This is a genomic window from Enterococcus sp. HMSC072F02 (assembly GCF_001837725.1).
Classification (GTDB): domain Bacteria; phylum Bacillota; class Bacilli; order Lactobacillales; family Enterococcaceae; genus Enterococcus_B; species Enterococcus_B lactis.
In genome coordinates, this window is record NZ_KV833978.1 from 22,723 (window position 1) to 65,382 (window position 42,660).

A 42,660-nucleotide genomic window follows, 5' to 3' on the forward strand; every position below is an offset into this window, starting at 1 on the left:
CAGGTCAAAACGCTGATTTCACAACCTCTTTTCTAACTTCTCAATCCTCTTCCTTTATTGATCAAATACCAAGTAACGGCGTACAAAACAACGATGAATAACACAAGTACGATCATCGATGTTGCTACTGGCACATCGATCGTTCCAAGGAATCCGTAACGGAAACCGGAGATCATATAAACGATCGGATTGACTTTCGAAACAGCTTGCCAAAAGGGCGGTAACATCGAGATGGCATAGAAAACGCCACCTAGATAAGTTAACGGCTGCAAGACAAATGTAGGCACGATCGATACATCATCATAAGACTGAGCAAAAATCCCGTTGAGCAGTCCTGCTAACGAAAACAAAATCGCTGTCATCAATAATGTAATGATGACCATGAACCATGAATACACATGAAGTGGTACAAAAAACAAGGAAATGATCGTTACGAGAGAGCCGACGAGAATACTACGACCCACTCCGCCAATCACAAAGCCCCAAATGATCACATGGGTAGGAACAGGTGCTACCAAGATTTCTTCGATGTTTTTCTGAAATTTTTGAGAGAAGAAGGACGAAGAAACGTTGGCATACGAACTAGTGATAGCAGACATCATAATCAAACCAGGCACGATGAATTCCATATATGAAAAACCACCCATGTCACCGATCCGACCACCGATCATTTTTCCGAAAATAACAAAATACAAGGATGTCGTGATCACTGGTGGAACCAGTGTTTGGACCCATATACGCAAATAGCGGTTCGTTTCCTTGATAGCTAAACTTTTTAATGCAGTAAAATAAAGATTAAACATTTTTCTCCTCCGTATGATCATTTTCTTCTGTGATTTTCAAGAACAGTTCTTCTAAACGATTCGACTTATTCCTCATAGAAAGAACTTTGATTCCTTGTCTTGTCAGCTGATCGAAGATTCCGTTCACCCCTTGATTTCGTTCAACTTCGACAGCGATTGTCTGTTCATCTTCAAATGTACAAGCGTATCCTTCAATCACAGGTTTGGTCTCATATGGCGCTAAATCAAAGATAAATGTTTCAAATTGCAGTTTGGATAGAAGCTCTTTCATACTAGTATTCTCAATCAGTTCACCTGATTGGATGATCCCGATGTTGCGACAAAGCATTTCAGCTTCTTCTAGATAATGCGTTGTCAAAATGATCGTTGTACCATGTTCGTTCAATTCTCGGAGAAACTCCCACATCTCGCGTCTCAATTCAATATCGACTCCTGCTGTTGGTTCATCCAAGATCAGCAAACGTGGTTCATGCATCAATGACCTAGCAATCATCAGTCTTCGCTTCATCCCCCCGGAAAGCATACGTGCACGGACATTTCTCTTTTCCCAAAGTTTGGACTGCTTCAAATATTTTTCGCTGCGTTTCATCGCTTCTTTGCGAGACACACCGTAGTAACCTGCTTGATTCACGACGATTTGCTGGACCGTTTCAAAGGGATTGAAATTGAACTCTTGCGGGACTAATCCAATCTGTTGCTTTGCTCGGACTAGATCCGTATCCAGATCATAACCGAAGACTTTCACTTTTCCAGATGTTTTATTGACTAAAGAAGTAATGATTCCGATCGTTGTAGACTTCCCAGCTCCATTTGGTCCTAATAGCGCATAGAAATCTCCTTCTTTCACGGAAAGATCGATTCCTCGCAATGCTTCGACCCCACTTCCATAAACCTTTTTCAAATTATTTATTTCAAGCGCATTTGCCATTTATTTCCTATCTCCTTATAGACATGATTCTTTATTGTATCATGGAATACAGCAGATGAAAAAACAACTTGGTTCCAGCGAAAAATCAGGTTGCTGGGCTCAGGAAAATCTTCTAATAAAAGACATCAATCGGATGAAGTCAGACAACCTTTTCAGAAAAAACAAATCGAAGATAAAGGATTACTATTCATATGTGCAACAAAAGGAGCGTGAGACAAAAGTAAAGAACACTTTTGTCTCACGCTCTAAACACGTATAAACGGCGGAAGCAAAAGCCAAGATTTTTGATCCAATGAATACTTTCGATCACTTCGCCTATCCCAATACATGCCACTGCCGCTTTTCATCAAATGACGCGGCTTCCGTTTTTGCGGTTTCTACTAAAGTCTCTGGGTAATCCAAAACTTTCAGCAAGGCAATCGCATTTCGGGTCCTTGAAGGTCCTTCTTTTAATTTGAAATCAAAACTGATTCCTTTTCCTTCTGTTACTTGTTCTTCAAAGTGGACATTCTCACAATAATTCTTTAAAATCTCTGTCAATTCGATATCATGTGTGGCGACAAATGCTAAAGATGGATACTCCGCAAGCCACCGAACGACTGAAGCGGAAGAAGCAATCCGTTCGATCGTGTTTGTCCCTTTTAAAATCTCATCTACGAAGCAGTAACAGCGTTCTTTGGAAGCCACTTGGTCCAGCAAACGTTTGATCGATTTGATTTCTGAAACAAAATAACTATCGCCTTCAAATAAATCATCTTCGATTGCCATGGAAGTCAACACATGTCCAGGTTGCAGGATAAACTGTTCTGCAATCGCTGTTTGGATCGTCTGTGCTAGAATACAGCTGATAGCTATACTTTTGACATACGTAGATTTTCCTGATGAATTGGAACCCGTGACTAATGTATTCTTCTGCCAGTTGACTGGATTCACTACCGCTTCTTTTAACAATGGATGATAGATATCTTTCGCTGTCACACCGCCCTCAGTAAATTCCGGACGGCAAGTGATGGGCATATAAGTACGGTAATTCAATATTGCAGCAGCTACTTCTAATTCTCCCAGCAATTCCCACAGCTTGATGGCTTCAGTTGAATGTTTTTCTAATTTAGTGAGAACGAAATGATAGGAGATAAATGGCAGCATGAACATGATGTTGACATATTCAAAAATCAACTCTGCTTCACTCCCGCTCTTCATACGAAATGAAAAACCTAATTTAGGGATGTCTCTTAATGGTTTAGTTTGCTGTTTCAGCTCTTCTTGAAGTGGTGTCGGCAGTTTTGCTAACTGATTGGCGGCTGAAATCGTTGAAACCAAATAACTCATGCTATTCAGCTCTGTTTCTAGTGTTTGTTTCTTCACTAGATAATAGACCGTATTGAATACTAACCCACCGATTGCCAAATAGATTCCTAGTACTTGACCTAAAAGAAGCAAACCTACACCCACCAGCGGAAGCAAGCCAAGAAAAATAAATAAACCTACGCGTCCAATCTTTTTACTTTTTCCATCCGCTAGATATTGTTTTGCAAAATTATGATCTTTTTTTCCTAAACGAGCGAATTGATATTGGATTTTTTCTCTCAGTTGAGGATTTTCCTGATAAAAAGCAATCAGTTTTTCTAACTGCTGATCTTCGCCAAAATCAAAGCTGCGTAAACGTTGATACAACGCTTCTGAACCTACACTAGAATAGGTACTGTTGATCCCTTCGAATACTTCGAACATATCCAGGTCATACCAAGTAAGATCGTCGATTTCGCTATCCCATGAACGGAACTTCTTCTCCGTGAGCCATGCTTCCTTCAAGCTTTCTTCTTTATCAAATCTCGGTTGATAAGGAATTTTTCCCCATTTGCTACGAACTGTTTCCTTTAATTTCAAACGTGAAAAAATGTCTAAAATGACCAATAAAATAACAACTGCAATAATAATTGAAACGATAAATTCTCTTTGACCCATATCCCTCTCCGTTCCTTTATTTGTTAGCTTTAGTATAGCACTGTTGCGCTATTTGAAAAGGGGGTAAAAAAACACCTTTCAAAATAAAAGGTGTTTTTTCTTGTATATTACATATTTATCTCTCATTTATCAAAATTGACAAATAATCATAGGGAGGAATTGTTGTTAATTCTTGTTTATTCTCCAGTGCATTGACAACTGTCCCAAGGGAAAGGATAGCCTCAGGTACTATTTTTTCTTGTTCTGTTGGATTAGCTAAGCGAAGAACAAATCCTTGTTCATGAAAATAAGAAGGATAAATCGATGATACAATTAAGTCTTCAGGTAATTCAATCAATGAAAATTTACGAGGAACATCAAGTTCGTTTTGTAATGGCCAAATCTTGTTATCTAACCTGTGAATAAATACATTCAGTTTCTGCTTTTGATAAGAAATAGATTGTTCTAACCGTTTTTCTGCCTGTTTTGCCACTTTGAACTCATTAAATCTTCCTTCTTCTACATTAAATCCAAAAGTGACTTTATACTCACCTATTTCTTGAGCTAGCGGTGTTTCCATCATGACATGCCCTTCATTTGTCGTATCTCCTGAAGCTCGCCCAGGTCGCCAAGCAAGATTAGGTTTTCCAAGTTCCCCTGTTGTTGAAAATAAGGTTATGATCAATTGATTTTCTATACGTTCATACTCTTTTAAACCATCTGCATAAAAAGTAAAATAATGATCATTTTCTGCCACAGAGACACTCTTATCGAATATTTCTAAATTAACAGGTTTCTCTACCATAGTTTCTGACCAATCCGGAGGAATGACATCAGGGGTATTTTCAATAAATCCGTTTTGAATTTGTGCAATTGATTTTTCAGATTTATCTAAAACATTAATTGCTAAGCGCATACGATGCGAGTAAACAGTATTATGAATTTTGAGTGTGCCTTCAACGATTTGACTTTCTCCCAGACTGAACGATATTTCATAAGATATTTCTTCCATTTCGGGTTTTTCAGATAAACGATCTTTTAAATTTTTAGGAAGTTGAGCTTTTCCGTAAACCACTAATGTTTCTTGTAAAGAATCTTTATATACTTTAGCTGTTTCAAATTTTAGAGATAGTTCTGTATCTCCTTCTAATGGTGAATAATCATACGTATCGCCATCATTTGCTGAATCGATCAAATGAACGAAATCAAGATATTGTCTATCTCCAACTATCAAATTCAAGTGCCCATCCTTAAAAGAAAGTTTATATTTATTGTTACTTATCTCAGTTTTGTCTATCTCGATTGCTGTTTCTAATTTTTCATTATTTTTCTCAAATTCAACAACAGTGTATCCTAGCGCTGGCACATTTACATTTATTTTTATGTCAAGTTCATAATAAGCTGGTTCATCAAAATATTCGAAACCTGTAGCAATCATCCGATAAGCATTTTTCCGTTCTGGAAAATAAACTTCTTTTTCAATGATATTATAGGGACTGCCTTTGAAATGTATTTTCTTTGAATCAGCTACTACATGCACGATTTTCGATCCACTATAATTCTCAGTCGTTGTGTTGAAAACAAGGACTTCATTCGATTTTAGCTTTAATGCATCAGCCATCCGTTTTACAATAAGGTTTTCGATTCCGTCGGCTATCTCATTAGCTTCTTTGATCCGATGGAAAATATCTTCCGCAACATTATCTGAAACACAGCCACCAATACTATCATGAGCCTGGTTTTGCAAAATCTTTTTCCATAACCGACGAAGTAGGCCTTTACTGATATGGATACCATTTCTTTCTGCAATCAGCATGAGCGGCTCAACTCGTTTTAAAATTTTTTGTTCCAATTTAAAATTTTCTATTTTCATTTTTGTTCTTACTGAGCCAATCGAACGATGAACACGAGAGTAAACCGGCTGACGAAGTTCACCTTTATATTCAGGTAATTCTTTTTTATTTTTGATAACTTCTACATAAGAAGGATAATCTGAAATAATATTGTGGAATTTACTGTATTTATTCAACTTCTCTACGACTTGATCAAAATTTAAAATCATTGACTTTTGATCTACACCCGAAGGTACTAAAATATCTTTGTTTTTTCCTTGCATATGAAGCATTTCAACTGCTTCATCCAACTTTTCTTTTGCAAATTCAGGAATATCTTTAATTGCGTCTAAGGTCATCATTCCAGTCATATAACCAAATGGAAAATTCATGGCATAAACAAATTTATCTCCTAATCCTTTCCAGATAAAGTAAGGAGATGGAACCATCGTTTCAAAGTTTAATCCTCGCCAACACATGAAATTATCGATTTCTACTTGATGCAAAAGTGTAGGCAAATTCGCATTGAACCCAAACGTGTCAGGCAAATACCCTACCATCATTGGATCTCCATATTTAAGGATCGTATCACTGATCCCAATCATTAAGTTTCTTAAAATTGATTCAGCATCCACTAATAAGGCATCTGTTTGTGCATACCACGGTCCCACAAATAGTTGTCCTGTTTTCATCAGTCGTTGGATAACCTTAAGCTTTTGCGGATTGATCTCCAAATACTCATCGACGATTGAAGTTTGTCCATCTAAACAAAAGTTTACTTTAGGGTTCCTTTCCAATTCATCTAGAACTTCAGTAAAGACCTGATCAGACAATACGATGGCATCTTCATTTGTAAAATACCATTCTCTGTCCCAGTGCGTGTGTTGAATTATATGTGCATTGACCATGTCAGATTCCCCTACTTTCCTTCTTCTACTGAATTTACTTGTTGTTCTTTTTTATACTTGATGGATTTTAGTGCATTGACCATTAACGCTGTAACCACTCCCCCAATAACAATTGATACTAAATATAGAGGTATATTCGTAACAAAAGGAATTGCCATAAAGGTTGAAAGCATTGTTTCTTGAGTAACACCAAAAAATCCATTTAGACCACATGCTACTGCAGTGCCCACCACGATGCTTGGTATTACTCGTAAAGGATCTTTCACGGCAAACGGGATCGTCCCTTCAGTAATCCCAACAAGGCCCATAATCATAGCTGTCTTTGCATTATCTCGTTCTGATTCATCATAAAGTTTTTTGTTTAAAATTGTTGCTAAAAACATTCCAAATGGCGGAATAGCAATACCTAATAACATGGCTGTACTAGGTCCAAAGCTTCCGCTTGAAAAAGAAGCAACCCCAAAAGCATATGCAATTTTATTGATAGGTCCTCCCATATCAAACGCCATCATTCCTCCTAAAATAGCCGACATCAAAGCAGCATTTGCTCCTGACATGCCTTCTAGCCAATTAGTCAGTCCTGTTGTCATTGCTTGAATAGGCGTAGCTAGTACATACCATAATATGATTCCAACAACTAATGTAGTAACAAAAGGAATCAGCATAATTGATTTTAGACTAATAACTTGCATCGGTACTTTTACTTTTTTCAATGCATTAGCTAAATAGCCACAAGCTAATCCAGCAACCATTCCTCCAATAAATCCCATACCAAGATTTTGACACATCATCCCAGTGATAAAAGCTGGTGCTAGACCGGGACGGTCAGCAATTGAATATGCGATATAGGCTGAAATCATCGGTACAATAAACTGTAATCCCGTCTGACCAATCATTCGCAGGACTCCCCAGAATGTATCCGTCTGGTCCCAAACACCTGTGCCACCAAAAATGACTGCAATAGAAGTTAGTAACCCTGCTGCTACGACAAGCGGGATCATATAGGAAACCCCACTTTGGAAATGATTTAAAATTTCTCTTCCTTGTTTCTTGAATTCCATTAGTAACTCCCCCACGATACATTTTTTATTTGTTAATTAATGCAATTGCTTCATCAATCGTCTCTTCACCATCTTTTACTACCTCTGAGGTTCCTACTGTTAAAATCGGTTTACCATCAAAGCGACCTCGTTCTGAAACATTTGTATCTACTGCAAATATGACAACATCTGCCTCGGAAACATCCGAAATTGAAAGTTTGTTTTCTATCCCCATAGCCCCCTGTGTTTCTACTTTAATATCTAACCCTTTCTTCTTCGCAAACTTTTCTAAATTAGCTTTTGCCATATAAGTATGGGCAATCCCTGCGATACATGCTGTTACTGCTACTATTTTTGTCATATGAAATTCCTCCTTTTAAAATGATAGAGCTTTTACCAATTCTTTTTTATTTCTCGAATCTTTTATTCTTTTAACAAACTCGTCATCCATCAATCTTCCAGATAATTCTGCTAAAATACGTAAATGATTAGTACCTTTATCAGTGTCTTTTATTGCTAACAAAAAGACGAGATCAACTGGTTGATCATCTAATGCGCCCCATTCAACAGACCGCTTTAACTTGGCTACAGCCACTGTTGATTCAATTACTGCTAGGCTTTTGCCATGAGGAATGGCGATATTTTTCCCAATTCCTGTGGTCATATGGTTTTCTCTGTCAAATACGTCTTTTTGAAATTGTTTGTGGTCAGACACAAACCCATTAGTCTCTAACAATTTCGATAATTTTTCGACTACACTTTTTTTATCAGATGCATTTAAATCTATCACTATATTATTTATATTGATTTTTTCACTGATCATTTATAAGCCTTCTTTCAATATATAAACTAATTTTTCAAACGACGAACTCGTTTTTAAATTTGCTAATAACTCATGATTCGAAGCGATTTCATTGAATGTTTCATAAATTTTATTCAATTCAGGTTTTACTTTTTCATTAAGTGCAAAAAAGAAAACAGAATGAACAAGTGTCCCATCCCAATCAATTCCTTCTGGATTAACGTAGACACAGATTACTGGTTTTTTTATAAAATCTACTTCGATATGCGGCATAGCAAAATCATTCATCGCTGTTGAAGATAGTTTTTCTCTTTTGATTGCTCCCTCTAGTATCCCTTCTTTCGCGTAATTTTCTTTTACCAATTTTTTGGTAATTATATTTAAAACGTTCACTTGATTATCCTTTATTTGGTGGGTAAAAAAGCAAAATCGTTTATCTAATAAATTTAGAAAAGCATCTTCTGTTTGTTCATTTAACTGTAGATACTGTTTTACTTTTCTGACATCTGCCCCTAACATCAAAGGACTAACAACAATAACAGGAAAATTTGTATTTTCAATCGGAATCGTGCTTATAACAAGTTCATCAGTGACTTTTCGATCTTGTAGTTCATTGATGCTTAGTACATCTTTTATCTCAACCATATCTGCAAAACCGTTATTTATTCTTTGCTCTAATAATTTTGATGTTCCATATCCGCTACTACAAACTAATATCACTTTCGTTTTGTCAGGTTTGTAACGATCCAAAAGTGATTGAACATGGAGTGTTACGTAAGCGATTTCATCTTCATTGAAATGTATACAGAATCTCTCTTCGATTTCCTCTAATAAATCCACACTTATCATAAATGACCTTTTAAAAGAATATTTGATTTTGTCCGTATAAGGATTATAGATATTTACTCCCAATTTGAGTCTTTTAACTGCTGCATTGAGATGTAATACTAGATTATTGATCAATTCTTCATCAGGATAAAATTCATTTAATTTAGTTCTTACTAGCTCTTGTAGCTCAACACCCATATCTAAATAGGAAAGCTTCGTTTGATCTAAGTCGTGATTCATAGCATTTTTTTCAATCGAAGTAATGTGGATGTCAACATAAGCTTGTTCATCTATTGGCACAATAATTGAAAATGCTTTTTCAATCATTTTGATTAAAATAAGTGTGTTCTCTGAGATTTCTTCTTCAGAATTATTACTACGTGATAAGAAATTGCTTGTTTCAATCCTTTCTATCGCAATAGCAAGGTGGATAGCTAAAGTTTGAAATTCATAATCTGTAAATTTCAATTGTGTCTTATTCATGTATCGATTAAGCAATTCGGCTACTTTTTTCAATATGTCCTTATTTAAGAAATTATTTGCTTCACCAATGAAATTAATATTCAAGTCTAAGAGATCTGTTTTACTGTTAGATGCTGTAAAGCCACCCCAATAATAGTTCACAACTTCTGACATCAACCTTCTTTTACTTTTTTCATCAGCTTTGATGCGCACGCCATTTCGATCTGAAACTAAGGACATCCCATGCTTGTTTAGTCTTTTTCTAACATCTTTCATTGTGCTTTCTACCGTCGACCTGCTCACGTATAATTCGTCAGCAAGATTTTGAATCTTTAGAGAATCATTAGTATTCAATAATTTAGCAAACACATAAGTTAGACGGTCCTCCGGAGAGTCTGCGATATTGATTTTATAACTGGATAATAAATTTCGAAGTGTTTCTTTTTTTCCAATAAGCGAAACGCCTTTTTTAGGTTGGACCAACATTTGTACATCTGGCATTTTTTGGATTATTTCTTTCAAAATTAAAATATCTTTGCTAATTGTTTTCGTAGATACATATAATTGTTCTGATAATTCTTTGTAAGTTGTGTGCTCATTTTCAATCAAAAAGTATAGTATTTTCATTTGCCGTTCGCTAAATTCGATGCCCATTATCTTCACCTCCTGAATACAGCTTAAGTGTACAATTATTATCTCTATTTTCATACAGAAGAAAGTTCTTGATTAATGTAGAAGTTTCTAATATTCTTGATTATTTCAAATCAATAAAAAAGCCTGCAATATTTATATCACAGGCTTTTTTCTCTATTAAATATATATAAGATAATACATTTTTCTACTAGTTCTCACTAATCTTGTATAATTAAACCCTCCGCAACTTGACGGAGATGGAGAAGATGCCCCCGTCTAATTTAGCGGTCATCTCTCCTCTCATTCCTTCCACCAATTTTTTTGACAGGTAAAGCCCGATTCCGCTAGATTCCGTATTTGTGCGGCTGGTATTTTCTGTATAAAAACGCTGGAAAACTTTTTTACTCTCTTCAATCTTGATAATCATAATCAATTGAATTATAGCTTCTCTTGCTAACTTTAACAACTCAATAGTTAGCTCTTCAAAATCATTAAAGCTAATATTATAGGCAAATTCATCTAATCTGCTACTTTCTTTATTTAAATTTAACTCGTAATAGTCTAAAATTTTTAGATACCTATGCTCCATAGCATTCCTTACACCAGATATTTTTTTTAATACTGGATCAATATGTTTATCACCATACACTGTTTTGTTTCTTAAATCTTTGTATATCCACCACAACCCATTCAAAGCATAATTTTCTCTTTGAATTTTTTGGATTTCCTTCCTCCTTTTTTGATTTCTCACATCTTTGTACCATAGATTTACAAAACTAATAACATCATCGGATATGCCCAATTTTAAGTACTTATTTAGAAAATAAGCAAGTTTATCAAATATTGAATATATGCTTCGATACGCAGCTTTTACTTTTTCAATTCCTATTCCATATACTGGGTAGTCAAGAGTATCCACTAAATATACATCCTTATCAGAATAATGTAGCGTTCTATCAGTCAATCCTTCATAAATCCAAAATCTTGCAGATACATATTCTTGTTTAATTTGATTAAAAATACCATGATACCTCGGAAACCACGTATTATCTATATCTTCTACTATTCCAGGTAAGTGTAATGGATCATAGCCAACTTCCATTTCCAAAAAAAGATCATTCAATTGATTGAGTGCTACTCCATTAGCCCCAACCCATGATCTATAGTTCTCTTCTTCCTCAGACATATTCTCTATAGGTTCTAAAAAGTCCGTTAAAGAAAAATCAATCTTTAAATAATCTAAACTGACACTACTTTTAATCCCATTTAAATATTTATAGAAAAGTACCTGTGCCATTTCCTTTTCAGGAAACGTTACTTTCTCATCTAAAACACTTTCCAGTAAATGAAATGCATAACAAAACATAATATGCCTATGGCTCTCATCAAAATAAGAATAGTCTACTATTTTTAAAGCTAAATTTCCAACTGCCATAGGAAAGTTCATTTCTAAAACTTCATTCAAATTATTAATTGATTTTACATATCTACCACACTGAGAAAGTATGTTTCCATAATTAACAGTTAGTTGTAGAAAGAGTCCGTCTATATAAGTTTTTGAAATTATAGAAGATTCATCGTCCATTATCAATTCATCATAGCCTAACAAACATAAATCTTTTGCTGTTCTATATAAATAAAGACACCGTTCATAAGTTTGCTCTTTAGTGTCTATATTTTCATTTTTGGGCAAAATATCCATTAAACTAGTAGCTGAACAATATAAATAACTGGCTTTTATCATCGTGTCTAGTTCTTCTTCATGACCTAAATTAAAACAAATTTCACTCAATTTTAGAGATTTATCAATATCTCCAGAATCAAGAGCTTGATCGCATTCTAATTGCATAATTCGTAATTTCTGATTTTCCCACCAATTTCCGATTTAAACCTCCTCCTTAAGATAAGATGCTATTTCTCTACTATCCTAATAATCTCTGATATATCATCAATCTCTAACGCATCCGCGATTCTTTCAATGTGTTCTAAATAAATTTTCTGTCTTTTTCCATTTGCCAAATTGCTTAAATTTGATGGCTCAATTCCCGATAATCTTGCGAGCTCTCTTAAAGACATTTGTCGTTCTGCTAATAAATCGTTGATTAGCACTTCCACTTTTCTACCACCTTCATTTTCGTTCATTTATATTTCCTCCCCCGTGTTGTCTATATAAACATGGTATAGTATAATAATTTTAGATTGTTGTTCAAATAGACATGGGTTTTATAAAATAGCAGGAGGTACCCTTATGACATCGAAAAATGAAAATAAAGAATTACTGACAAAGAAGAATCAACCGATTAAAACCATTACTCAACAAGATATCAATGCGCTAGAAATAACGCTTGAGCAACTTCAATCATGGTCATCAATACTAGAGGTATTAAACAAATTTTTCGATTGTGAAAAAGAACCAATTAATAAGAAAAATATTATTCAGAAATACCATGCAAATGCCCAAATATTCAAAATCTTTCTCAATGACTTTCTACAACGTACTGAGAGTTTAGAAAAACAGCTTGAAAAGTTAAAAACTAGAGAAAAGGTTAAAATTTATGAAAAATGAGGTAGCTAAAAAGTATTTTTTTTTGACTATTTCGTTTCAATATTCATCTCATTTATTTGCACCTAAAAACACACAAAAAAAAGACACTTTCCAAAACTTGGAAAGTGCCAGAAAAGTTAGGATCAAGGTAACTGCGCTCAGCATTGCTTCGCCCAGTACGATTCTCGTAACTCGTGAACTCGAACGATAATCGCAATTAACGTTTTGAGAATTGTGATGCTTTACGAGCTTTTTTAAGACCTGGTTTTTTACGTTCGACCATACGTGCGTCACGTGTAAGCAAGCCAGCACGTTTAAGCGCTAAACGGAAGTCAGGATCAACTTCTAGCAATGCACGAGCGATACCATGACGGATAGCTCCTGATTGTCCAGCGTATCCTCCGCCGTTTACGTTAACAAATACGTCATATGCGCCTTTTGTTTCAGTAACAGCGAAAGGTTGATTGATTACTTCACGCAAGTCAGCATGTGGAATGTATTCTTCAACATCTTTTTTATTTACAGTAATTTTACCAGTTCCTGGTACTAGACGTACGCGAGCAACTGCGTTTTTACGACGGCCTGTGCCGATATATTGAACTTGTGCCAATGAAATTCCCTCCTATTAGATTAAGTTTGTGATGTCTAAAACTTCTGGTTGTTGTGCTGCATGTGGATGTTCTGCTCCACCGTATACGTTCAATTTTGTAAATTGTTTGCGGCCTAAAGTGTTTTTAGGAAGCATACCTTTTACAGAAGTTTCGATCAAACGACGAGAATTTTTAGCACGCAATTCGCCAGCAGTGATTGATTTCAATCCTCCTGGGTAGTTGCTGTGACGGTAATAAATTTTGTCAGTCGCTTTTTTACCTGTTAATTTCACTTTGTCTGCATTGATGACGATGACGAAATCGCCAGTATCCAAATGAGGTGTGAAAGTTGGTTTATTTTTACCACGTAGTACAGATGCAACAACTGTTGAAAGACGTCCCAATGGAACATCAGTTGCGTCTACTACATACCATTTACGTTCTACTTCGCCTGGTTTGGCCATATATGTTGTACGCACGTTATTTTCCTCCAATTTAAGTTCTGATGTTTGACATACACTTCGAGTTTCCGGGGCTCTTTGTGGGGCAAACAATACCATTTAACATATTACCCGCTAATCTAGTCAATGTCAACGTTTTTCTGCTTGATTGAAAAATTTATATGAAACTTTACTTCTTTTTCTTTCTTTTATATAAAAGGGTCGTTTCCTGCCAAAATGAAAAACAAAAAGGACGCTGAACTATCAAGTTCTGCGTCCTTTTTTCGGTCAAGTTCAACAAAGTTTTTACGCGTCGATCTCTGGCGCTTTGCCTAGATGAGCTTGGATCATCCAGATACGTTTTTCTGTGGCTGTTTTGAATTCGATAAAGATATCTTGTGTTGGATCGTCGCCTTCTTCTCCAGAAACTTCGATTCCTTTTTGGTAAAGATCTGCTAGATAACGGTAGCCTGCAACAAGTGTTTCCAAACGTTCAGGAATCGTGCGGTCCCAACGTCCTACTTCATCAGGGATTTTCGTGTTATCTGCAAATTCACGTAATGTAGAATAAGGTGAACCGTCTAATGTGATCAAGCGTTCGGATACTTCATCTAACTGAGCGTTCAAATCGTCCATAAACTCATCCATCATTGGGTGCAATGTAAGGAAACCTGGTCCTCTCATGTACCAATGTGTTTGGTGAACAACAACAGACATTTGGCTTAGATCTGCAACTAATTGATTTAATACTTCTTTGGTTTGTTGGAATTTCATCTTTCTTGCCTCCTAACATTTTCTTACACTTAAAATAATAGTAGACTTTCAATGAAAAGTACAACAAAATCCTTTACCTGAGAACGATTTTCATTTCGCTTTTTTATCCGTAAAGCCAATCATTTTTCAGAATCAGCTAATTCTTCTCGCAGTTCAGCAAATTGCTGATAAGTCTGTGCTAAATGCTTTTGTGTCGAAACAAATAATGGATAGATTTTCTGATATTTTTTATGATCGTTTTCTTGTACTCCGACTTGCGCTTTCAATTCTATCAATTCCTGTGCTTCACTGATACTTTGAATCTTTCCGATGCTTCGCCAGCCTAAAATCACAGCTCCTAATGCGGATGCTTCTGTGACAGTAGGGAAAACAAGCGGGTAACCCAGTACATCAGCCATCATCTGACGAAAAATCGGAGATTGAGCAAAACCGCCTGTAGCACGGATCTCTGTGAGCTGATTTTCTTGGCAAACTCCTTTTAAAATTCGATAAAGGTTGAGACAGATCCCTTCTAGAATCGCCTTCATCATTTCTTTTTCTGTATGTTGCCGCTGCAAGCCGATAAAACTGCCAAACGCATCTGCGTCCCAAAGCGGTGCTCGCTCGCCAAGCAAATAGGGATGAAAAATCAGACCATTGGCACCTGCTGGCACAAAAGCAATAGCCGAAAGCAGTGCATCATATGGATTTTCGCCTTTTTCTTTAGCAGATTGAACGACTTCCTGTAAAAATGTGTGCCCTGCCCAATCAAAGATGCCAGCACCATTGCTAGTCGCTCCTCCCACTACCCAATGTTTCTGATCCAGAACATAACAAAACGTCTCCATTTCTGGATGGAACTGAGGCTGAGTAGTAATAAAACGAAGTGCTCCGCTCGTTCCTACAGTCAAAGCGGCAATCGTATCACCAAAAGCGCCTAACCCTAGATTAGAAAGCGGCCCGTCTGCCCCTCCCAAAACAAATGATATATCATTTGGCAAACCTAGTTCTGCTGCTGTTTCTGACGGTAGACCTGTTACTTGATAGGTGGAAGGAAACACTTGCGGCAATTGTTCTGTTCGAATGCCCAAGTAGTCAAGCACTTCTTCTGCCCATTGGAATTCATGGATGTCAAAGTATCCAGTTCCTGAAGCTGTTCCGTAATCGCTGATGAGTTCGCCAAACAATCTATAAAAGATATAGTCTTTGATACCGGCAAAATAAGCAGTTTTTTTGAATAATTCAGGTTGGCTGTTTTGCAGCCACTTGATTTTGTTCAATGGTGTCATTGGATGGATCGGTGTCCCAGTCTGCCGATAAAATTCTTTGCCAAGCACGGTATATTTCAGTTTTTCTGCTTCGTCCGCTGCTCGGTTATCTGCCCAAGTGATCATTCGAGATAACGGTGTTTTCTCTTCATCCAACAATATCAGGCTATGCATCGCAGAGGAGAAGGAGACAAATTGAATGGTCGTGTCTGAAGGCAACTGTTTAATTACTTCTTTTATAACGGTGCAGACGCCTTGAAAGATCAATTCCTGATCTTGTTCTGCCATCCCTTGTGTTTCTTGGATCAAAGGGTAGCGAAAATAAGCGGATGCTGCTTCTTGGGCTTCATCTGTGAAAGCAACTGCTTTGGTTTGTGTGGTTCCGATATCTAATCCGATTGAAACGTTCATTTTTTCACCTCAAATTTTATGTATGTACAAAAATTTAGTTTAAGCTTGCGTATCTTGGTTTTGAAAAGGGGGAGATGGCGTGTTACTTTATTTTATCATTGGTTGCTGTATTGGGTCATTTTTATGTTTAACCGCCCAGCGGATTCCGTTAGGTCACTCTATTATTTATCCTAGATCCCATTGTGTCAAATGCTGTCGTTCGCTTTCTTGGTATGAATTGATTCCGATTCTCTCGATCATCGTCCAACGTTTTCGCTGCCGCTATTGCCGGTGTCGGTTGCCCTTCTACTATTTGCTGGCAGAAGTCTTATGTGGTGGTCTTTTTGTCTGGTTCTTTACTTTTTCTTCCGCAAGAAATTTTTCGACGTTCATTTGGGTGCTTTCGGCTTTGCTATTTTCGTTGATAGACTTGTTTTACTTCATGGTCCATTCTCACACGCTATTCTGCTCCTGGGCTGTCTTATGGATTTTTTGGTTGCAGGCCGGCGTTTTCCAATGGCACAGTATGTTGTTAACGTTCATCGTAGGCGCTGTATGCCTTCGCTATGGTCAATCCTATCTCGGAGCTGGCGATACTCTGTTGGTGCTTTCTTGGAGTGGGGGCTTGCCTCTGGAAGAGTTGCTTCGGGTCTTGTTTCTGGCTAGCCTGTTTGGAATATCCTTTTTTTCTGTTTACTTTATCTGTCATAAAAAAAAGTTGGAAAAGCTGCCTTTCATTCCTTTTTTGAGTAGTGCCTTGCTGATCGTCCTTCATTTTAGGTATTGAAAAAAGGTTGTGACAAACGACTTGTCACAACCTCTGATATACGGTGTTCCAGAAGTAGCTTTTTCGGCTTCTTATTTTTTGCCGCCCCAATGTCGACGAATGAAACCGGCACGTCCAGAACCTTCTCGATAAAGATTGTAATGGAGCTTGTTTTTCTTGTAATAATCCTGATGGTAATCTTCTGCAGGATAAAATTCGCTTCTTGGTTCGATTTTTGTCACGATCGGCTTATCGAATCGCCCGCTGTCTTGCAATGCTTGTTTTGAACGCTCTGCAATGTTTCGTTCTTCTTCATCACTATAGTAGATCACTGGTCGATAAGAATCACCACGATCAGCGAACTGTCCTAACGCGTCAGTCGGATCGGTTTGCTGCCAATAGATTTCCACCAACTGATCATAAGAAATAACTTCTGGGTCATATCCGATCTCTACGGCTTCTGTATGCCCTGTTGTGCCTGTTGTTACTTGTTCGTAAGTTGGATTTGGTACATGCCCGCCTGTATAACCGGATGTCACAGAAATGATCCCTGGCTGCTCTTCAAATGGTTTGACCATACACCAAAAGCATCCGCCTGCGAAAACTGCTTTTTTTGTCATATAAAATCCCCCTTTTTTCTCATCATACCTGTTTTATAGATAATTAAAATTATTTTGCTTGTTTTTACCCCCTCCCGGTATTTTAGCAGATTTTTCTTCATTTTCCTTCTCTTTTAATTGGTTGTGGATAACTATAAGGTTTGTATTAAACTATTTTTTCCACAGGCAAGAAAAAGTTGTCTTTTCAGCCACGTTGTGTATAAGTTTTATATGGTATGCTTATTCCAAAATTACGTACCTTTATTTTTTCATGCGAATAAACAAATCCATGTTATCGGAGGGATAACTATGCCTAAAGCAAAAAGAAAACATTCAGATACATCCACTGACTTTATTGCATTTGATGAACTATTAACTAAAGCGAACAAAAAAATAAAAACGCCCCCTGTAACTTCCCACGAATTTGATTCTCATTCAAAGGATGATGCTCTAACTCTCCTAGAAGATGAGAAGCAACTCGTTAATGAACTAGCTTCAGTTATTCCAAATTCACCTGAACATTCGCCATTTGAGGAGTCATTTTCATCTCCACCTATTGACATCTTTGGGGAAGGTTATCGTTTCCATAACTTAATGGAGCACGAGTCTCTCACAAGAGAGGAGCGACAATTTATTGATGAACCATTGCCCGATCCAATCTTCCATCAACAAACGAACGAAGAACCCATCTCGCCTACTGAGCCAGGACCTTCCTTTGTTGTGGATGGACAAAAAACGAGCAATCTAGTAGAAGGAAATGATGGAAATAACGCTTATCAGCTTTTGTATGAGACATTTGGTCCTATTCCTTCTAGAGAAGGAAAGAATAAAAGACTATCACAAGAATTGCGTAATCAAATCGAACACGCATTAACAATGCCTGATATTAAACAAAGTCAAATTGCCACATTTTTTGGCGTATCCTCATGTTTAGTAAGCAATATATACCTCAAACAACTTGCAGAAGGTGATGCTCAAAATCATACATATCAAGTCTTATACAAGGAATTCGGCGAAATTTCCAGAAAAAGAGAAAAAAGGGGTTTATCACAGAAATTACGCGAACAGATCACACATGCATTAACATTGCCTAATCTTAGTCAAAGGCAGATTGCCGCATTTTTTGGCGTGTCTAACTTTACAGTAAATAATATATACCAAAAACATTTTGAAGAAGACTATGATGAAAAAATGACCCATCAGCTTTTTCATGGGAAATTCGGAAAAATTTCCAGAGAAAAAAATCAAAGGATACCACAAAAATTACGTAATCAAATCGAAGAAGCATTAACAATACCCTATACTAAACAAAAACATGTGGCAACATTTTTTGGCGTATCCCTAACTACAGTAAAAGAAATAAAACAAAAAGTGAAACGCAGTAAACAGTTAGCTGACATAGCAAAACCTGTAGCTTCAAGATCATCTCCTACTCTTTCTTCTAACCAAACAGATGAGAGGTAAACTACTTCATATAAGCAAAAAAAGGGAGTGTGACAAAAAACTTGTCACACTCCCTTTTTCCGAATAAACGGTGTTCAATCAGCTGACCGTCGGTATTAGCTCAACAAACGGCAAAATATGAGGAACTATTTTTCCGTTTGTTTCTCTAATACTCAGGTCAGGACGCTGATTTCACAACCTCTTATACACGATGTTCCAGAAGTAACTTCTGTCACAACCTCTATTTTGTTTGATTGTTCATTGCGTCTTCTGCAGCCATTTGCGCTTCAATATCTGAAATACTGTAGACATTTTCACTTGCTACACCGACTTCTTTTGGTTCCATGTCACGGTAACGTTGCATACCAGTACCAGCTGGGATGATCTTACCGATAATAACATTTTCTTTCAAACCAAGAAGAGGATCTTTCTTACCGCGGATCGCAGCATCCGTCAAGACACGAGTTGTTTCTTGGAATGATGCAGCAGATAAGAAACTATTTGTTTCTAATGATGCTTTTGTGATACCTAGCAAGACTGGTCGAGAAGTTGCAGGAACGCCTCCTGAGACTAGCGTATTGTAGTTTTGATCTTTAAAGTCTGCGATGTCTAATAATGTACCTGGCAAGATATCTGTATCTCCTGGATCCATTACACGAACTTTACGCAGCATTTGACGAACCATTACTTCGATATGCTTGTCGCCGATTTCTACCCCTTGCATACGGTAAACACGTTGTACTTCACGAAGCAAGTAGTTTTCAACAGATAATACATCGCGGACTTGCAACAATTGTTTTGGATCGATTGATCCTTCTGTCAATGGTGCACCACGGTGGATCATATCGCCTTCTGCTACTTTCATACGTGCTGTATAAGGAACAGTATACGTACGTGTATCTGTTTTTCCTTTGATTGTTACTTCTTTGGTACGTGTTGCAGGATCTTCTGAGATATCGATGACATCCCCTGTTACTTCTGTGATCACTGCTTGCCCTTTCGGATTACGTGCTTCAAAGATTTCTTGGACACGAGGAAGACCTTGAGTGATATCGTCTCCGGCAACCCCACCCGTATGGAATGTACGCATCGTCAACTGAGTACCAGGTTCACCGATTGATTGAGCGGCGATCGTACCAACTGCTTCGCCGACTTCAACGTCAGAGCCAGTTGCAAGGTTGCGTCCGTAACAATGTTTGCAGACACCATGTTTTGTATTACATGTGAAGACAGAACGGATCGTCACTGTTTCGACACCTGCATCAACGATTTGTTTTGAGATGTCTTCGGAAATCAATTGGTTTCCTGCGATGATCAATTCATTTGTTTCAGGATGACGTACTTCTTTACGAGTGTAACGTCCCACTAAACGATCTTCTAATGATTCGATGATTTCATTTCCTTCACGGATTGCTTGGATCTCAAGACCTCGGTCAGTACCGCAATCTTCTTCACGAATGATTACATCTTGAGCCACATCAACCAGACGACGAGTCAAGTAACCTGAATCGGCAGTCTTCAAGGCTGTATCGGTCATCCCTTTACGAGCCCCGTGAGTTGAGATAAACATTTCCAAGACAGATAGTCCTTCACGGAAGTTTGAAATGATTGGCAATTCCATGATTCGACCATTAGGAGCGGCCATCAAACCACGCATTCCGGCAAGCTGTGTAAAGTTGGAAATGTTCCCACGAGCTCCAGAATCAGACATCATGAAGATTGGGTTTTTCGCTTCCAAACCTTCCATCAGTTTTTGTTGGATGCTGTCTTTTGCAGCGTTCCAAACAGCAATGACACGTTCATAACGCTCGTCATCTGTAATCAGACCACGACGGAATTGTTTTGTAATAGTTTCAACTTGTTTATGGGCATTTTCAATAATTTCTTGTTTTTCATTCAGTACACTGATGTCAGCGATCCCTACTGTGATACCGGCATGTGTTGAATGTTTGTACCCTAAGTCTTTCATACGGTCAAGCATCTTAGAAGTTTCTGTTACTTTGAATCGTTTGAAGACTTCTGCGATGATGTTCCCTAAGTTTTTCTTCTTGAACGGTAATACTAATTCTTGCTCTTTGATATGTGCAGGAATATCCGTACCAGCTTCAACAAAGTATTTGTCCGGTGTTTGGACGGTCAAGTTGAAGTCTGTTGGTTCATTCAGATAAGGGAATTCAGGAGGCATGATCTCGTTGAAAATGATCTTACCAACTGTTGTGATCATCGTACGTTCTTTTTGCCATTCAGTAAATGGTTTTTCACCTAATGAGTTAGGGTTCACACCGATACGTGAATGTAAATGAACGTATCCGTTGCGCCATGCGATAACAGCTTCGTTTTGATCTCTGAAGACCATTCCTTCGCCTTCGCGTCCTTCTTCTTCCATTGTCAAGTAGTAGTTACCTAGAACCATATCTTGAGAAGGAGTAACAACTGGTTTACCATCTTTAGGATTCAAGATGTTTTGAGCAGCTAACATCAACATACGTGCTTCTGCTTGTGCTTCTTCATTCAATGGCACGTGGACAGCCATTTGGTCTCCATCGAAATCGGCATTATAAGCTTCACATACAAGTGGATGCAAACGGATTGCGCGTCCTTGTACTAAAACTGGTTCGAATGCTTGGATACCAAGTCGGTGAAGCGTAGGTGCCCGGTTCAACAATACTGGGTGTTCCTTGATTACGTCTTCTAAGACATCCCATACTTCGTCTTCTTGACGTTCGATTTTACGTTTCGCATTTTTGATGTTTGAAGCTAGTTCACGTTGAACAAGCTCACGCATCACGAATGGTTTGAATAATTCGATGGCCATTTCTTTTGGAAGTCCACATTGGTACATCTTCAAGAAAGGTCCAACAACGATAACGGAACGACCGGAGTAGTCCACACGTTTACCTAGCAAGTTTTGACGGAAACGACCTTGTTTCCCTTTCAACATATGAGAAAGAGATTTCAATGGGCGGTTACCTGGTCCAGTTACTGGACGTCCGCGACGACCGTTATCGATCAATGCATCTACTGCTTCTTGCAACATGCGTTTTTCGTTTTGAACGATGATTCCAGGTGCGTTCAAGTCTAATAAACGTTTCAAACGGTTATTACGGTTGATGACACGACGGTAAAGATCATTCAAGTCACTTGTTGCAAAACGTCCACCTTCTAATTGAACCATTGGGCGCAAATCTGGTGGAATAACAGGGATAACATCCATAACCATCCAGCTTGGTTGATTTCCTGAAGCGCGGAATGCTTCTAAAATATCCAAACGGCGGATCGCACGTGTACGTTTTTGTCCTTGTGCAGATTTCAATTCTTCTTTCAATTCGGCTGCTTCTGCATCTAGATCAACATTATCAAGTAATTGTTTGATCGCTTCTGCACCCATAGCAGCTTGGAACTCTTGTCCATATTGTTCACGTTTTTCGCGATATTCGCGTTCTGTCAACAATTGTTTTTTCTCTAAATTCGTGTTTCCTGGTTCGATAACCACATATGAAGCAAAATAAATGATTTCTTCCAAAGCGCGTGGGCTCATGTCTAATACAAGTCCCATACGTGAAGGAATCCCTTTAAAGTACCAGATATGTGAAACAGGAGCTGCTAATTCAATATGTCCCATGCGTTCACGGCGAACTTTCGAACGAGTCACTTCCACTCCGCATCGATCACAAACGATTCCTTTATAACGGATACGTTTGTATTTTCCGCAGGCACATTCCCAGTCTTTTGTAGGACCAAAAATCCGCTCACAGAACAACCCTTCGCGTTCAGGTTTTAAGGTACGATAGTTAATCGTCTCAGGTTTTTTTACTTCACCGTAAGACCAGCTTCTGATTTTTTCGGGAGAAGCCAAACCTATTTGCATACTTTCGAATTTATTTACATCGATCAAAAGGGGTTCCCTCCATTTCATTTAATGGCAAACCGCAAGACGGCTGATCTTCGACCGCCTTGCAGCTCATAGACCGGATTAGTCTAAATTATCTTCTGCGGTTTCAAAGTTTTGGATGACATCGTCTCTTTCATCTTCCACTTGTTCAGCAGCTTTCTTTTCTAATTCTTTGGCAGTTTGCTGTTCGGCAAATTTTGTCAAAGCATCAACAGTGATCAAATCGTCGTCTTCATCGTCCATGTCGCGAAGTTCGATCTCTGTCTCTTCGATATCCAAGACACGCATGTCCAGACCTAGTGATTGCAATTCTTTCACCAATACGCGGAAGGATTCCGGTACACCTGGTTTTGGAATTGGTTCACCTTTGACGATTGCTTCGTATGTTTTCACACGTCCGACTACGTCATCTGATTTGTATGTCAAGATTTCTTGTAAAGTATAAGCCGCACCGTAAGCTTCCAGTGCCCATACTTCCATTTCACCAAAACGTTGTCCACCAAATTGAGCTTTACCTCCCAATGGTTGTTGTGTAACCAATGAGTAAGGTCCTATTGAACGTGCATGCAATTTGTCATCGACCATGTGAGCAAGTTTGATCATGTACATCACACCGACAGACACACGTCCGTCAAATGGTTCACCTGTACGTCCGTCGTACAGAACAGTTTTCGCATCGCTGGCCATACCGGCTTCACGAACTGTTTCCCATACGTCTTCATCACTTGCACCATCGAATACTGGCGTTGCTACGTGGATACCTAACTGACGTGCAGCCATACCCAAGTGTAATTCCAATACTTGTCCGATGTTCATACGTGAAGGCACCCCTAAAGGATTCAGCATGATATCGATTGGTGTTCCGTCAGGTAGGAATGGCATATCTTCTTCCGGCATAATACGGGATACAACCCCTTTATTTCCGTGACGACCGGCCATTTTATCCCCTTCATGGATTTTACGTTTTTGAACGATATAAACACGAACTAACATGTTTACGCCTGGTGACAATTCATCTCCAGCTTCACGAGTAAAGATTTTCACATCGTGAACGATCCCGCCGCCGCCATGCGGTACACGTAATGATGTATCGCGGACTTCACGAGCTTTTTCGCCAAAGATCGCATGCAATAGACGTTCTTCTGCAGATAATTCTGTTACCCCTTTTGGCGTGACTTTCCCTACAAGCAAATCGCCATCTTGGACTTCTGCACCGATACGGATAATACCCATTTCGTCTAAATCTTTCAATGCGTCTTCCCCGACATTAGGGATTTCGCGTGTGATTTCTTCAGGTCCTAATTTTGTATCGCGGGCTTCTGATTCATATTCTTCAATATGAATAGAAGTGTATACGTCATCTTTTACCAAACGACGGCTCATGATGATCGCATCTTCATAGTTGTACCCTTCCCAAGTCATGAAACCAACTAAAACGTTTTGACCTAGAGCCATTTCGCCTTGTTCCATAGATGGTCCGTCTGCCAGAGTATCTCCTTTTTCGACTTTCTCACCCAAATGAACGATTGGACGTTGGTTGTAGCTTGTTCCGGAGTTTGAACGACGGAATTTTGTCACATCGTATTTATCTAATGCACCGTTGTCGCGGCGTACACGGATTTCAGAAGCATCAACGTATTCAACGACACCGTCATGTTTACATAACAAAGCAGCTCCTGAGTCATGCGCTGATTTGTATTCCATACCAGTACCAACCCATGGTGCTTGAGGATTGATCAACGGCACTGCTTGACGCTGCATGTTGGCACCCATCAAGGCACGGTTGGAGTCATCGTTTTCCAAGAAAGGAATACATGCTGTCGCAACGGCAACTACTTGTTTAGGTGATACGTCCATGTAGTCTACTTTATCAATAGATACTTCTAAGTTTTCACTTTGAGCACGCGCCATAACAACGTCTTGAGCAAATGTTCCATCTTCATTCAATGGGCTGTTTGCTTGGGCTACGATGTAATGGTCTTCGATATCTGCTGTCAAGTAGTCGATTTGGTCAGTAACCCGACCTGTTTCGCGGTCTACACGACGATAAGGTGTTTCGATAAATCCGAATTTATTTACTTTCGCATAACTGGACAAACTATTGATCAACCCGATGTTTGGGCCTTCAGGAGTTTCGATCGGACACATACGGCCATAGTGGGAGTAGTGAACGTCACGAACTTCATAACCGGCACGGTCACGAGTCAATCCGCCAGGTCCTAAGGCTGAAAGACGACGTTTGTGTGTCAATTCGCCAAGAGGATTTGTTTGATCCATGAACTGTGACAACTGAGAAGAACCAAAGAATTCTTTGATACTTGCCACAACTGGACGGATATTGATCAATTGTTGAGGTGTCAATGTTTCAGTATCTTGGATCGACATTCTTTCACGAACCACACGTTCCATACGTGCTAGCCCGATACGGAATTGGTTTTGTAAAAGTTCACCGACTGAACGGATACGACGATTTCCTAAGTGGTCGATATCATCGACATTGCCGATACCTTCCATCAAGTTCAAGAAATAGCTCATTGAAGCAATGATGTCGGCTGGACGAACTGTTTTTACAGCTGCTTCTGGATAGCCGTTTCCGATCACGTTCACTTCACGTTCAGGATCTCTTGGTGAAAATACTTTGATGACTTGGACAGTCATTGGATCTGTGACCACACCATCTTCTGATGGATAGTAAGTCACTGAATTTAGACCGTTATCAATAAAAGGAGCTAATGTTTCCATGACTTGGTGAGTCAGAACTGTTCCTTTTTCAACGATGATCTCGCCTGTTTCTGGATCAACTAATGTTTCAGCTAATGTCAGATTCAATAGACGTGTTTTCAAATCTAATTTTTTGTTTACTTTGTAACGACCAACGTTTGCTAAGTCGTAACGTTTTGGATCGAAGAAACGAGCATTCAGCAAGTTACGTGAGCTGTCTGCTGTTTTTGGTTCGCCTGGACGCAAACGTTCGTAAACGTCTTTCAAACCTTCTTCTGTTCTTGAGTCGCTTGCGTTTTTATGCAAGTCTTTTTCGACTGTATTGCGTAATGTTTCGCTGTCGCCGAAGATTTCAAAGATCGTATCATCGGAACCAAATCCTAACGCACGAACTAATACGGTTAAAGGAATCTTACGTGTACGGTCGATACGTACATAAGAGATGTCTTTTGCATCAGTTTCCATCTCTAGCCAAGCGCCACGGTTAGGGATAACAGTAGAACCGAATCCTTCTTTTCCGTTTTTATCGACTTTTCCATGGAAATAGACACCTGGTGAACGGACTAACTGAGAAACGATTACTCGCTCTGCCCCGTTGATGATGAATGTTCCTTGTTCTGTCATTAATGGGAAATCACCGAAGAATACTTCTTGTGCTTTGATTTCGCCAGTCTCGCGGTTTGTCAAACGCAATGTTACATGTAATGGTGCAGAGTAGTTTGCATCATGCGCACGAGCTTCTGCTACTGTATACTTTGGTTCTTTCAATTCATAATCTACAAATTCCAAAGATAGATTGCCATTGAAGTCATCGATTGGCAAAATGTCTTCAAACATTTCTCTAAGTCCCTCATCTAAGAACCATTGGTAAGAGTCTGTTTGAATTTCGATCAAATTTGGTAATTCCAACACTTCACTGATTCTTGCGAAACTTCTACGTTCGCGATGTTTTCCGTATTTTACTACGTGTCCAGCCAAGCTCTTCACCCCTCTAAAATGTCATTCAAAAAGACTACCCGATCAATTGTTACAATAATATTTCAAATATTATTTTTAGGCAACAACAGACATTTTTTGCGGCTTTTAGGCAAAAAAAAACCAAAAATAGAACATTCTCTTGAAACCTTACTTCGTGAGCTTCTACTTTTGTTTCCTTATATTAAAGCCGAAACGGACAATATTTCGTTTCTGCCTTTTCTTCATCAGATAGTTTTTGCAACTTCATATACTACACTTATTTTCTATAAAAGTCAACACTTCCTGGCGTTTCTTCTGCTTTTTCGCAATATTTTCTTAATGTTTTCAATTTTATGTTTTCAATTATCTGACAATTCTTAATTGACAGACCATTTTTTCTCGGTTATACTTTAGAAAATTCATTTTGTGGAGGAACTTCTATGCGAACCAATATCAAGCAAATCGTACCAACACAACTGAATAACTTTTACTTTAGCTACTTTAGATAGGTTTGTATTCATCATGATGGATACAAACGTTAAACGACAGTTTGTATCTATGATGGCTAAAGAACTTTGTATTGCAGCAAAAAGCCACGTAGACAAAATGCTAAGTGGCTGAGCAGTGAAAATACAAAGTAAAAGTATCAAGCATTCTACTTTTCAATTTATTTTCCGACTTTTCAATCCATTTGGACATTTTGTCTGAATGGATTTTTTGTTTCCCAAAATTAAGGAGGAAAAAGAAATGAAAAAAAACATATTAATTGGATTAGGCGCTGCTCTGCTACTAGCTTGAGGAGGTTGCGCACAAAAAGACAATTCCGCAGAGGCATCAGATGGACAAAAAACAATTGGCGTATTGCAACTTGTACAACATAACTCGTTAGACGCTGCCTATAAAGGATTCAAAGAAGGATTAGCAGAAGAAGGGTATAAAGAAGGCGATAATCTAACAATCGATTATCAAAATGCCCAAAACAATCAAGACAACCTGAAAAGCATGAGTGAGAAGCTCGTCAAAGAAGATCCTGATTTGCTACTTGGGATCGCCACCCCAGCAGCACAATCTTTATTAAATGAAACAACCACTATCCCGATGACTGTCACAGCGGTCACAGACTTGGAACAAGCTCATTTAGTCACATCCAATGAAAAACCTGGCGGCAATGTGACTGGCACGACAGATATGGTGCCAATCGAAAAACAAATCGGCTTACTGTTAACTATCGTGCCAGACGCCAAAACAATCGGCATCATGTATAACAACGATGAAGCAAACTCTAAGATCCAAGCTGATTTGGCAGAAAAAGAATTGAAAAAAGCGGGCGTCAAAGTCAAAGTACTGACAGCAAATTCCACAAATGATGTCCAACAAGTGACGAAAAGTCTAGCTAAAGATGTAGACGGAATCTATATTCCTACTGATAACACGTTCGCAAGTGCGGCAAGTGTTGTCGGTGAAGTCGCAAAAGAAACAAAAACACCTGTCGTTGCTGGCGCAGTTGATCAAGTCAAAGACGGCGGTCTAGCAACAGTAGGGATCGACTACGAAAGCTTGGGCAAACAAACGGGGATCATGGCAGCAAAAATCTTAGACGGCAAGAAGCCAAGTGAACTTCCTGTCGAAACAGCAAATGATTTGGAACTGTATGTCAATAAAGACATGGCCAAAGCATTAGGTATCAATCCAGACAGCATCAAAGAAGCTGAATAAAACACAGGAGGATTCTCATGACAAATCTGCTCTCTCTTTTCTTATCATCTGCATCGCAAGGGGTCTTATGGGCCCTGCTTGCGATTGGTGTGTATATCACTTTCCGTATCTTGGACATTGCCGACTTGACTGCTGAAGGAAGCTTTCCTTTAGGCGCAGGGATCGCGGCAGTAAGTATTACAAATGGCTATCACCCATTGACAGCTTGTCTTCTAGGCTTTTTAGGGGGTGCGGCAGCAGGGCTTGTTTCCGGACTGCTTCACACAAAATTAAAAATCCCCGCCCTTCTTGCAGGGATCATCACCATGACTGGTTTATACTCTGTCACATCCCGTGTGATGGGTGCGCCGAACATCTCTTTATTGGGTCAGCCAACGATCTTTCATTGGGTCGAGTCATTCGGCATAACAAAAGACAACGCTGTACTGATCGTCGGTCTGCTTTTTGCTTTGATCGTTGTATGTTTACTTGTTTTGTTCTTACGTACAGAAACAGGTCTTGCCATTCGTGCAACTGGCGATAATCTGGCAATGAGCGAAGCAAACGGGATCAACACCGATAATATGAAGATCATCGGTTATATGATCTCTAATGGATGCATTGCTCTTTCTGGCTCCTTGCTTGCGCAAAACAACGGCTTTGCTGATTTGAATTCTGGTATTGGAACGATCGTGATTGGACTAGCTTCTATTATCATCGCAGAAGTTTTGTTACGTAACCAGCCACTATTGCTCCGTCTCTTGACTGTCGTTTTAGGTGCGGTCATTTACCGCTTTATTTTAGCGTTAGTCTTCGAACTGAATGTTGAACCAAGTGATTCGAAACTTGCTTCTGCTTTCGTGCTAGTGATCTGTCTTTCTTTCCCGCAGATTCAGCAAAAATTCCATTTATCTCAAAAGAAGAAAGGCGGTAGTGTCAAATGAATGACGTCTTAACATTGGAAAATCTCCATCATACCTTTGAAAAAGGAACGATCAACGAAAACTATGTCCTGAAAGGGATTAATCTTTCCTTAGAACCCGGCGACTTCGTGACGATCATCGGCGGAAATGGGGCTGGTAAATCTACTTTGCTGAACAGCATCGCCGGTACATTTTCTGTCGATCAGGGACAGATTTTATTGAATGGAAAAAATATCACGAAAAAATCCGTTGTCGAACGTTCGAAATCCATCAGTCGCGTATTCCAAGATCCTAAACTAGGGACAGCCGTTCGTTTAACGGTAGAAGAAAATCTTGCTCTTGCTATGAAACGAGGAAAAAAGCGCGGCTTCTTCCGTGGTGTCAAACCGCAAGACCGAAAATTTTTCAAAGAACAGCTGGCTCGGCTGAATTTGGGTTTGGAAAATCGTTTATCCTCAGAAATCGGTTTGCTGTCTGGGGGACAACGTCAAGCCATCACGCTGTTAATGGCCACATTACAGCGTCCAGAACTGATCTTATTAGATGAACACACCGCAGCGCTTGACCCGGCTACTTCCAAAACTGTCATGGACTTGACAGAAAAGCTGATCACCGAGCAGAATCTCACTGCTTTCATGGTCACACATGACGTGGAAGACGCGATCCGCTATGGAAATCGACTGATCATGCTTCATCAAGGAAGGATCGTCGTCGATATCCAGCAAGAGGAAAAACAGCAGCTCACAGTACCTCAACTATTGGCGTTGTTCAAACAAAACAGCGGCACGACATTGAAAGACGATCAAGTACTTTTATCTTCATAATCAGAACGAGGCTGGGACAAAAAATGAACGCCCACCCTCTTCTTTTTTCTCTTTTCTTCTTTCGTTTTTGCTTTATGTATCAACCGTTGTTTCTTCGAAAACTATTTTGTTCTCTCCTTCTTCCTGATAGAATGGATGAGAAAGGAGCTTGGTGCCATGACAACAAAAGACAAAGTACTTCATTTATTGAAAGAGACACCAGATTTTCTTTCCGGAGAAAAGTTAGCACAGCAACTGGAAGTTTCCCGGACAAGTATTTGGAAAGCCATCAAAGAATTGGAAAAGGCAGGCTATCGTTTTGAGCACGGGCCTACAGGGTATCGTTACCTGCCCTCTGACGTACTAGATGCAAAAGAAATCCAGCAAGAGCTACGGTCTTTTATTCCCGATTTGAAGGTACAAACGATGTTGACTTCTGAATCTACGATGAAAGATGCCAAATTGGCAGCAGCTCACGGAGATTCTGTTTCGAAGTTATTTGTTGCTGATACACAAGAACAAGCTCGTGGACGTTTTGGACGACCTTTTTTTGCCGAACCTGGACGAGGAATCTACATGAGTCTCTTACTCCATCCAGACAAACGGTTTGATGAACTGCCTCAATATACGATCATCGCAGCCAGTGCCTGTGTGAAAGCCATTGAATCTGTTACCGGTCGTTCTGCTTCGATCAAATGGGTCAATGACATCTACATGGATGGAAAAAAAGTCTGTGGGATTTTATCTGAAGCAGTCAGTGATATGGAAAGCGGCAGGATCAGTCATATCATCATCGGGATCGGGCTGAATTTTTCTGTTCCTCAAAATCATTTTCCAGCTGATCTCCAAGAAAAAGCCACCTCTGTCTTTCCTGATGGACAAGCGAGTATCACAAGGAATCAGCTAATCAGCAAAATCTGGCAGAAATTGTTCACCTATCTTTCTCAACCGAAAAAAGCATTGGACTTCTATAAAGAAAAATCATTCGTATTGGGAAAAACCGTGTCGTTCAATCAGAAAGGAACGACTTATGTCGGTCTTGCAAAAGAAATCGGTGATCATGGCGAACTGATCGTCCAAACAAATGAACAGGAAATGAGTTTGTCTTCTGGCGAAATCAGTCTCACATCTATCCGTACGCAATAATAGCAGATTTCACAAAAGGACACCTGATCTCATACAGTGTCCTTTTTTCTGAGTTCTCTTCAAACGACTCTCCTTATTCTCTTGACTTACCTTTTTCTATCCTCTAGAAAAAGGTGTTCTAAACGTATCAAGAAAGCATGGTACACTTTCTTTAAAGGAATCCATGCAAAAAACAGGAGAAACATGCGTTTGTACAGCAAAAAGAGATAGAGGACCGATTCCTTTTCTCGGTTTTCTATCTCTTTTCTATCAATGGTGGTAAAGCTGATTATTGTTTCTATTCAGTTTTTTTATGATACCCACACAGGACTATTTGCTAGTCCTGTGTGAAAATACTTATGCGATCATAAGTTATGTGCTTGTTTCCTAAAAAATATCTATCTTCTCATCGTTCTTTTTTATTGAGGAACGATGTCGATAGAGCCGATATAACCTGCGCGATAGTTTTCGATGACTATCAGTGGCAGGCATTGCCGATACCATCTTCTCCCCCAGGATTGAGATCGTTCACCTTTTCTTCTTGAAGCGTGCGACTGATATTGAGCACGTGATTTTCCGCTTGCAAATCTTCATTGATGAACATATTTATCATACTCGTCAACACTAGCGTTGATAGTAATAGACTACCAATGATTTTCTTTTTCAATCCAATTACTCCCCCTTTATTATCTATGTAGCAACCAACTTACAACTAAAAAATCAACGCATCCCATCCCCCCTGTCTGACATTCTCGTGTTTCCATCTCCTATAATAAAGGACTATTTTGTTTTTTACTCTTTTTGTATGCGATTGCAACACTTTTAATAACATATTTGTTATTTTTTCCTGTTTGCTACATAGATAGAACAATAAATAGAGTGATCAAGAAAGTTCTTTTGCTTTTGGAAAGAACTTCAGCTGGTTCTCCGGTGCTTCGCACACCACTTGCATTTTGAATTTTTTCTCTGCGACAGAACGGATCAAAAATTTGTCTGCGCTCGTCAATTTTATCCCGCTTTCTTTTTCGATGTCTTCAAACGTAAATGCATGTTTCTCTCCTTTTAACCGAAGAATCAGGGGCGAAACATCTGTACGTGTTAAATTAGTGATGAGTTTTTTCAAATGCATCCTCCTCGATTTGATTTTTGTGGACAGCTGTTTTTCGCTTAGATAGACAGTAAAAATCGGCTGATTCCTCTGCCAACTTCACTTATGTTTTTACTATAACATGTTTTTTTTCATGCCTTGGGACCATAATTTCTAAAAATAAAAAAGAATGATACGAAGAAAAAAAGCCTTTGACAACAAGGATAAATGAGGATTGAAAAAAATCGGTACGAATCTTTTTTCATAAAGGAGCCCCTTGTTTTATTTTTTATGGAAAATATCAGAAAACCGTACCAGATATTTTCCACCTTAGAAAAAGACGGAACAAAAACAAAAAGAAAGCATGATAAAGTGAATACAAAGATACAAATAAAAAAAGAAAAGAGGAATTGACATGCCAAAAGAAGATATTGCAAATTCACCAGATTATAGGCAAGAAACACTATTAGATAAAATGATCAATGAGATTAAAGATCCTACAACAAAAGATCTTGTAGCACAACTCCGAGATAATATAAATGTTATGGAAAGTACACCCAAACATGGAAAACATACACCTGAATACAAAATAGTTGAAGATAACAAGGTATATGCGAAGGCAGAATTAAAAGCATCAAAATTACGAGAAGAACTGAAAACACGAGCACCAGAAATATTAAAGACCTTTGATAATACTAGAAAAACAATGGCGAAACAAAAGACACAACAGAAGCAAAAAGAACAATCATTTAAAAAACAAGAGGCAAAACAAGAGACCAGTTTAAATGATTTTAAGTCGCTGCTAGCTAAACAAACAAATAATTTAAAACAATGTAAAAAGGTAGATACATTCATGAATAGACTTTTTAACAAAAATAAGATCACAAATGCAATACAAAATTACGTAACTACTCAAGTAAAAATTGATAATGCACTCAGAGCTGATCAATCTTTAGGTTGGAATGCTAGGAAAGAGATGGCGAAACTAGAAAATCCACCTCAAAAATTACAAAAAGCAGTTGAGGACTACAAACAGAGCCTTTCTAAAAGCCTAACCTCTCATCAGGTAAAAACCAGACGAAAATCCACCCACGCAGCATTAGATAACTTAACTCAAAACGCTAGTAACAGAGCTAAGAATTCAAATCTATCAAGTCCATCGCAGTCAAAGCCTAACCCTACACGATAATACTCAAAAAGCCCATCAACTATTTGCGTCAGTCGTTCCAAAAAGCAATTTTTTAGGAATCTTGACATCGATCCATTCCGTCGAGTTCTCCACGATAAATGGTACCGTATAGTTATACGTAGCTGTGCCACCTGTCGCTAATGTTTCTTCTACTTCGATGATCCCGTTACTTGTTCCAGCTTTACTTGTGTCAGGATATTGGATGAACTTTGTCACATGGATCGTATCGAATCCGTCAGTTGACAGATAAGATTCGATATTTTGACTTAATTCCTCTTCTGTCAATCCACTTTCAATGGTTTGCGTTTCTACTTTTAATTGGTTGATACGTAGAAGATTGAACCCATTAGCTGTCAGTTCGTAAAAAGCTTGTGGATGACCGATTACTTCTTTTACTAACTGTTCATTTCTTGAGACAGCTGTTTTATTTCCAAGTAGGTTATTCCCCGCAGAATCGAAAACTTCAAAAGAAAGCACATCACCATAGGCTAATTCATTTTGTCTAAGAACATTGTTCCAATTGCTTCTCAGTGTTTGTGCGTCCACAGCCAAGTTATTGGTCAAAAGGGAGAATCTTGGTGAAGTAAGATCACCTCGATAAAATACTGCTTGTGGTGCAGAGGCTACTGGACTGAAAGAATCAAGTCCGTCTCCTTGCGTAGCTGTCAGTTTTGGCAAATTATTCTCTTCGGTCAATGACAGAACAGCTACTGTCTTATCAGAGTTTGCTGCCTGATCTTGGGCGATGATCGAGTTCCCCCACTTCACTTCATAAGGAACTGTCAGTTGTACGATACCTAGTCCATCAGTTGTACGGACTTCAATATCGATTTCACGCGTACCAATCAATGACGTATCAAGTTCTGAACGTAAGGTGACTTCATACTCGCTTGCGTCTACGACTGTGCCATTTACTCGTACATTTCTAACCAATTCCTTTAGATTGCGTTCATCGGCGCTTTCACCTAAGTTAAATGTCTGAGGAACTGCTTCGGCTTCCAACTGTTTGATTGGAACTAAGCCATTGTCAGTCACTCGATAATAAGAGAAAAGGGTGCCGAATGTATAGTTTTCCGCAACTTCATTTACCATCAGTCTGCTTCGGGTGTTGGATTCCGCATGGTAAACTTTAATGATATTCCCAGCGGAAACCTCTAACGGATCGCCTTGATTGAATCCATTGATTGCATTCCTGATAACCGCATTACCCGTGACTTCATATTGATAGGTGCTTGTTTCTCCGTCTAGTACTTCGATCGAATAATAGACACTACTTCCATAATAAGGATGAACTTGTGTATCTAAGTTCGCTCGGTTATCCCCAAAAGTTGAATACAGACGTAGTGTACCATCAACGCTTCTCGTCAAACTGTATGCTCCTGCTGTACGATCACCAAGTCCTCTCAAGGAAATCGTACTTCCCCATTTCACGTCATAAGGTACAGTGATCTGCGTCATACCTAATTACAACGACTACAAGCGATAGCTCAGATACTACTCGAACAATAAGTGACAGTACCGATACGGCAGATACAACATTTATCACAAGTGATAGTCGTCATGCAAGTGTCTCTTTCCCAAGAACAAGTTCGGATAACAAGACGAACGTCAACTTAACTAATAAAACAAGCGATGATCATTTAAACAAATCAAAAAAAGTACTTCCTAAAACTGGAAGTCAATCAAATAATTGGATAACAGTCGCAGGCGTTATATTACTTGTAATCGGTTTAAGAATCACTTTCATGAGTCATAAGAAGTCGAAAAGATAAAAAAATGATCCGAGATAAAAAATAAAGGGCAACGTCAGTTAGCGACGTTGCTCTTTATTTTTGCTTGTTAACATCAAAAAATCCATTTCAAGTGATCCAAAACACGCAGATTTCATCCTTAGGAATTTATCCACGTGTTGCACCAAATTCTATTCAGTCTTTGCGGTCTAGAATCAATTGAGTAAGGGAAAAAAGGTTTTCTCTCGTTCGAAGAGAGGTATCAGGTAATTTCTTGATTTCTTTCAACGCCTTTTCGGTGTAGGCTGCTGCTAATTTCTTAGCTTCTCCCACACCTCCTGTACGTTCAACGATTTTGCGTACGGCTTCAACATCTTCTTCTGTCATTTCCGTTTTCTTCTCTAAATAAGGCAGTAAACTCTGTTTGTTTTTTTGCAAAGAATAGATCAATGGCAAAGAATAGACTCCTTGACGCATGTCTTCTAGTACAGGTTTCCCGATTTCCTGACTCTCTTTTGTATAATCCAAAATATCATCGATAATCTGGAAGGCCATCCCGATAGAAAGTCCGATATCTCCTGCTTTTTTTGCGAAACGCTCGCTTGTTCCACTTTCAAAAGCGCCAACAGAACAACTTAGTTGGAACAATTCAGCTGTCTTACCTGAGATATTCTCCAAATATTCTTTTACAGAAAGTTCATAATTATAGCGATCATCCATCTGCCCTAATTCGCCGTTCAATACTTTTTCCATACTGCGAGAATTCAATTGAAGACTTTTCAGGGAAGTCGAGTAATCAGACAATAGTTTAAAACAGCAGACGAATAAATAATCTCCTGCATAGACAGAAACGACATTCCCAAACTGACTACGGATATTAGGCTGACCACGTCGCAGATCTGCTTCATCAACGATATCATCATGAATCAGTGTGGCCGTATGGAGCATTTCGATGGAAGCTGCCAAAGCGATGGCTTTGTCCCGGTCTTGCTCTGGTCCAAATTGTGAGAACAGTAACTGATAGGCAGGTCGCAACAGTTTTCCGCCGGCATGGATCGTTTCTTTGATTGCTTGTTCGACAGGTTTGTTTTTCAGACGGACAGTTTCTTCCATCCGTTTTAGTGTTTCTGTCAATTCTTTACTTAAAGCAGGATAGTTTTCCCACATTGGATGTAGCTTCATAAAAAAACTCCTTGTGTGACGATTATTTTTTAGTAAACATCGGGCTCCATTGTTGTTTGGTTCCCTGCTCATAATCTTTTTGGAATCGTTGCAGTGTCTGCACATGTCGTAAAAGATAATTCGCCGCGATCCCGATAGCGATTCCTGACAAGATTCCCAGAACGGAAAGGACTGGCAAGTACAGCATGACTGTACATGATTGCGCAATGAAAGAGGCCATCAAAAGCTGACCGACATTATGCATGAACCCGCCGGCCGCACTGATTCCGATGATACTGACACGTTTGGGACCTAATTGCTTGACCAATAACATCCCAAAATAACTAAGCAGCGCACCGCTCATACTATAAAGGAACGTAGAAATCGTTCCACCTAGCAAGGTAGTCAGAAATAGTCGCAGCCACAATAACAAGAAGCTGTCCCGTTTTTTCATGGTAAAAATCGCAACGATCGTGATCAGGTTGGCTAATCCCAGTTTTGCCCCAGGCGCAAAAGCAAAAGGATAAGGGATCATATTTTCCAGTAAGCCAATGATCACTCCTTGTGCAACAAGTAGCGAAATATAAATCATTTTTTGTAATTTGCTCATGGTGTGTGAAGGTCTAATAAATCAGACTGTCTTCGTCACCCCCATCTGTTGATCGGACCTCGATCACTAATTTATGTGGTAAACAAACAATGGTTTCGCCATTTTTCGTTGCCCAGCCTCGACGTACGCAGATCTGGTCATCGCAATCTGCTTCTTTTATCCGTACTCGATCGCCATCTATCTCAATCAAGTTATAATCTCCGTGTTTATCTTTGTAAGTATATGTGTAGCTCTTTTCTCCAGCCATCAAAGGGAATGTTTTGATTTCTGTGCCATCCACACGCAATACCGCTTCTTTTTCTGCTGTTGCGGTGTTTTGCTGAAGACCAAAAATCATGACTGGTAAAAAAGAAAGAACAGTCAAAAGAAAAATTATAAAAACATCCCAAGGTTTGAGCAGACTTTTTTCAGCAAATTCTTTAAGGCTCATTTTTGTTCTCCTTTTTCCAGATTAACTCACCCAATTTTAGCATAAAAACAAGAGGTTGTGACACCTGCGCCTTGCTTTGAGTAATAAGAACGAAGAATAGAAAACAGCTTTCCATGTTTTCTGATTCTTAGGGCTTATTACCGAGAAGCAGCAGGTGGAACACCATTTATATCAAGAGGTTGTGACACCTGCGTCTTGCTTTAAGCGTGGAGGCTTATCTCGGGCATCTTATTCCTTTATTTTACATAAAAAGGAGGCTGCGACGGTTTGCCTCAGCCCCTTTCTATTGAAATCTTGCATTCAAGTAACGTTGTTCATCTATTTTGGTCTATTTATTTCTTGCCGTATTGGGCACTTGGTCTACCGTACCACCAATTGCCTAGTGTACGTTGTAGCCATGGAATCACCCAGCGATCCAAACCAATCGCACGACCGGAACCGTTCATCAATGCGAAAGCAACAAAAATGAACCAAATGTTTACCCAGTAAAACATACCTGATAAACAGAACATGATCACTAATACGATCGTTGTCGCACTGCATAGCCATGTGAATAACCCAGCAATCAATGCTAATGCCAAGGCGATTTCAAAGAATACCATGAATTTCTGGAAGAACATTGCTACATCATTATTTGGCATGATCACTTGCATGATCTTTGTGAACCAGTCTGGTGACTTCTCAATCACAGCCGTTGGTTCTTCTCCGTATGCATAACTCAAACCGAAATGTGCAGCATGAGTCGCTGCTTCTCCGGCACTTGCCCCTGCTCCACTAGCAGCTGTCGTTGCATCTCCAGCAGCAGAAGCACCACTGGCAACATCTGTTACGTTATATTCCCATGTCCAAGGGAATACACTGTTTCCAGTGAACCATGATCCTTCACCAAACCAAGTACTTGGTTTGAACACTTCACCATTCCCGATGATTTTTTTGGAAGCTTCAACGAACCAAACTAAACCATAGAAAATACGAAGTGGCACACTCCATAAAACGTTGCCGTAACGAGAAGAATGTCCTCGAGTCACGTTGCGATCGTCTTTGATATGGAAAAACTCATGCATTAAATATTGGAACATATAATAACCAGAACGAATATCAAAGAAGTATTTCAAATTCACGATATGTTTCATTACGATAGCTAAAAATCCGCTTAGATGAATCTTATCAAATAGGTTAGCTACCCCCCATTTAGCACCAATAGAAACCATAAATCCTTGATAGTTTCCTTTAAATTTATGCTTTTCTCCGCCTTTGATCGAAGCCACGATATTCGCTGCGGCTGTGTGTCCTGTTTGTTCAGCAGCTTGGACGATTTGCGGTGTCGGTGTTCCTGGAAACTCTTCATAAAAGACTAAATCACCGATGATATAGATGTTTTTATCTTCGTAGCCTTTTGCCTGCATGTATTCATTGGCGATCAACCGCTGTCCGCGTGCTGCTTCTAATCCAAAATCAGCAGCATCAGAAGTTCCTTTAACACCAGCTGTCCAAATCAGTGTGTGGGTCGGAATGTTGCGTCCGTCCTTCAGCTTGATATGATCCGCAGCCACTTCTACGATTGGTGCGTTCAATAATAATTCTACATTGTGCTTACGCAAATAGCGTTCAGCTTTTGCAGCATCATTTCGGTCTAACATATTTAAGATCGTCGGCATTGCCTCTACGACCATCAGTGTGATCTCGTTTGGATCCAACTTATAATCTTTGGCTAAGCGATTTTTCCAGTCGATCAGTTCCCCAATCATTTCAATACCGGTAAACCCAGAACCACAGACAACGAAAGTCAGCATGGCTTTACGCAACTCATCATTTGGTTCCAATGCAGCTTTTGCTACTGTTTTCTCAATATGTTCACGAATCCTTACAGAGTCTTCAAATGACCAAAGAGTGAATCCGTGTGCTTTGACACCAGGTGTACCAAAGTCATTCGGCTCTCCGCCCATTCCAAGGATCAGCTGATCAAAAGGATAGGAACCTAATTTGGTCTTGACGATTTTCTGTTCTTTATCGATACCGACAACTGTGTCTGTGACAAGCTGTACATTCTTTTGACGAGCAAACAAATGCTGCAGATCGTATTGGATTGCTTCTGGTTCTACACGTCCGCCAGCTACTTCATGCAACTCGGTCATCATAGTATGGTACGAATGTATAATGAATCACAAAGAAAAATTGTGGACTAAAAATGGAATGGTGGGGTATTAAAATGAAGAAAAAACGTTTTGTAACTGGATTTGCCGTGTTAGCATTTTCAGCTCTAGTGTTAGGCGCTTGCGGCGCAGATGACAACGGAAGTTCAAATTCTTCTTCTGAATCATCTACAGCACAATCTTCGACTGCAAAAAGCACAACAGAATCATCTGCAAAAGTTGTTGCTGGCGGAGACTTGCAAGACGGCACATATAAATTAGAAGAAAAAAATTATTCAAATGGTTACCGCGCAGTCTTTGAAATGGTTGTAAAAGACGGCAAAATCACTGAATCAAAATATGATAACGTCAATGAAAACGGCGAATCAAAAACAAAAGATGCAGAATACAACAAAAACATGGAAGCTAAATCTGGCACAAATCCAGAAAAATACATTCCTGAGTTGAATGACCAATTCTTAAAAGCACAAAGCGCAAGCGGTGTGGAAGTCGTAACTGGAGCTACTCACTCATCTGAAAGCTTCCAAAACTACGCACAACAATTGATCCAAGCTGCTCAAGCTGGTAACACAGATACAATCGAAATCGACAATGGTGCTGATTTGAAAGACGGCACTTACAAGCTAGAAGAAAAGAACTACTCTAACGGCTACCGTGTGCAATTCGAAATGACAGTTGCTGGCGGCAAAGTAACTGAATCAAACTTTGATTATATCGACAAAGACGGCAAATCAAAACAAGATGATACAGAATACAATGAAAACATGAAAGCCAAAAGCGGGACAGAACCAAAAACTTACATCCCTACTCTTAACGATGAATTCGTCAAAGCAATGGGTGAAGAAGACGGCTCACCAGCTGATGTAGAAGTTGTTACAGGTGCTACACACAGCTCACATTCATTCATCATGTATGCACAACAATTAGTGAATGCAGCTGAAAAAGGCGACACTCAAACAATCGAAGTAGATAATATCGTAACAGAAAAATAATCACATAATCATACGAATAAAAGTTGGAGGGTGGGACGATAGCCAGGTTAGGCAGTCGTCTCACCTTTCAAAATGAAGAGAGGAAAACAATGCGGAAAAAACTACTATTTTCCTTAATCACACTGAGCATCTCTTTTATGGTGCTAACTGGCTGCACTAACTCAACAAAAAATACAACCACTGAAAGTTCAGCATCTACCAAGATCTTAAAAGATCCGTACTCTGATGAACAGTTCTTGTTAGGGACTTACGTTCGTATCCGTGTGTATGATGAAGGCAAAGAATCAGCATTGAAACCTGCCTTTGATCGAGTAAAAGAACTTGGTGATAAAATCACGATCAATCAAAAAGGTTCCGAGATCGATGAAGTGAATGAACAAGATGGTATCAAACCAGTAAAAGTTTCTGACGACGTCTACACGTTAGTCAAACGAGCCTATGAATACAGCCAAGATTCTCAAGGCGGATTCGATATGGCAATTGGTGCGATCACTCAATTATGGCGAATCGGTTTTGATGACGCCAGAAAACCTTCACAAGAAGAAATCGATCAGGCATTGAAATTAGTGGATTATCATAAGATCGAACTAAATGACAAAGAAAAAACGGTCTATCTAAAAGAAAAAGGGATGATCATCGACTTAGGTGCAATCGCCAAAGGCTACATTACGGACGAAGTAGTAAAAGTCTTGAAAAAACAAGGTGTGACTACTGCTATCGTTGACTTAGGTGGGAATGTCTATGTCTTAGGATACAGCCCAAGAGGCGAAAATCAAGACTGGACAGTTGGCATCCAAGATCCGAATATGGCTCGTGGCTCTGTTCTAGGTTCTATCAAAGAACGGAACAAAACGTTAGTTACTTCTGGAATTTACGAGCGCTATTTAGAAGTAGATGGCAAAAAATACCATCATTTGTTCGATCCAAAAACGGGTTACCCGTTCGACAACGATATCGCAAGTGTCACGATCATAACAGATAAATCGATCGATGGTGACGGTCTGTCTACAGCAGTCTTTTCAATGGGTGTGAAAAAAGGTCTGGAATATGTCGAAAGCGAATTGAACAATGGGACGGAAGCAATCTTCGTAACGAAAGATGATAAAGTATATGTGACCGATCCAATTAAAGACACTTTCAAATTATCTGAGGATTCCCATTACGCGATGGGTGACCGTTCTGAATTAAAATAAGGAGCACGAACCATGACACTAAAAATCTTTTTAGAAGTAGTTGAAATACGAACAAAGGTGGCTAGTGTATTTCCTTTTGCGGTAGGGGTATTATTCTCTATCGCTTTTTTTCACGAGATACATTGGCTAAACACTTTTTTATTTTTTATTGGGATGCTAGTTTTTGATTTAGCGACTACCGCGATCAATAATTACATGGATTATGAAAAAGCTCATTCTGAAGTATATAAGTATGAAGAAAACGTCATTGGTCGCAGAAATCTATCCCCTGTATTGATCCGAAACATGATTTTAGCGATGATCGCATTTGTTTTTGTTATTGGCGTTATTTTAACGATCAATACGGGTTGGCTTTTGCTTTTGATGGGATTTATCTGTTGTTTTATCGGAGTATTCTATACATTCGGTCCAATTCCCTTGTCTCGAATGCCTTTAGGGGAAATCTTCAGCGGGGTGACTATGGGACTTGGGATTTTTGCCATGGTCGTTTATGTCAATACATTCGGTTCGGATGTCTATGATCTGACGATCAACTTTTCATCCGGGCAATTTGCTTTGGTAGGAAACCTTTGGGCTATAGCAGCAATTGTCTTAGCCTCTTTACCCCTGGTGTTTACGATTGCCAATATCATGTTAGCTAATAATTTGCGAGATCTTGACCGCGATATTGAAAATCATCGCTATACACTGGTTTTTTATATCGGACGCCCAGCAGGAACAGTCTTATTCCAGCTATTGATGTATGCTTGCTATTTTGTGATTTTGATGGGATTGTTGAGTGGTATCTATGAATGGCCGATCTTAGTCACCTTCTTGACTTTTCCAATTGTGAAGAAGCATTTAGATCAATTCAAGCAAACATTACCCCAACCTATCAGTTTCAGCTATTCCATCAAAAATATGGTCTTATTCAATGCTAGCTATGTATTGGGTTTATTACTAACGATCGTTGTACAAGCCATTTAACGACTTGAAGAGGTTGTGACAGAAGTAGTCAGCTTCAAGAAATAAGAAGGAGTTTACGA

Annotated in this window: 33 protein-coding genes and 4 pseudogenes; 12 read left to right on the plus strand and 25 right to left on the minus strand. The window is 39.1% G+C overall.

Annotated elements, in window-relative coordinates; all coding sequences use genetic code 11:
* Positions 1-32 precede the first annotated feature (32 nt).
* The 11 genes and pseudogenes from HMPREF2731_RS13620 to HMPREF2731_RS13670 all read right to left on the minus strand — a co-directional run bounded on the left by HMPREF2731_RS13620 (position 33) and on the right by HMPREF2731_RS13670 (position 12,322).
* A complete protein-coding gene (locus HMPREF2731_RS13620; RefSeq protein WP_002287492.1) occupies positions 33-803 on the minus strand; it encodes an ABC transporter permease in 771 nt (256 codons plus the stop codon).
* On the minus strand, positions 796-1,731 hold the full coding sequence (locus tag HMPREF2731_RS13625) for an ABC transporter ATP-binding protein (protein WP_070873171.1): 936 nt from the start codon (positions 1,729-1,731) through the stop codon (positions 796-798). The genes HMPREF2731_RS13620 and HMPREF2731_RS13625 overlap by 8 nt, the downstream gene beginning before the upstream one ends.
* A gap of 315 nt (positions 1,732-2,046) precedes the next feature.
* A complete protein-coding gene (locus HMPREF2731_RS13635) occupies positions 2,047-3,696 on the minus strand; it encodes a MutS-related protein (protein WP_002329807.1) in 1,650 nt (549 codons plus the stop codon).
* A gap of 115 nt (positions 3,697-3,811) precedes the next feature.
* Positions 3,812-6,415, minus strand: a complete 2,604-nt coding sequence (locus HMPREF2731_RS13640; RefSeq protein ID WP_002329806.1) for a glycoside hydrolase family 38 N-terminal domain-containing protein — start codon at positions 6,413-6,415, stop codon at positions 3,812-3,814.
* A gap of 11 nt (positions 6,416-6,426) precedes the next feature.
* Positions 6,427-7,476 carry a PTS fructose transporter subunit IIC gene (locus HMPREF2731_RS13645; protein ID WP_002305530.1) on the minus strand — a complete coding sequence of 350 codons (1,050 nt, stop codon included), beginning with the start codon at positions 7,474-7,476 and terminating at the stop codon, positions 6,427-6,429.
* Positions 7,477-7,501: 25 nt separating this feature from the next.
* Positions 7,502-7,816 (minus strand): PTS fructose transporter subunit IIB, encoded by a 315-nt coding sequence (locus HMPREF2731_RS13650; RefSeq protein WP_002302516.1) that lies wholly within the window; start codon positions 7,814-7,816, stop codon positions 7,502-7,504.
* Positions 7,817-7,831: 15 nt separating this feature from the next.
* Positions 7,832-8,278: a PTS sugar transporter subunit IIA gene (locus HMPREF2731_RS13655; RefSeq protein WP_002302514.1), complete on the minus strand. Its 447-nt coding sequence runs from the start codon at positions 8,276-8,278 to the stop codon at positions 7,832-7,834.
* Entirely contained in the window at positions 8,279-10,201 is a 1,923-nt protein-coding gene (locus HMPREF2731_RS13660; protein ID WP_002329805.1) for a BglG family transcription antiterminator, read from the minus strand.
* A gap of 211 nt (positions 10,202-10,412) precedes the next feature.
* Positions 10,413-10,583, minus strand: a pseudogene (locus HMPREF2731_RS15425) (ATP-binding protein); the annotation flags it as partial.
* Positions 10,584-10,601: 18 nt separating this feature from the next.
* Positions 10,602-12,029, minus strand: a pseudogene (locus HMPREF2731_RS15590) (LA2681 family HEPN domain-containing protein); the annotation flags it as partial.
* Positions 12,030-12,091: 62 nt separating this feature from the next.
* Positions 12,092-12,322 (minus strand): helix-turn-helix domain-containing protein, encoded by a 231-nt coding sequence (locus HMPREF2731_RS13670; protein WP_002329803.1) that lies wholly within the window; start codon positions 12,320-12,322, stop codon positions 12,092-12,094.
* A gap of 106 nt (positions 12,323-12,428) precedes the next feature.
* Between HMPREF2731_RS13670 and HMPREF2731_RS13675 the strand changes: the two genes are divergently transcribed.
* On the plus strand, positions 12,429-12,746 hold the full coding sequence (locus HMPREF2731_RS13675) for a hypothetical protein (RefSeq protein WP_002329802.1): 318 nt from the start codon (positions 12,429-12,431) through the stop codon (positions 12,744-12,746).
* 196 nt (positions 12,747-12,942) lie between these two features.
* On the opposite strand, the gene rpsI is transcribed toward HMPREF2731_RS13675, so the two are convergent.
* The 4 genes from rpsI to HMPREF2731_RS13700 form a co-directional block, all read right to left on the minus strand.
* A complete protein-coding gene (rpsI, locus tag HMPREF2731_RS13685; RefSeq protein ID WP_002287505.1) occupies positions 12,943-13,335 on the minus strand; it encodes a 30S ribosomal protein S9 in 393 nt (130 codons plus the stop codon).
* 15 nt (positions 13,336-13,350) lie between these two features.
* Positions 13,351-13,779 carry a 50S ribosomal protein L13 gene (gene rplM / locus HMPREF2731_RS13690; protein ID WP_002323724.1) on the minus strand — a complete coding sequence of 143 codons (429 nt, stop codon included), beginning with the start codon at positions 13,777-13,779 and terminating at the stop codon, positions 13,351-13,353.
* A 282-nt stretch (positions 13,780-14,061) separates the two neighbouring features.
* Positions 14,062-14,529, minus strand: coding sequence for a Dps family protein (locus HMPREF2731_RS13695; RefSeq protein WP_002310545.1), 468 nt, complete (start codon positions 14,527-14,529; stop codon positions 14,062-14,064).
* 119 nt (positions 14,530-14,648) lie between these two features.
* Positions 14,649-16,187, minus strand: a complete 1,539-nt coding sequence (locus tag HMPREF2731_RS13700; protein ID WP_002329800.1) for a gluconokinase — start codon at positions 16,185-16,187, stop codon at positions 14,649-14,651.
* Between the two features lie 79 nt (positions 16,188-16,266).
* Here HMPREF2731_RS13700 and HMPREF2731_RS13705 point away from each other — a divergent pair, with 79 nt between their 5' ends.
* Positions 16,267-16,953: a prepilin peptidase gene (locus HMPREF2731_RS13705; RefSeq protein ID WP_002329799.1), complete on the plus strand. Its 687-nt coding sequence runs from the start codon at positions 16,267-16,269 to the stop codon at positions 16,951-16,953.
* 71 nt (positions 16,954-17,024) lie between these two features.
* On the opposite strand, the gene msrA is transcribed toward HMPREF2731_RS13705, so the two are convergent.
* Entirely contained in the window at positions 17,025-17,552 is a 528-nt protein-coding gene (gene msrA / locus HMPREF2731_RS13710) for a peptide-methionine (S)-S-oxide reductase MsrA (RefSeq protein WP_002336174.1), read from the minus strand.
* 288 nt (positions 17,553-17,840) lie between these two features.
* On the opposite strand from msrA, the gene HMPREF2731_RS13715 reads away from it, so the two are divergent.
* Complete coding sequence (locus HMPREF2731_RS13715) at positions 17,841-18,995, plus strand: hypothetical protein (protein WP_002329797.1); 1,155 nt, start codon at positions 17,841-17,843, stop codon at positions 18,993-18,995.
* 220 nt (positions 18,996-19,215) lie between these two features.
* Here HMPREF2731_RS13715 and rpoC read toward each other — a convergent pair whose 3' ends face one another.
* Positions 19,216-22,869, minus strand: coding sequence for a DNA-directed RNA polymerase subunit beta' (rpoC, locus tag HMPREF2731_RS13720; protein ID WP_002329796.1), 3,654 nt, complete (start codon positions 22,867-22,869; stop codon positions 19,216-19,218).
* A 78-nt stretch (positions 22,870-22,947) separates the two neighbouring features.
* Positions 22,948-26,565 carry a DNA-directed RNA polymerase subunit beta gene (gene rpoB / locus HMPREF2731_RS13725; RefSeq protein WP_002310550.1) on the minus strand — a complete coding sequence of 1,206 codons (3,618 nt, stop codon included), beginning with the start codon at positions 26,563-26,565 and terminating at the stop codon, positions 22,948-22,950.
* A 726-nt stretch (positions 26,566-27,291) separates the two neighbouring features.
* Here rpoB and HMPREF2731_RS13730 point away from each other — a divergent pair.
* The 4 genes and pseudogenes from HMPREF2731_RS13730 to HMPREF2731_RS13745 all read left to right on the plus strand — a co-directional run bounded on the left by HMPREF2731_RS13730 (position 27,292) and on the right by HMPREF2731_RS13745 (position 31,111).
* Positions 27,292-28,260, plus strand: a pseudogene (locus HMPREF2731_RS13730) (ABC transporter substrate-binding protein).
* 17 nt (positions 28,261-28,277) lie between these two features.
* Positions 28,278-29,183 carry an ABC transporter permease gene (locus HMPREF2731_RS13735; RefSeq protein ID WP_002329794.1) on the plus strand — a complete coding sequence of 302 codons (906 nt, stop codon included), beginning with the start codon at positions 28,278-28,280 and terminating at the stop codon, positions 29,181-29,183.
* A complete protein-coding gene (locus tag HMPREF2731_RS13740; protein WP_070873173.1) occupies positions 29,180-29,986 on the plus strand; it encodes an ABC transporter ATP-binding protein in 807 nt (268 codons plus the stop codon). The genes HMPREF2731_RS13735 and HMPREF2731_RS13740 overlap by 4 nt, the downstream gene beginning before the upstream one ends.
* A 156-nt stretch (positions 29,987-30,142) precedes the next feature.
* Positions 30,143-31,111: a biotin--[acetyl-CoA-carboxylase] ligase gene (locus HMPREF2731_RS13745; RefSeq protein WP_002329792.1), complete on the plus strand. Its 969-nt coding sequence runs from the start codon at positions 30,143-30,145 to the stop codon at positions 31,109-31,111.
* A gap of 457 nt (positions 31,112-31,568) precedes the next feature.
* Here the strand turns inward: HMPREF2731_RS13745 and HMPREF2731_RS13750 are convergent, their stop codons facing one another.
* Both HMPREF2731_RS13750 and HMPREF2731_RS13755 read right to left on the minus strand, forming a co-directional pair.
* Positions 31,569-31,757, minus strand: coding sequence for a hypothetical protein (locus HMPREF2731_RS13750; RefSeq protein ID WP_002315817.1), 189 nt, complete (start codon positions 31,755-31,757; stop codon positions 31,569-31,571).
* 216 nt (positions 31,758-31,973) lie between these two features.
* Positions 31,974-32,219, minus strand: coding sequence for a hypothetical protein (locus HMPREF2731_RS13755; protein ID WP_016629240.1), 246 nt, complete (start codon positions 32,217-32,219; stop codon positions 31,974-31,976).
* Positions 32,220-32,592: 373 nt separating this feature from the next.
* Here HMPREF2731_RS13755 and HMPREF2731_RS13765 point away from each other — a divergent pair, with 373 nt between their 5' ends.
* A complete protein-coding gene (locus HMPREF2731_RS13765) occupies positions 32,593-33,366 on the plus strand; it encodes a hypothetical protein (protein ID WP_002329790.1) in 774 nt (257 codons plus the stop codon).
* 15 nt (positions 33,367-33,381) lie between these two features.
* On the opposite strand, the gene HMPREF2731_RS13770 is transcribed toward HMPREF2731_RS13765, so the two are convergent.
* Positions 33,382-34,824, minus strand: a complete 1,443-nt coding sequence (locus HMPREF2731_RS13770) for a putative mucin/carbohydrate-binding domain-containing protein (RefSeq protein ID WP_002329789.1) — start codon at positions 34,822-34,824, stop codon at positions 33,382-33,384.
* 83 nt (positions 34,825-34,907) lie between these two features.
* Between HMPREF2731_RS13770 and HMPREF2731_RS14735 the strand changes: the two genes are divergently transcribed.
* A complete protein-coding gene (locus tag HMPREF2731_RS14735; RefSeq protein ID WP_269202445.1) occupies positions 34,908-35,138 on the plus strand; it encodes an LPXTG cell wall anchor domain-containing protein in 231 nt (76 codons plus the stop codon).
* Between the two features lie 153 nt (positions 35,139-35,291).
* Here the strand turns inward: HMPREF2731_RS14735 and HMPREF2731_RS13775 are convergent, their stop codons facing one another.
* From HMPREF2731_RS13775 to HMPREF2731_RS13790, 4 genes and pseudogenes are all read right to left on the minus strand, one after another.
* A complete protein-coding gene (locus HMPREF2731_RS13775) occupies positions 35,292-36,278 on the minus strand; it encodes a polyprenyl synthetase family protein (RefSeq protein ID WP_002329788.1) in 987 nt (328 codons plus the stop codon).
* A 22-nt stretch (positions 36,279-36,300) separates the two neighbouring features.
* Entirely contained in the window at positions 36,301-36,867 is a 567-nt protein-coding gene (locus HMPREF2731_RS13780) for a Gx transporter family protein (protein WP_002329787.1), read from the minus strand.
* 13 nt (positions 36,868-36,880) lie between these two features.
* Positions 36,881-37,297: a NusG domain II-containing protein gene (locus tag HMPREF2731_RS13785; protein ID WP_002315806.1), complete on the minus strand. Its 417-nt coding sequence runs from the start codon at positions 37,295-37,297 to the stop codon at positions 36,881-36,883.
* Between the two features lie 332 nt (positions 37,298-37,629).
* Positions 37,630-39,450 (minus strand): annotated as a pseudogene (locus tag HMPREF2731_RS13790) (NAD(P)/FAD-dependent oxidoreductase); the annotation flags it as partial.
* Between the two features lie 56 nt (positions 39,451-39,506).
* Between HMPREF2731_RS13790 and pplA the strand changes: the two are divergent.
* From pplA to menA, 3 genes are all read left to right on the plus strand, one after another.
* The gene (gene pplA, locus HMPREF2731_RS13795; protein WP_002307821.1) at positions 39,507-40,442 is read left to right on the plus strand and encodes an extracellular electron transfer flavoprotein PplA; all 936 of its coding nucleotides are present in this window, start codon (positions 39,507-39,509) and stop codon (positions 40,440-40,442) included.
* Between the two features lie 89 nt (positions 40,443-40,531).
* Positions 40,532-41,635 (plus strand): FAD:protein FMN transferase, encoded by a 1,104-nt coding sequence (locus HMPREF2731_RS13800; protein WP_070873174.1) that lies wholly within the window; start codon positions 40,532-40,534, stop codon positions 41,633-41,635.
* Positions 41,636-41,647: 12 nt separating this feature from the next.
* Positions 41,648-42,601, plus strand: a complete 954-nt coding sequence (gene menA / locus HMPREF2731_RS13805) for a 1,4-dihydroxy-2-naphthoate polyprenyltransferase (RefSeq protein WP_002329784.1) — start codon at positions 41,648-41,650, stop codon at positions 42,599-42,601.
* Positions 42,602-42,660: the final 59 nt, after the last annotated feature.

Coding starts and splice junctions, on each gene's coding strand:
- HMPREF2731_RS13640 (WP_002329806.1), bottom strand. CDS start 6,415: ATGGTCAATGCACATATAATTCAACACACGCACTGGGACAGAGAATGG.
- HMPREF2731_RS13635 (WP_002329807.1), bottom strand. CDS start 3,696: ATGGGTCAAAGAGAATTTATCGTTTCAATTATTATTGCAGTTGTTATT.
- HMPREF2731_RS13735 (WP_002329794.1), top strand. CDS start 28,278: ATGACAAATCTGCTCTCTCTTTTCTTATCATCTGCATCGCAAGGGGTC.
- HMPREF2731_RS13650 (WP_002302516.1), bottom strand. CDS start 7,816: ATGACAAAAATAGTAGCAGTAACAGCATGTATCGCAGGGATTGCCCAT.
- HMPREF2731_RS13755 (WP_016629240.1), bottom strand. CDS start 32,219: ATGCATTTGAAAAAACTCATCACTAATTTAACACGTACAGATGTTTCG.
- HMPREF2731_RS13655 (WP_002302514.1), bottom strand. CDS start 8,278: ATGATCAGTGAAAAAATCAATATAAATAATATAGTGATAGATTTAAAT.
- msrA (WP_002336174.1), bottom strand. CDS start 17,552: ATGACAAAAAAAGCAGTTTTCGCAGGCGGATGCTTTTGGTGTATGGTC.
- HMPREF2731_RS13675 (WP_002329802.1), top strand. CDS start 12,429: ATGACATCGAAAAATGAAAATAAAGAATTACTGACAAAGAAGAATCAA.
- HMPREF2731_RS13745 (WP_002329792.1), top strand. CDS start 30,143: ATGACAACAAAAGACAAAGTACTTCATTTATTGAAAGAGACACCAGAT.
- HMPREF2731_RS13645 (WP_002305530.1), bottom strand. CDS start 7,476: ATGGAATTCAAGAAACAAGGAAGAGAAATTTTAAATCATTTCCAAAGT.
- pplA (WP_002307821.1), top strand. CDS start 39,507: ATGAAGAAAAAACGTTTTGTAACTGGATTTGCCGTGTTAGCATTTTCA.
- HMPREF2731_RS13660 (WP_002329805.1), bottom strand. CDS start 10,201: ATGGGCATCGAATTTAGCGAACGGCAAATGAAAATACTATACTTTTTG.
- HMPREF2731_RS13770 (WP_002329789.1), bottom strand. CDS start 34,824: ATGACGCAGATCACTGTACCTTATGACGTGAAATGGGGAAGTACGATT.
- HMPREF2731_RS13740 (WP_070873173.1), top strand. CDS start 29,180: ATGAATGACGTCTTAACATTGGAAAATCTCCATCATACCTTTGAAAAA.
- HMPREF2731_RS13800 (WP_070873174.1), top strand. CDS start 40,532: ATGCGGAAAAAACTACTATTTTCCTTAATCACACTGAGCATCTCTTTT.
- HMPREF2731_RS13670 (WP_002329803.1), bottom strand. CDS start 12,322: ATGAACGAAAATGAAGGTGGTAGAAAAGTGGAAGTGCTAATCAACGAT.
- rplM (WP_002323724.1), bottom strand. CDS start 13,779: ATGGCCAAACCAGGCGAAGTAGAACGTAAATGGTATGTAGTAGACGCA.
- HMPREF2731_RS13625 (WP_070873171.1), bottom strand. CDS start 1,731: ATGGCAAATGCGCTTGAAATAAATAATTTGAAAAAGGTTTATGGAAGT.
- HMPREF2731_RS13715 (WP_002329797.1), top strand. CDS start 17,841: ATGCCTAAAGCAAAAAGAAAACATTCAGATACATCCACTGACTTTATT.
- HMPREF2731_RS13695 (WP_002310545.1), bottom strand. CDS start 14,529: ATGAAATTCCAACAAACCAAAGAAGTATTAAATCAATTAGTTGCAGAT.
- HMPREF2731_RS13700 (WP_002329800.1), bottom strand. CDS start 16,187: ATGAACGTTTCAATCGGATTAGATATCGGAACCACACAAACCAAAGCA.
- HMPREF2731_RS13785 (WP_002315806.1), bottom strand. CDS start 37,297: ATGAGCCTTAAAGAATTTGCTGAAAAAAGTCTGCTCAAACCTTGGGAT.
- HMPREF2731_RS13780 (WP_002329787.1), bottom strand. CDS start 36,867: ATGAGCAAATTACAAAAAATGATTTATATTTCGCTACTTGTTGCACAA.
- HMPREF2731_RS13620 (WP_002287492.1), bottom strand. CDS start 803: ATGTTTAATCTTTATTTTACTGCATTAAAAAGTTTAGCTATCAAGGAA.
- menA (WP_002329784.1), top strand. CDS start 41,648: ATGACACTAAAAATCTTTTTAGAAGTAGTTGAAATACGAACAAAGGTG.
- HMPREF2731_RS13765 (WP_002329790.1), top strand. CDS start 32,593: ATGCCAAAAGAAGATATTGCAAATTCACCAGATTATAGGCAAGAAACA.
- HMPREF2731_RS13775 (WP_002329788.1), bottom strand. CDS start 36,278: ATGAAGCTACATCCAATGTGGGAAAACTATCCTGCTTTAAGTAAAGAA.